This window comes from Streptomyces sp. NPDC057900 (assembly GCF_042887885.1).
GTDB lineage: Bacteria > Actinomycetota > Actinomycetes > Streptomycetales > Streptomycetaceae > Streptomyces.
Map to the genome: position 1 here is coordinate 1 of NZ_JBHVOI010000017.1, position 57,671 is coordinate 57,671.

General features: G+C 71.6%; 23 protein-coding genes and 2 pseudogenes (1 of these 25 running past the window's edge). 14 read left to right on the top strand and 11 right to left on the bottom strand.

Translation table 11 applies throughout. The annotated features are described in order from the left end of the window. Positions 1–1,243: 1,243 nt before the first annotated feature. Both ACFVQ0_RS34560 and ACFVQ0_RS34565 read left to right on the top strand, forming a co-directional pair. Positions 1,244–1,966, top strand: a complete 723-nt coding sequence (locus ACFVQ0_RS34560) for a hypothetical protein (RefSeq protein ID WP_390093136.1) — start codon at positions 1,244–1,246, stop codon at positions 1,964–1,966. Continuing rightward, positions 1,963–2,436 carry a helix-turn-helix domain-containing protein gene (locus ACFVQ0_RS34565; protein ID WP_390093137.1) on the top strand — a complete coding sequence of 158 codons (474 nt, stop codon included), beginning with the start codon at positions 1,963–1,965 and terminating at the stop codon, positions 2,434–2,436. The genes ACFVQ0_RS34560 and ACFVQ0_RS34565 overlap by 4 nt, the downstream gene beginning before the upstream one ends. A gap of 697 nt (positions 2,437–3,133) precedes the next feature. Here ACFVQ0_RS34565 and ACFVQ0_RS34570 read toward each other — a convergent pair. The 3 genes and pseudogenes from ACFVQ0_RS34570 to ACFVQ0_RS34580 all read right to left on the bottom strand — a co-directional run. Further along, positions 3,134–3,609: pseudogene (locus tag ACFVQ0_RS34570) on the bottom strand (hypothetical protein); the annotation flags it as partial. Between the two features lie 498 nt (positions 3,610–4,107). Then, positions 4,108–4,266 carry a hypothetical protein gene (locus ACFVQ0_RS34575; RefSeq protein ID WP_390093138.1) on the bottom strand — a complete coding sequence of 53 codons (159 nt, stop codon included), beginning with the start codon at positions 4,264–4,266 and terminating at the stop codon, positions 4,108–4,110. 202 nt (positions 4,267–4,468) lie between these two features. Further along, the gene (locus tag ACFVQ0_RS34580; RefSeq protein WP_390093139.1) at positions 4,469–4,780 is read right to left on the bottom strand and encodes a hypothetical protein; all 312 of its coding nucleotides are present in this window, start codon (positions 4,778–4,780) and stop codon (positions 4,469–4,471) included. A gap of 175 nt (positions 4,781–4,955) precedes the next feature. Here ACFVQ0_RS34580 and ACFVQ0_RS34585 point away from each other — a divergent pair, with 175 nt between their 5' ends. Together ACFVQ0_RS34585 and ACFVQ0_RS34590 are read left to right on the top strand one after the other, a co-directional pair. Next, positions 4,956–5,165, top strand: coding sequence for a hypothetical protein (locus ACFVQ0_RS34585; RefSeq protein ID WP_390093140.1), 210 nt, complete (start codon positions 4,956–4,958; stop codon positions 5,163–5,165). Positions 5,166–5,242: 77 nt separating this feature from the next. Continuing rightward, on the top strand, positions 5,243–5,968 hold the full coding sequence (locus ACFVQ0_RS34590; RefSeq protein ID WP_390093141.1) for a DUF6461 domain-containing protein: 726 nt from the start codon (positions 5,243–5,245) through the stop codon (positions 5,966–5,968). 248 nt (positions 5,969–6,216) lie between these two features. On the opposite strand, the gene ACFVQ0_RS34595 is transcribed toward ACFVQ0_RS34590, so the two are convergent. Further along, positions 6,217–6,429 (bottom strand): Mu transposase C-terminal domain-containing protein, encoded by a 213-nt coding sequence (locus tag ACFVQ0_RS34595; protein ID WP_390093142.1) that lies wholly within the window; start codon positions 6,427–6,429, stop codon positions 6,217–6,219. Positions 6,430–6,545: 116 nt separating this feature from the next. Here ACFVQ0_RS34595 and ACFVQ0_RS34600 point away from each other — a divergent pair, with 116 nt between their 5' ends. The 3 genes from ACFVQ0_RS34600 (at position 6,546) to ACFVQ0_RS34610 (ending at position 8,552) form a co-directional block, all read left to right on the top strand. Then, positions 6,546–6,980, top strand: coding sequence for a MarR family transcriptional regulator (locus ACFVQ0_RS34600; protein WP_390093143.1), 435 nt, complete (start codon positions 6,546–6,548; stop codon positions 6,978–6,980). Positions 6,981–7,455: 475 nt separating this feature from the next. Next, positions 7,456–7,977: a SigE family RNA polymerase sigma factor gene (locus tag ACFVQ0_RS34605; RefSeq protein WP_073785247.1), complete on the top strand. Its 522-nt coding sequence runs from the start codon at positions 7,456–7,458 to the stop codon at positions 7,975–7,977. Then, positions 7,974–8,552, top strand: coding sequence for a PASTA domain-containing protein (locus ACFVQ0_RS34610; protein WP_390093144.1), 579 nt, complete (start codon positions 7,974–7,976; stop codon positions 8,550–8,552). Before ACFVQ0_RS34605 ends, ACFVQ0_RS34610 begins: the two co-directional genes overlap by 4 nt. Positions 8,553–9,608: 1,056 nt before the next feature. Here the strand turns inward: ACFVQ0_RS34610 and ACFVQ0_RS34615 are convergent. After that, entirely contained in the window at positions 9,609–11,078 is a 1,470-nt protein-coding gene (locus ACFVQ0_RS34615; RefSeq protein ID WP_390093145.1) for an MFS transporter, read from the bottom strand. 145 nt (positions 11,079–11,223) lie between these two features. Here ACFVQ0_RS34615 and ACFVQ0_RS34620 point away from each other — a divergent pair, with 145 nt between their 5' ends. Beyond that, entirely contained in the window at positions 11,224–11,796 is a 573-nt protein-coding gene (locus ACFVQ0_RS34620) for a TetR/AcrR family transcriptional regulator (protein WP_390093146.1), read from the top strand. Positions 11,797–11,837: 41 nt separating this feature from the next. On the opposite strand, the gene ACFVQ0_RS34625 is transcribed toward ACFVQ0_RS34620, so the two are convergent. From ACFVQ0_RS34625 to ACFVQ0_RS34650, 6 genes and pseudogenes are all read right to left on the bottom strand, one after another. Next, positions 11,838–13,865 (bottom strand): HelD family protein, encoded by a 2,028-nt coding sequence (locus tag ACFVQ0_RS34625; protein ID WP_390093191.1) that lies wholly within the window; start codon positions 13,863–13,865, stop codon positions 11,838–11,840. 184 nt (positions 13,866–14,049) lie between these two features. Next, positions 14,050–25,413: pseudogene (locus tag ACFVQ0_RS34630) on the bottom strand (SDR family NAD(P)-dependent oxidoreductase); the annotation flags it as partial. A 41-nt stretch (positions 25,414–25,454) separates the two neighbouring features. Next, positions 25,455–44,108 (bottom strand): type I polyketide synthase, encoded by an 18,654-nt coding sequence (locus tag ACFVQ0_RS34635; RefSeq protein ID WP_390093147.1) that lies wholly within the window; start codon positions 44,106–44,108, stop codon positions 25,455–25,457. 82 nt (positions 44,109–44,190) lie between these two features. After that, on the bottom strand, positions 44,191–45,741 hold the full coding sequence (locus ACFVQ0_RS34640) for a long-chain fatty acid--CoA ligase (protein ID WP_390093148.1): 1,551 nt from the start codon (positions 45,739–45,741) through the stop codon (positions 44,191–44,193). Beyond that, positions 45,741–47,027: a 5-aminolevulinate synthase gene (hemA, locus tag ACFVQ0_RS34645; protein ID WP_390093149.1), complete on the bottom strand. Its 1,287-nt coding sequence runs from the start codon at positions 47,025–47,027 to the stop codon at positions 45,741–45,743. The genes ACFVQ0_RS34640 and hemA overlap by 1 nt, the downstream gene beginning before the upstream one ends. A gap of 70 nt (positions 47,028–47,097) precedes the next feature. Continuing rightward, positions 47,098–48,672, bottom strand: coding sequence for a class I adenylate-forming enzyme family protein (locus ACFVQ0_RS34650; RefSeq protein ID WP_390093150.1), 1,575 nt, complete (start codon positions 48,670–48,672; stop codon positions 47,098–47,100). Between the two features lie 403 nt (positions 48,673–49,075). On the opposite strand from ACFVQ0_RS34650, the gene ACFVQ0_RS34655 reads away from it, so the two are divergent. The 6 genes from ACFVQ0_RS34655 to ACFVQ0_RS34680 form a co-directional block, all read left to right on the top strand. Continuing rightward, entirely contained in the window at positions 49,076–49,633 is a 558-nt protein-coding gene (locus ACFVQ0_RS34655) for a DUF3291 domain-containing protein (protein WP_390093151.1), read from the top strand. A 116-nt stretch (positions 49,634–49,749) separates the two neighbouring features. Then, on the top strand, positions 49,750–51,018 hold the full coding sequence (locus ACFVQ0_RS34660) for a tryptophan 2,3-dioxygenase (RefSeq protein WP_390093152.1): 1,269 nt from the start codon (positions 49,750–49,752) through the stop codon (positions 51,016–51,018). Positions 51,019–51,051: 33 nt separating this feature from the next. Continuing rightward, entirely contained in the window at positions 51,052–51,912 is an 861-nt protein-coding gene (locus ACFVQ0_RS34665) for a hypothetical protein (protein ID WP_390093153.1), read from the top strand. A gap of 19 nt (positions 51,913–51,931) precedes the next feature. Then, the gene (locus ACFVQ0_RS34670; RefSeq protein ID WP_390093154.1) at positions 51,932–52,228 is read left to right on the top strand and encodes an acyl carrier protein; all 297 of its coding nucleotides are present in this window, start codon (positions 51,932–51,934) and stop codon (positions 52,226–52,228) included. Next, a complete protein-coding gene (locus tag ACFVQ0_RS34675) occupies positions 52,225–56,601 on the top strand; it encodes an amino acid adenylation domain-containing protein (RefSeq protein WP_390093155.1) in 4,377 nt (1,458 codons plus the stop codon). The genes ACFVQ0_RS34670 and ACFVQ0_RS34675 overlap by 4 nt, the downstream gene beginning before the upstream one ends. Positions 56,602–56,609: 8 nt before the next feature. After that, positions 56,610–57,671: the 5' portion of a hypothetical protein gene (locus tag ACFVQ0_RS34680; RefSeq protein ID WP_390093156.1), read on the top strand. 207 nt of this gene lie beyond the right edge of the window; only the first 1,062 of its 1,269 coding nucleotides appear in the window; its start codon is at positions 56,610–56,612; its stop codon lies beyond the right edge, outside the window.

Consider the following 57,671-nt stretch of genomic DNA (forward strand, 5'->3'; position numbering starts at 1 on the left):
ACTCCTCGTGGCATCTGAGATGTTTATACGAGACAGGGTACTGCAGCGGCAAGCCGCTGCAGAGCGGCCCGCCTTGCGCAAGCGCAAGGCGGGTTCCCGCGCAAGCGCGGAAACCGAATTCCGCTTGCGGAATTCCCGAAGGGAATCCAATTCGCGCAAGCGCGAATTGGATGGTGTCCTCGCAAGCGAGGACACCTAGGCTGGCTGTGGTGTGGAGGGTGGATCGGGTGTGGTGTGTGGGGTTTGGGGTTTCTGTCCTTTCCTTGTTGTGGGGGTGATGGGGTGTCGGCTGGGTTGGATGCCGGCCTCGACGTAGTGACGGGTTCCGCTGCGCTCCACCCTGACCCCTCTATAGTTCCTCAAGATTGTCTGGTCGAGCTGATGAAATACCCGGTCAGTACGCACGCTTAAGCCATATTCGTGGGATGCATCCGGTGATGCATGATCCGGGAGCGCGGGCGAGTAATCAGGATTATGCATCACTGATACTTACTGTGTAGAAATTGAGTCTTGGCTGCCTCCCCCCCGTTCGGCCCAAAAACTCCTGAGCATCCAGAATCGCGCCGCCATAAGTTGCTCAACCAACGAAAGGAACCTCAGATATGCGTGCGCTGGAACTCAGCGCACGGAGGTACCGAAGCCGAACGGCCCCCAGGGCCGGGCGGCGGAACCGCCCACCCGCACTAGCCACGCCCCTCCATGCTTTTAAGCGTCACGGTCCGAGCCAACGCGAGACTCAGAACCACTACCACCGCCCATGATCCGCACACAGTCAACATGTCGCACGCGAAGCCACCCATTGAACGACTGTGCGGCGAATAGCCGCGCGACGCCTGAGGCCGGCCGACTGCGGCTTGCCTCAGGGCTGGCGCAACCACTGCTGTGGGTTCCGTAGCGGAGGGTTGGCGTCGGCCTCAGCCACCTAATACTTACAAATGTTGAAGAAACCCCAGTTCAGGGGCATGCTCTGCGCTCGATCTGTCCACTCAGGAGGTACACATCGCTCTCGGTGTGTACCTCCTGAGGAGACGGATCGGGGGTGAAAGGTCGACTAGGCCGACAGTTTTCTGCATGAAAAGTCAGTGAGGCCGACATTTTTGCGAGGGCTCAGCTGGACGCTCTGCTGGCCGTCGAGGCGGGAGAGATCTGTTGCCCCTGAGGGGACACAACACGCCGGAACGTCAGCGAGACCGACATGTGTGTCGGTCTCGCTGACATACTGCTGTTGTCCAGAATCAGCGAATTGGAGAGCAGCGTGACACCCGAGCCGCAGCAGCGCCGTCCCGCATCGAGGGGCGCGCCGCGCCGTGCGGAGCTGCCCCTGGTTGATGACCAGATCCAGGCGTGGTCCAAGCCGGTCGAGGCTGTCGAGGACCTGGACTCGGTTGCGCGCCGCTACCCTCGTCGGAAGCTGTCGCTCAGCAGTGAGCGCAAGCCGATGGAGTTCTACGACACTCCAGAACGACCCAAGGCGTTCTCCATGGATTCGCTGGAGTTCTTCTTCCTGATCGCGCAGTACTTTCGGGAGGCACTGCCGCTGCGGCTGATCCTGCTAATGATCGCCTGTCAGAAGGCCGGCGGGCGGATCCAGCTGACGCAGGAGGAGATGGCGACGGTCTTGGACGTGCATCGCGGGAAGACCAACGAAGCGCTCCAGGAGATCATGAGCCATGGGATCGTGTTTAAGGTGCGCCGTGGCATCTACCAGTTCAACCCGCCTTACTCGTACCGTGTAGCGGAGTTCATCCCGGGCACGGAGTTGGTCGAGTCTGGGTATGTGCAGGTCGAACAGGACGAGACGATCGCGAGGATCCGCAAAGACGAGGGCCTGCCGGATCTGGTGCGGTTCCCGTCTTTGGAGCACATGCGCGAGGCCATCGAGGACCTACGGAAGAAGCGGGCCGAGGAACGTGCTGCACGCCGACTGGCTCGTGCGCAGCGCCCGGAGGAGGGGTCAGCCCAGTGAGTACCTTGAAGTGGTCGGCAACGAACGCCGACGGCCTTCTTGCCGACCTGGACCTGCCGATTGCTGCCTATCGGGCACTCCTGAAGCTCCGGGCACGCAGCGAGGCCGGAGGCCGCATCGAGGTGGACCAGGCCACTCTGGGTGAGCTGCTCGGACTCAGCCGGCCCAGCGTGAACGCCGCACTGCGGGAGCTGGAACTGGCCAAGCTCGTGAAGAAGGTGCGCAACGGCGTCTACCAGATCAACCCGATGCTGGCCGGCTACAACTCCCCCGATGACGCTCTGGAGGCCGTCAGGGCGATGCACAGGGCAGATCGGTTGGACAGCAAGACGTACGTGGCCGACTACCACCGGGCAGTGGCCGCGTATCAGGACCAACTCGCCGAGCAACGCAAGAAGCGGGCGGTTGTCGCCGCTGCCAAAAAGGCCGCGGACACCAAGAGGCGCGGTTCCCTCCACGCCGTCGGCTGAACTTGCTGTTTAAACCGTCGAGCGGCTCTTGCATCACCTCGTGGACCGCGAGTTCCTCTGAAGTGCCGCAGAAGGCTGGCCCGCACACCACCGGAAGGCGCTCCAAAGACATGGCGCCGACTTGCGAGACTGTCTCCGCGGGCCCCACGACCTGCTAACGGAGAGGACATGACACCCAGCCGCTGCCTCCGACGACAGGCTGATGTATGGGATGTGACCATCCCCTCATAGCGTGCAGCCCCTGACTGCAGCGGAAGTTGGAATTCATGGGGTCCAAGAAGGAGCCGCCGTACGACGCCGAATTCCGTGACGGGCGTGGTGCTGTTCCACCTGATGGGTCCCCAGAAGCCAGGCAGGCTGACCGAAGCCGCCCACGAGGACGTGTCCGCGGACCTCGGTTACAGCCGCCCCCACATCAGCAGGGTCTTCAACGTTGCGGCTGGACGTCGGCGACTTCGAAGACGAGTACGACCGCCGCTTCCAACTCCACCTGGACGAGAAAGCCCGCAAGGCCAAGGCGAAGGCCAAGAGCAACGTCACCCCCATCACCAGCCCGACCCGCCTCAAACGCGTCCGCTGACCCCGGCGGCGCGGCGCTGCATACCTGGTGCAGCACCGCGCCCGTCCCGGAGCGATACGCCGTTCCCCTCCAAAGGACACCCTCAGTCGTCGCGGGTGAACTCCCCCCCCCCCCCCCCCGGACCCTCGCCTGCCCGGGCACTTTCGCCGCGATCGTCGGCCGCTTGAGGAAATCGGTGGTCACCGTCGCGGCGACGTCCTCGCCGTCGGCGATCGCGTAGAGGTGCTCGACGCGGGCCTTCTTGGCCGCGTAGTCCGGATCGCGGGAGGTCTTCCACGTCTTCAGGCGTTGAAAAGTGACGCCTTCCTCGCGGAGCAGGATGCGCAGGCCCTCGTGGCTGATGTCGTCGACCACCCTTCGGCGACCAGGAAGTCCGCTTGGACTTGACGATCTTCTTGATCTCGCGGCGCTCGGGCAGCGCGAACGTCTTCGGCCGGCCGCCGGAGTACTTCGGATAAGTTGTGGATCACGTCCCGGACGCGGTCGTCGCTGGTGAAAGGCACCTCGGCGATCCTCGTCACCGGCATCCCCTGCGCGGACAACAGCACCATTTGGGCCCGCCGCCAGGTCACCACCGACCCGGTGCCCCTGCGGGGCCTTCCCGACGCCACGGCGCCGTCACCCCAGGGTGCGGCGCCGTTCGCACGCCCACAGGCCCGTAAGCGGTCCCGGGAGGCGAGCGCGGCGTCGGGATCGGTATCACTAGGGGAACCGTCTTGTTCTGGTCCTCTAGAACAAGCAGCGCCTATTCCGGCGAGCGCGTACATCGTTCCTCTGGAGGGGAAAGCCGCAGCTAGCAGGGGCAGCAAGCAGCAGGTTTCGGCCGGTAGCAGCGTGCCCGAGCGCGTGCAGCAGCTGGCCGTGCTGCACGGCCGGGGCTGGCCTGCTACCCGTGCAGCACCCGTGTGCCGCCTGGCCCAGGCAAATGCTGCGCTGCATCCGGCTCACCACCGTGCTGCAACCCGACGACCACCACCAGGACCACGGGCAGCACCCCACCGATCACGGCCACCCCCTGTGCTGCCCATCGAGCAGCAGCCCGCCGCACGACACGGTGAGCAGCACGGCCAGGAGCAGCCGGAAGCGTCGGGCTACAGGACGGTGTCGGACAGGGCGCGGCGGTCGCCGGACATCGCGTAGCGGCGGGCCGCGAGTCCATGTTCGAGGGGCTCGCCGATCTGGTCGCACAGCAGCGCCAGGATGTCGGCGGCCTCGATGTCGGAGATGTAGGCCGGGGCGACTTCGAGCATCAGCTCCCCAATCGCGTGGGTGCTGGCGGCGAGGTCGTCGACGACGCGGCGCAGTGCGGCGACGGTCGGGTCCGCCGGCGGATCGGCGGGCGGCGGAGGCGGTGCGGTGCGGTGCGGACGGCCTGGCGGACCACGGCGCGCACCGTGGCGGTGTCGAGGGCCGTCAGGCCGCTGTGGGCGAGTGTGGCGAGTCGGCGGGTGATCAGCTCCGAGACATCCCCGGTGCGGCTGAGACGTCGATCAGGGCGCGTTGGGACAGGCCGTAGTCGAGCGCGGCCGCGGCGCCCGGGTCGGTGTCTCGCGTGCGAGACAGCTCGGGGCCGGCTGCGACGGCACCGTGGATCGCGGCGAGTGCGCGGGCGACGTCGAGGAGCCGGTACGCCTGGGCGCGGCTGATGCCGAACTCCGCGTCGCAGTACGACTCCCAGCTCGGGGGCCCGAGGGGAAGCCGTACCCACCGGCGGACCGCCTGGACGTCGTCGTCGCCCGCCACCGCGTTGCCTACCGTCGTCATGCCCGCGCCCCCTGCTCTTCGGTGATCCGGTCCGGGGCCAGCCTGGTGGGCGGCGTGGCGTGGGCGCCACGAACTGATCGGGACGTAGGACGTCGAGGCGCGCAGTGGCCGTGTACCCGTCGGCCGGAACGTGCCGCAGGACGAGCACTCCGCCGGTGTCGGGGTGGGTCCGCGCGTGGTCGAGCGCAAGGTCGAGGCGGGGCCCGGACCAGGACAGGGCGAGCGCGATGCCGTCGGCGGTCAGGGGACTTTCGGCGTGCGCGAGTGCGGTGATCAGGGTCAGTGCGTCGCGAGCGACGCCGGGCCGTCGGCGGTCGAGAACTTCCCGTTGGAAGGCGACCGGCTCTGCCGCCTTTGGCGCGTCGCCCAGACCATGCCCTGCTGACAACTCTGCGCCGTACTGACATCTACTCTGCGTCCGACACGCACCCAGTGTCAGACGGCGCTGACAGGATGCGCTGCATGACTTCCGCTACCGCAGCCGATTACAGCTGGATACGTTCCCCGGCCTCTCCCTTCGCCTACGGGCTGGAGGTCGGGTACACCCTGACACTGGTGCGTGGGATCTCGCCTTCGGAGTTGTTCCGGATCGTGGGGGCCGAGCCGCGCGATGAGGAGTGCGAGGGGCTCGGCAATCTCATCTTCGAGCAGCAGAAGTTTCTCGACGAGTCCGAGGAGTGGCCCGATGCCTTCCTTACGGGAGCGTTCACGGTACCGGGCGAGGGCGGCGAGTGGACGCTCGCCCTGGAGTTCGGAGGCGATCTGGGCACACGCCCGCGCCTCATGGAGGCATTGTCCGCCGGGACGCGCGCTGTCTCGCATTCGAGCAACGGGGGGAAGCCCATGGACTTCTTCCACTGGTATGAGGACGGCGAGCTGCGGACCACCTTCGAATGGCCGGCGGACCGCTCTGGCAACACCCCCGATGAACTGAACGCCATGATGGGGGCAGTCGGCCTCAACTCCTCAGGGGACACGGATCCGAGCGTCGACACGAAGGCGGCGGTCATGGCCCTTGCGGAGCGCCTCACCGGCGTTCGAGTGACTGCGCAGCTGCTGGGGGAGTCCGAGTACCAGCTGGGGGTAGTCGCGGAGGAACCCGTTGAAGAGTGGGAGAGCATCACCATCGACATCACGGACGCGCACGGCGAGCGGACGTATGCACAACTGCGACGAGACCAGCTCTGACACACGACGTGTCGCCAACCACTGACATTTTCGTGTCGCCCAACACTGCGGCCGGTGGCGGTGAGGATGTCGAGTGCGAGGTCGCTGACGCGGCCACCGGGGGTGGGGCGGACGACGAGGCGGCCGGGGCCTTCGACGGCGGCCAGGCGGCGCACCATGCGTGGTCGTCGCCGGAGTTGGCGACCACGATCAGGCGGAGCCCCGGCGGCAGGTCGTGGTTGAGGACCGCGGGGACCGCGCGGGCCGTGTCAGGCATACACGCCGCTGCCGAGGAGGGTGAGGGCGTTGTCGATGACCTCGGTGTCGATGCGGGTGCGGCCGTGGAGCTCGGGGGCGACGTAGGACAGGGAGCGGAAGTTGATGCCGTCCTTCTCGATGGTGCGCTCGGCGGAGGCGAGCATGAGGTGGTGCAGCTGGTCGGCGGGGATGCGCCGGACGGGTGTGTGGTGTCCTCGTTCCACGCCTGGAGCGGGGTGCGCCCGCCAGCATCCGGTGCGGGCGTTCGGTGTTGTACCAGTAGGGAACCGACGCACGAACCGCTTCCTCCGGTCGCACCGACCACACGAAGGCCGCGACCGTGCACTACGCCACCACCCTCGACGCACTCCACGCCTCCATCGGGGTCGACAAGCTCACGCCCGAGGAGAAGCACGACGACGTCGCAATGGTCAACACCATCGCAGACAAGCTCGCCGAGCTGACCCGGCCGGCCAGCAGCCTCCTCTCCTTCCTCGTCCAGGCCGACGCCGTACTCGGCATCGCCGAGGTGTCCCGGCGCACCCGCCGGTCCCAGAGCGAGATCAGCAGGACCATGGAGGAACTGGACCGCCTCGGGTACGCCTACCTGGAACGCGAACCGGACGAGGACGACCCCCGCGGCGCGCTCAAGCTCTACGACCACGACTCATTCGACGGATGGCCGTTCTGGGACGACCTGCGCCGCTTTCTCGACGAACACCCTGACCACATCGCGCGGGTCATCGTCGACCTCGAATTCAACCTGCTGGACTGACAGCGGAGCGGGGCCTTGGGACGCAGGTCGCCTCTCGATCAGTCTCCGGGCAGGGGCACTGGACATCGGCCTGCTGATCAAGCTGTGGGAGACCCGCCACGCCGCTGGTAGCGGACCGGGCACTGGCTATGACCGCCTACAACCGGATCGTGGCCGAACTCACCGGCGTCGACGGAGAAGGGCAGACCATCCGCATCGTCCTGGACGACGGCCTCCCTCAGACGGTCGACGACTGGCGACCCCGCACAACGGCTGGCGGCCGTCCTTGCCGACCTGGACAACAGCCAGCCCATGCTCCGCCCACGGGCGGCAGCGGCGCGAGGTCCTGGGACACCCTTCCGTCCCGGCTGTGATTCACGTCACTGCCGGCGGCTCGGTGCAGCACCCGGCCCCGTTTCGCCGTCATGGGGGCAGTGATCGGGACGGGACGAGGAGAGGAGGTCGGCGGGTGAGGTTTCGCAGGAGTGGTCCGGGCATCGGATTCACGGAGTTCGTCGCACAGCGGTCGGGAGCGTTGTTCCGCACCGCGTATGCGCTGACCGGTGACGTGCACGTGGCCGAGGATCTGGTGCAGGAGACGCTGGAGCGGGCGTGCCGACAGTGGCGGAAGGTCGCGGTGGCGGACTCGCCGGAGGCGTACGTGCGCAAAGTGCTGGTCAACCTGGCCAACGACCGCTGGCGGCGGCTGTCGCGCCGGGGCGAGCGCCCCGGGCTGTCGGGGGTGCCCGAGACGGCCGACCCCCGGGACCGGTTCGGGCAGGTGGATCTGCGCGCGGAACTGATCGAGGCACTGCTCGGGCTGCCGATGGGCATGCGCAGCGTGGTGGTCCTGTACTACCTGCACGATCTGGACGCCCGGCAGGTCGCCGACGTCCTGGACATCTCTTCGAGTGCGGTGAGGTCCCAGCTCGCCCGCGGCCTGGCCAAGCTGCGCGATTCCGTATCGGGCGCCCAGGCGCCGCACACGCCGTCGGCCGCTTTCGGAGGTACGAAGTGAGGAACACGTCGTCCGGACCGGCCCCATTCGAGCCGGGCCTCGAAGCCGAGCTGCGTGCCGCAGTGGCCTCCTTCGCCGACGGGCCGACGGCGCCGGTCGTCGATGCGGCCGCGATCGAGCGAGCCGTCAGCCGCAGCCGCCCCCGCCGGGCGCTCCTCGGCACCGCTGCGGCGTGCTGCGTGCTGGCGTGCGCCACGGTGGGGTTCTTCGCGCTGAAGCCCGTGCCGCCCGTGCCCGGCGCCTCCCCGTCCCTGTCCCCACCGGCGAACGGGGCGTGCACCCCGCTCGCCACCGGCACCCCCAAGAGCGGAAGCGCCGATGCGACTCCGAGACAGGAGCAGGAGCAGACCGCGGGAGCGGGCATCACGCTGCCGGACCTGGCCGGCATGCCGGTCGAACAGGCCGGAAGCCTGCTGCGCGGACTCGGACTGAGCTGCACGATCATGCGGCACACGGACTGGAACGCTCCCGCCGGGCAGGTGATCAGCAGTCAGCCTCGGGGCGGCGCAGAATCGGTGGCACCGGGCTCGTCCGTCCTCCTGCTGGTCTCGACGGGCAAACCCGGCGGAACCTGAGCGACCGGGGCCCGTTGGCCCGCGCACCGGCCGAGCGACCCAGGGGCCGGTGCCGGGCAGTCCGTCGACCGCGGCGCACCGGCTGGACGCCCGCCCCTCCGGGCCGCTGCTGGACTTTTCCGAGGGGCGCGTGCGGGGAGGGGAGTGGGGGGCTCCTGCCGGTGGGGCGCAGGGCCGTGGCCTCGTCACGGTCCAGCGACAGAGGAACGGGGCGTTCTCGTCGTCCGGGTCGCGGCGGCGGGGGTACTTCGCCCGGTGGGTGCGGCCGCCGGGCTCCGTCAGGTCGATCATGTAGGTGGGATCGGATCTGAACACGGCCTTCAGGCCCGCGAGCGGGATCACGGCCGGGGTCTGGCCGGTCATCCTCACCTCGTGCTCGTACACGGTGATGTCGCCGACCGGTCCCTTCACGCGCTGTCCGGGTCCTGGGCTCTGCAGACCTGCGATTTCCTTCTCCAGTGCCCGGATGTCCTGCCGGTATTCGGCTTCTTCCCGGTCGGCTTTCTGCTGGGCGGTTCTTTCGGCCTGGCCGGCCTCCTTGTTCACCGTGCGCAGGTCCCGTCGGCGGCTCCTGAGCGCTGCCCGCTCGTCCGCGTACGTGGTGCTGAGGGCGAAGAACCATTTTCCGGGGTATCTGCTCCAGTACCAGGCGGCCCCGGCGAGCGCCGCCAGTACGACGAGCAGCATCGTACGCATACCCAGATACTCCTCTGTCGGCCATCGTGCGTGGATCTCATGTCATACCGCGACGGACCAGAGGGGCAAGGCCGATTCGGCCGGAACGGGGACGCAGGGGGGGATCTGTTCACGGGTGGTGCCGTTGGTTGTGGGCTGCCTCATCGCTGCCGTAGACCTGTGGGCCGGCAGGCCGGGATAGTGCCCTGAAAACGCCCCGGACCCTGAATCGGATTCCGGCGCGAGCGTTTGAGCGAAGCCGGCGATCACGAGAAATAGAGGTCGAACGAATACCGCCCCGCCCCGACCCGTTGGGGGGCGGGTCGAGGCGGGGCGGGGTCGGGCGTTCGGCCAGCACCCCGGTTGTGGCCGGGGGCGGCGTCAGTGGCTGGCCACGGGTACGTCGTTCAGAGCGGGGACCGGTTCCGGGTCGGTGGAGTGCAGCGGTTCTGCGGGGTCTTCCGCGGGCTTGGGCTTCGTCAGCCACAGTCCGGTGAAGACGGCGGTGATCAGGGTGACGATGCCGGCGGCGAGGAAGGCGCTGTTGAGGCCGGACTCGAAGGTGGCGCCGCCGGATTCGCGGGAGCGGACGATGGCTCCGAGTACCGCGACGCCGAAAACGCCACCGATCTGCCGGGTGGTGCTGCTGACGCCGGATGCCAGGCCGCCTTCCTGCGGGCTGACCGCCTGGATGGCGGCTCCCGTGAGCGGGGACATGGCCAGGGCGAATCCGGCGCCGGCGATTGCCAGGCGCCACCACACGTTCTCGTATCCGGTGTCGGCGTGGACGGTGCCGAGTGCGATCAGTCCCAGGCCGGCCAGGGCGAGGCCGGTGGTGACCACGACGCGGAAGCCGTATCGGGCGGCGAGCCGCCCTGCGTACGGGCTGACGACGACCATGGCGAGGGACTGGGGCAGGGTCTGCAGGCCGGCACGCATGATCGAGCTGCCCTGGACGTAGACGAAGAACTGGGAGAAGAAGAACGAGGAGCCCATGATGGCGAACCCGACCACGACCATGGCGGTGTTGGACACGGTGAACAGGCGCTGCTTGAACAGCCGCAGGGACAGCATGGGCGCGACGCGGCGGGCTTCGACGGTGATGAAGGCGGCGAGGAAGATCACTGCGGCGGCGAAGCAGGCAAGGATCTCCGGTGACGTCCAGCCGCGGGCACCGCCCTCGATCAGGCCGTAGGTCATCACGCCCACGGCGAGGACGGACAGTGCCGCGCCGGGGATGTCGATCGCGGGGGTCTTCGGGTTGCGGGACTCGTCGAGGTGGCGCAGGCCGACCACGAGAAGGGCCACGCCGAAGGGCAGGTTGACGAGAAAGATGGCGGGCCAGCCGAAGGCCTGGGTCAGTACGCCGCCGGCCACGGGGCCTGCGGCGAGGCCGATTCCGCTGAGTCCGGCCCACAGTCCGATCGCCTTGACGCGCTCCTGCGGTACGGGGTAGGCGGCGACGAGGAGGGCGAGCGAGGCGGGGGCGAGTGCCGCGGCTCCGATGCCCTGCAGTACCCGGCCGGTGATCAGCCAGCTGACCGAGGGTGCGAGGGCACAGACCAGTGATGCGGCGGTGAACACCGCCACGCCGGTCAGGTACACCCGCTTGCGGCCGAACCGGTCGGCGAAGACGCCGGCGGTCAGGAGCAGCATGGCGACGAGGAGTACGTAGGCGTCGACGATCCATTGCAGGCCGGTCAGTTCCGTGTGGAGCCGGTGCTGCATGTCGGGCAGCGCTGCTCCGACGATCGTGTTGTCGAGTAGGACCATGAACTGGCCCAGGCAGGTCACCGCGAGCAGCACGGCCCGGTTGGGGCGGCTGCCTACTGTCGCAGGCGATGCAGCCATGGGGATTCCTCTCAATCGTCGATTGCGCCCGGCCACGACCGGCGTGGTCAGCCTGTGGACGCTTTAAGGCAGTCAGTAGCTGCGTTAGCAGACTATACGGAGGGCTACCCTTAAACGCAAGTCACGACTGCGTTAAGGTGGAAGCATGGATGAACGACAGCGAACCCGACGGCCCGGCGGGCGCAGCGCCCGCGTCGGCGCACAGGTGCATCAGGCGGTGACCGCTCTGATCGGTGAGCGCGGCTACGGCCACTTCACCGTCGGAGAGGTCGCAGCGCGCGCGGGTGTGGCCGACAGCAGCATCTACCGCCGGTGGGGCAGCTTGGAGGATCTCCTCTCCGAGGTGGTCCTCGCCCGCCTCAACGCGCAGTCACCCATGCCCGACACCGGGAGCCTCGCCGGTGACCTGCACGCCTACGCGGCCAACGTCGCCCGCGAGATCACCGGACCCGACGGTCTGGCACTGGTGCGCCTCGCCGTCGCCCTCACCGGCACCGACCAGCAGGGCCGGCTGAGCCGGCAGGCGCGTGACAGCCTGCGCGACGAGCGCACCCGGCAGTTGCAGTCCATGCTCGACCGCGCCGTCGAGCGCGGCGAGAAGACGCCCGCCGCGCTCGACGTGCTGGACCACGTCCTCGCCCCGATGTACATCCGCGTCCTGTTCGGCATGGAACTCACCCCTGACTATGTAGATGGGCTCGTCGACCGGCTGCTGTGACCGCTGGGTGCGCCCTCGTGAACGACGGGGGCGCGGAGTCGTCAGGCGGGCTGGGCGGTAATGGTGCAGAGCCTTTTGGTGGCCCGGGTCAGGGCTACGTAGAGGTCTCTCTCCCCGCCGGGGCGGGCCGTGATGATTTCCTCGGGGTTCAGGACGACGACCCCGTCGAACTCCAGGCCGCGTGCTTCGGACGCCGGCACGACGCGTGCCTGGTGCACGATGCCCCGGGCCGTCAGCTCGCCGACCCTGGTGTCCGCGCAGATCACCCCCAGGAGCTCGTCGGGGTGCGCGGCGCTCTGTGCGCGCAGTTCCTGGAGGACGGCGGTGACCGACTCGTCCTGGGGTGTGGTCACGGTGCGGGGGCTCTCGCCGCTCCGCAGTGACCGGGTGGGCTTCTGGTCCGGGGCGATTCGTGTGAGCAGGTCCCGGACGCTCTCCAGGATCTCCTGCGTGGTGCGGTAGCTGACGGTGAGGTTGTGCAGTTTGAACCTCGGTCCGACGTGGGGGCTCAGCGCTTCCGTCCAGTCGCGTGCTGTCGCGACCGGGCCTGCCTGGGCGAAGTCGCCCACCAGCGTCATCGCCCTCGCCGGACAGCGGCGGACGATCATCCGCCACTGCATGGCGGTCAGTTCCTGCGCCTCGTCGACGACCACGTGCCCGTACGTCCGCTCCGGGGGGCCCTCGACCAGGCTCGCCGCCTCGTCCAGCAGCGGGACGTCGGCGCCGGTCCACGGGTCGTCAGGGCCTCGCAACAGGAGGGACCGTTCCTCCGCCGTCAGGCCGGACAGGTGCTCGGCGAGCGTGTCGGCGTCCGTCAGGAGCTCTTCGACGAGGCCGCCCGGCAGGAGCCTCGGCCACAGGGCCTCGACCGCGCGGTCGACGCCTGCGTCGTCGAGCAGGTCGGCCCGGATGGCGTCCAGGTCCAGCTCGTGGGCGGGATCCGGGTCGGCCGCGCCTTCGGTACGGCGCTGGGCGGCTCCGGTGAACCGGTCGAGGTTCAGGCCCGTCATCTTCTCGGTATCGGCGTCGATCTGCTCCAGGATGTCGCCCATGTCCCGCTGCATCGCCTCGGTGACGGCATCGGCCAGGAGCTCCTTGAACACCTGGCGCGCGGGGTTGTGCCCCGGTACGGCCGCCACGGCCGCGTCGCGTGCCGTGGCCACCTCCTTCTCGGACAGGTGGACCACTTCCTGGCCGACCCGCACGGTGAAGTCACCGGTGGGGGCCTGGTGGACGCGGAGCAGGCCGGCCAGCGCGTCGGCGAGGCCGGAAGCGCCCTTGAGACGTGCCGTGTCGAAGGGGTCCGCCGCCTCCGTGAACACTCCGGCCAGTTCCTGACAGGTCGCCAGGACCACGTCGTTCTCTCCCAGCGAGGGCAGGACCTGGGAGATGTAGTCGAGGAACCGGGCGTTCGGGCCCACCACCAGGACGCCCTCCTCCGCGGCGCGCGGAAACGCGTACAGGACGTAGGCCGCCCGGTGCAGGGCGACGACCGTCTTGCCGGTGCCGGGGCCGCCCTGGACCACGGTCACCCCCCGGTGGCGGGAGCGGACGATCTCGTCCTGCTCGGCCTGGAGCGTCGCGACGGCGGCGTGCATCTTGCCCGTGCGCCTGGCCGACAGGGCCTCGGTCAGCGGGCCGTCCCCCACGACGTCGTCGTGGGTCGGGTCGGTCCCGTCCAGCAGTTCGTCGCTCACCGAGACGACGGTGCGGTCGTCGAGGCGCAGGTGCCTGCGGCGCCGCAGGTCCATCGGGTGGACCGGTGTCGCCTCGTAGAAGGGCCGCGCCGCGTTCGCGCGCCAGTCCACGAGCAGCGGAAGGTCGTCCTCCTCCGTGTGGAGTCCGATCCGTCCGATGCGCAGGGCGGTGCCGTCCGTCCAGTCGATGCGTCCGAAGACCAGCCCTTTTTCCGCGCCTTCGAGCCGGCCGATTTCCTTGGCCAGACGTTCGGCGGCGATTTCCCTGTCGTAGGCCTCACCGGCGCTGTCGGCAGGGGCCTTCAGCACACTCGCTCTGTCCGCTCGCGCCTCGGAAAGCCGCTCGGTGAGCAGCTCGTACAACGAGGACACATAATCCTGCTCCGATTCGACCGCGCGCACAGCAGAATCATTCCTTTTCAACAACAAGAAGCTCCTTTGATTCGAGCCACACCATACGGACGAAGCTCTCTAAAGGTAAGTCTTGACTTACTTGTTGGGGCTATGCCCCTACGGTTGGGTCCGGGACGGCCTACCGCATTTACGTGTCACGCATTCAGCTGCTCCGTATATCGGAATGCTGGTTGGAATAGCCGTCGAGTGAATCGAGCCACTGCCGGAGGTGGGCGGCGGTCTCTGCCGCCCGGTCCTCGATGATCGAGAAGTGGTCGGCCTCGATGTACTCGGCCGGTCCACGGTGTTGCCAGTCGGGGACGGGGTCGGATCCGGCGAAGCTGGTCAGCTTCACGGTGGCCCGCAGGTTCAGTGTCGGAGCGGCGATCCGCTCGGTCTCGCGCTCGGGGTATATCCGCACGTAGCCGCCCATGGAGACCAGACCGTGGTCGTCGAGGGGGGTCAGCGCGTTGTCCCGGGACAGGATCTGCCCCAGCGCGTCGATGAGGATGCGGCGGGTCGCTTCGTGCTCGTCCGGGGCGTAGGTGTCGATCATCGCGAGGCCGGCGAGCTTTCCGCCGCCGCTTTCGATCCGCCGGGCGACCGCATGGGCGACCGCTCCACCTGCCGAATGGCCGATGAGTGCCACCGGGCCCCGTTCGAGTTCCGGGGCGACGGCCGCGGCGAGGCTCTCGATCGCCGCCTCCCAGGTCGCGGGGAGGTCCTCGCCGGTGCGCAGTCCGGGCAGCCACAGCGCGTTGACCTGTCGCTCGCCGCCCAGTTCACGGGCCAGGCGGGTGAACTGGTGCGGGCCCGATCCGACCATGAACGACGGGACGCAGATCAGTGCCGGTCCCGCTGCGCCGCGCGCCAGGAGCTGCGCGGCGGCCGGGCGCCGTGCGGCGGCCTCGCCCGCGGTGTACGTGGTCATCAGGGCGGAGCTCGCGGTCAGCAGGGGCATCACCGCTGCCAGTTCGCCTCTGCGGTGTGCCGCCGTCACCAGGTCCGTGAGCGTGCCGCGCACGCCGGCCGGTTCCTGCTCGACCACCTCTGTGTCGGGTTCCTCGATCCGCGATCGCACGAGCTTCGCCACGTCGGCGGCGGTCGGGTGATCGAAGATCAGCGTCAACGGCAGCTCCATTGAAGTGATTTGAGAGAGCCGGTTACGGAATTCGACGGCACCGAGGGAGTCGAATCCGAGCTCGGTGAACAGTGCGTGCGGGTCGATCGCCCCGCCGGACCGGTGGCCGAGGACCGCCGCCGCGACGTTGCGCACCTCCCGCAGGATCGCACCGTCGCGCTCCGCGTCGGGCAGTGCGGCCCATTGCCGCGCCAGGCCGACGTCGGTACGCGCGGCGGCGTCCGGGACCCGGATCATGCCGCGCAGTGTCGCGGGCAGGGTGCCGCCGCGCGCCAGTTCGGTGAGCGCCGCCGTGTCCAGCAGGGCGGTCATCGGTGTCGCGCGGTCCGTCGCGAGTGCGTTGTCGAACAGGGCCATGCCGGGCTCGGGGTCGATCGGGACCAGGCCCAGCCTGGTCCGGATCCGGCGGGTGTACTGCTCGCCGCCTTCCCCGCCGAGCGCCCCCGCCATGCCGACGGTCCACAGCCCCCAGGCCAGTGAGTGCGCGGGCAGGCCCGCGCCGCGCCGTACACGCGCCAGCGCGTCCAGCGCGCTGTTCGCGGCGGCGTAGTTGCCCTGGCCCTGTCCGCCGAGCAGCGGCGCGGCGGACGAGAACAGCACGAACGCCGACAGATCGAGGTCGCGGGTCAGCTCGTGCAGGTGCAGTGCCGCATCGATCTTCGGTGCCAGTACCCGCGTCGTCTGTGCGGTGGTGAGGGTGTCGAGCGTGCCGTCGTCCAGGACGCCCGCCGTGTGGATGACAGCGGTGAGCGGGGCATCGGTGCCGATTCCGGCCAGCAGGGCCTGGACGGAAGCGCGTTCGGTGACGTCGCACTCCACGATCTCGACGTGGGCGCCGAGAGCGGCCAGTTCGGCGGTCAGTTCGGCGGCGCCGTCCGCGGCCGGACCGCGCCGGGACGCCAGCAGCAGGTGCTGTGCGCCGTGTTCCGCGACCAGGTGCCGGGCGACGATCGCGCCGATGCCTCCGGTGCCGCCGGTGATGAGGACCGTGCCCCGGTCGAATGCCGGGGGCACGCCCGGTCCGGCCGCGGGAAGCGGCATCAGGCGCGGTGCCAGGAGCCGGCCCTCGCGAACGGCCAGGTGCGGTTCGTCCTGGGCCACGGCGTCGGCGAGCGACGTGATCGGCAGGGCGTCGCCGTCGTGGTCGATGAGCTGGAACCGGCCCGGGTACTCCGACTGTGCGCTGCGCACCAGACCGGCCACGGCTGCCCCGACCAGATCGGGTTCCTCGCCGGGCAGTCCGGCGGCCAGCCGTGTCACGATCACGAGCCGGCCGGGGTGTTCGGCGCCGGTCCAGCTCTGCAGGAGGGCGAGCGTCGTCAGCACACCGGCGTGTACGTCCGCCGCGCCGGCCGCGGTTTCGCGGGGTGCCTGCCACACCACCGTGCCGGGAACGTCGCGCAGCGCGGCGAGTTCGGCGAGGTCGGCGCAGCCGGTGAGGGGCTCGGGGGCTTCGACGGCCGCGGGATCGCCGAGTACGGCGATGCGCTGGGCGTCCGCCTCCGGGGCGGCGGGCACGGTGACCCATTCGAGGTCGAACAGTGGTGCCGCGCCCTGCAGCCGGGCCAGCACCGACCGCTCGACCGGGCGGACCCGGACCGACTCCACGCTCAGTACCGGGGCGCCGGTCTCGTCGACGGCGTCCACCCGGAAGGTGTCGGGCGCGGTGCGGGCGATACGGACGCGCAGGGCGTCCGCGCCGGACCGTGCCAGCTGTACGCCGTCGAAGGCGAAGGGAAGGGGTGCCCGGCCGTCGGGCCCGCCCTCGGTGAGGGGGCCGACGGCCGCGTGGAGCACCGCGTCCAGCAGCGCCGGGTGCAGTCCGAAGTCGGCGCTCCCCGCGGTGCCGGTGTCGAGCGCCAGGTCTGCGAAGACCTCTTCCCCGTACGACCAGGCGGCGCGGACCCGCCGGAACGCCGGGCCGTAGCCGAAGCCGAGGTCACCGAGCACGCGGTACACCTCTGCCCCGTCGGCCCGTTCGCCCGCGACCGGCGGCCACACCTGGGGCCAGCCCGGTGCCGCGGCCGGTGTGGCGGGGGTGAGCAGGCCACGGGCGTGCGGCACCCAGGTGTCGGCGACGCGGGCGTGGACCGTCAGGGTCCGGTGTCCGTCGGTGTCGGGTTCGCCCACGGCGAGCTGGAGGTCCGCGCCGGTGTCGGGGAGGATCAGGGGCGCGTCGAGCGTCAGTTCCGCCAGGCGCGGCACGCCGAGCCGGGCACCGGCGGCCAGGGCCAGTTCCACGAATCCGGTGCCGGGCATCACGACCGTGCCGAGGACGGTGTGGTCGGTGAGCCATGGGTGCGTGCGCTGCGAGAGCCTGCCGGTGAACAGCCACTGGTCCGTGCCGGCGAGCTGGACCTGGGAGTGCAGCAGCGGATGGCCCGCGGTGTCGGTGCCGGCGAGCGGCGCGGCGGTCTCCGCGGGCCGCAGCCAGAATCGTTCGTGCTGGAAGGGATAGGTGGGCAGGGCGGTCCGTGTCTGCGGCCGGGCTCCGAGGTAGCCGTCCCAGCGCACCGGCCGGCCCGCGCAGTGCGCCGTCGCCAGCGCGGTGACCAGCTGCTCGGGTTCGGCAACCGTGCGACGGGCACCCGCGACCACCGTCGCGCGCTGTGCGGGGTCGGTCGCGAGCGTGGCGCGGGTCATGGTGGTGAGTACCGCGTCGGGGCCCAGCTCGACGAAGAGGCCGACGCCCGACCGGAGGAGGGAGCGTACGGCCGGGGCGAAGCGCACGGCCTCGCGCACCTGCCGTACCCAGTACTCGGGCGTGCCCAGGGACGCGTCGGCGAAGGCGCCGGACACCGTGGAGCACAGCGCGATGGACGGTTCGTGGTACGTGAGGTCCGCGGCGGTCTCCGCGAACTCGGCCAGCATGGGATCCATCAGGGCGGAGTGGAACGCGTGGCTCACCCGCAGCATGTTGGTCCTGACGCCCTCGGCGGCCAGCGACGACTGGAGTGCCGATACGGCGTCGGTGTTCCCGGAGAAGACCACCGCCTCGGGGGCGTTGACCGCGGCCAGGGAGACCTCTGCGGCCGGATCGGTGTTGACCGCTGCCAGCAGTTCCGCGGCCCGTGCCTCCGGCACCGCGGCGGCCAGCATGCTCCCGCCGGCCGGCAGCGCCCCCATCAGGCGGCCACGGGCCGCGACGAGCCGGCACGCGTCCGGCAGCGACCACACCCCGGCCACATGGGCGGCGGCCAGCTCGCCGATCGAGTGCCCGGCCACCACGTCCGGTGTCACGCCGAACGACTCCAGGAGGCGGTACAGCGCCACCTCGAACGCGAACAGCGCGGGCTGGGCGTACTCGGTGCGATCGAGCAGGGTCTCGCCGCTGTCGCCGAACATCACGTCCCGCAGCGCCTGCTCCAGGTGTGCGTCGAATTCCGCGCACACCTCGTCGAGCGCGGCCGCGAAAGCCGGGAACTCCCGGTACAGTCCGGCGCCCATCCCGGTGCGCTGCGCGCCCTGGCCGGTGAACAGGAACGCTGTCGTACCTGTGCGGCCGACGCCGTCCACGGTGCCAGGTCCCGGCTCGCCGGCCGCCAGCCGTGCCAGGGCCGTCAGCAGCGACTCCCGGTCCTGGCCCACGACCGCGGCGCGCTCGTCGAGTTGGGCGCGGTGCAGCGCCAGCGTCGTCGCGGCGTCGGTCAGGTCGAGCTCGGGGCGTTCGCTCAGGGTGTCGTGCAGGCGGCGCGCCTGGTCGCGCAGTGCGGCGGGCGTCCGCGCGGACAGCAGCAGCGGCACAGCCGCCGGGGCCGGTGCGCCGACCGGCCGCGGCGGGGCCACGGGTGCCTCTTCGAGGATCACGTGCGCGTTGGTTCCGCTGATCCCGAACGACGACACACCGGCTCGGCGCGGGCGCTGCCCGGCCGGCCACGGTTCGGCGTCGGTCAGGATCCGTACCGCGTCCGCCTCCCACTCCACGTGCGGCGACGGTGCGTCGACGTGCAGGGTGGCCGGCAGCACCTCGTGCCGCAGTGCCTGCACCATCTTGATCACGCCGCCGACTCCGGCGGCCGCCTGGGTGTGCCCGATGTTCGACTTCAGCGATCCGATCCGCAGTGGCTCGGTGCGCTCCTGTCCGTAGGCGTTGATCAGCGCCTGCGCCTCGATGGGGTCGCCCAGCGTGGTGCCGGTGCCGTGTGCCTCCACCACGTCCACCTCGGTCGCGGCGACGCCCGCGTTGGCCAGTGCCTGGGCGATCACCCGCTCCTGGGAGGGGCCGTTGGGGGCGGTCAGGCCGTTGCTCGCGCCGTCCTGGTTGATGGCGCTGCCCCGGATCACGGCCAGGACCGGTCGTCCGTTGCGCTGTGCGTCGGACAGCCGCTCCAGGGCGAGCACGCCGACGCCCTCGGCCCACGAGACCCCGTCCGCACCGCTCGCGAACGCCTTGCAGCGCCCGTCCGGTGACAGCGCCCGCTGCCGGGAGAACTCCAGGAACAGCAGCGGAGTCGACATGACGGTCACCCCGCTGGCCAGGACCATCGACGACTCCCCCGCGCGCAGTGCCTGCACCGCCAGGTGGAGGGCCACCAGCGACGAGGAGCACGCCGTGTCCACCGTCACCGCGGGCCCTTCCAGACCGAGGGCGTAGGACACCCGGCCGGAGACGACGCTGCCGGCCGATCCGGTCGCCAGGTAGCCTTCCGCGGCGCCGTCGGCGGCCTCGCGCGCCGTGTAGCCGTAGTCCTGGTACATGACGCCCGCGTACACCCCGGTGTCGCTGCCCCGCAGTGAGGCCGGATCGATGCCGGCGTCTTCGAGGGCTTCCCAGGACGCTTCCAGCAGCAGCCGCTGCTGGGGGTCCATCGCCGCGGCCTCGCGGGGGCCGATCCCGAAGAAGGCGGCGTCGAAGTCGCCCGCGTCGTGCAGGAATCCGCCTTCCCGGGTATAGATCTTGCCCGGTTTTCCGGGGTCGGTGTCGTACAGGTCGTCCACGTCCCAGCCTCGGTCTCCCGGGATCGGGCTGATCGCGTCGACGCGCCCGTCGATCAGGTCCCAGAGCTGGTCGGGGTTCTTGACGCCGCCGGGGTACCGGCAGCTCATGCCGACGATCGCGATCGGTTCGTCGGCTCCGGCGGCGGACCTGGCACGGCTCGCGGCGGGGCGCGGTCGCGCAGGCTGCGAACCGTCGACCCGGGTGCGCAGGAATCCCGCGACGGCGGAAGCGGTCGGATAGTCGAACACCAGCGTCGACGGGAGCTGGACACCGGTGGCGGCGGTCACCTTGTTGCGGAACTCGACTCCGCCGAGCGAGTCGAAGCCCAGCTCGGTGAAGGGTGTCCCGGGGTCGATGGCGTCGGCCGACTCGTGGCCGAGGACCGCGGCGGCGATCGCGCGGACCTCGTCGCGGATCAGCGTCTCCCACTGCTCGGCGGGGGCGTCGAGCAGCCGCTGGCGCAGCGGGCTGTCGGCGGTCCGGCCGCGCGACGGTACGTGGATCAGGCCGCGCAGGACGGCGGGCAGGGTGCCGAGCCGGCCCAGGGCGGTGAGGGCGGGCGTGTCGAGCAGCGCGGTCATGAGCATCGGTTCATCGGAGGCCAGCGCGCTGTCGAGCATGTGCATGCCGGTGTCCGGCTCGATCGGGGACAGGCCGAGCCGGGTACGGATCTGCCGCACCATGTTCTCGCCGCCCGCGTCGTTCAACGCCTCGGCCATGCCGAGCTTCCACAGCCCCCAGGCCAGCGAGTGCGCGGGCAGTCCGGCGCTGCGGCGCGCCTGGGCCAGCGCGTCCATCGCCGCGTTCGCGGCGGCGTAGTTGCCCTGGCCCTGTCCGCCGAGCAGCGGCGCGGCGGACGAGAACAGCACGAACGCCGACAGGTCGAGGTCGCGGGTCAGCTCGTGCAGATGCCAGGCGGCGTCGGTCTTCGGCGCGAGCACCCGGTCCACCTGCTCGGCGGTCAGGGTTTCGATGGTGCCGTCGTCGGACACGCCCGCGGTGTGCACGACGGCTGTCAGTGGTGCGTGCGCGGGTACGGATTCCAGCAGCGTGGCGACCTCGGCGCGTTCGCCGACGTCGCACGCGGCGACGCGTACGTCGGCGCCCAGCGCGGTCAGTTCGGTGACCAGCTCCTCGACCCCCGGCGCGGCGGAGCCGCGGCGCGAGGCGAGCAGCAGGCTGCGCACCCCGTGCCGGGTGATCAGGTGCCGTGCGGTGACGGCGCCCAGGCCGCCCGCGCCGCCGGTGATCAGGACCGTGCCGTCCCCGAAGTGTCCGGTGGCCGGTTCGCCGGTGGTCGCGCGGGCCAGCCTCGGTGCCAGGGTCACGCCGTCGCGGATCGCGAGCTGTGGTTCGTCGGCGGCGGCCGCTGCGGTGACGCGTTGACGCAGGTCCGCGATGTCGTCGGGGTCGGTGTCGAGGTCGACGTTCACGATGCGGCCGGGGTGTTCCGACTGCGCACTGCGTACCAGGCCTCGGACGGCTGCTGCCGCGGGGTCGGGCGTCTCGCCGGGCAGGCCTGCTCCGTCGCGGGTCAGCACGACCAGTGTCGAGTCGGCGCAGGCCGGTTCTGTGAGCCAGTCGCGCAGCACCGCGAGGGCGCTGTGCACGGAGGCGCGGATGGCCGCGGGAACGTCGTCGCCGTCGGCCGGTGTCGTCCGGGGCGACCAGACGACGGCCGCGCCGGTGTGAGCGCCGTCGGCCGCGAACGCCGCGACGTCCTCGAAGGTCTCGGCGCTGCCCGCGACCGGCCGCCCCAGCGCGACCAGTTGCCGGTCCGGCGCGGCGGGCGCCGTCGCGGGCGTCCAGTCGAGGGCGTAGAGCGGGCTGCGGGCACCGGCGAGGGCGCCGGCGTCGGCGGGGCGGGCGAGTACGGCGTCGATCGACAGCACCGCGGCGCCGTCGGCGTCGCAGGCGTCGATGCGTACCTTCTGGGGGCCCGAGCGGATGACGCGGGCGCGGACGGCGGTGGCGCCGGGCCGGAACACGCGGACGCCGCCGAAGGAGAACGGAAGCGGCAGCCTTCCTTCGGGCAGGTCCTCGGCGAGTACGTCGATGGCGGCGTGGAAGACCGCGTCCAGGAGCGCCGGATGCACTGCGAAGCCCGCCGCCCGGCCCACCGCCGTCTCGTCCAGGGCCACTTCGGTGAAGACCTCGTCACCGCTGGTCCAGGCCGTGCGCACGCCCTGGAAGCTCGGGCCGTAGCCGAATCCCAGGTCGGCCAGCCGGTCGTACAGGCCGGCCCCGTCGACGGGTGTGCCGTCGGCGGGCGGCCAGTCGGAGCCGGTCCACTGCGGTGTCGCGCCGTCGGCGGGGGCGAGGACGCCGGTGGCGTGGAGCGTCCACTCCGGTTCGCCCGGGTGGGACGGCTCGGTGTCGGTGACGGCACGCGAGTGGACCGACAGGCGCCGACGGCCGGTGTGGTCGGGCTCGCTCACCGAGAGCTGCACGTCCACGGCTGCGGTGCCGTCGAAGATCAGTGGTGTCGCCAGGACGAGTTCGTCCATGACGGGCAGGTCCAGTCGGCGGCCCGCGGCCAGGGCGAGGTCGACGAATCCGGTGCCGGGCAGCAGCACCGTTCCGAAGGCCGTGTGGTCGGCGATCCACGGCTGGTCGGTGGTGGAGAGCCGGCCGCTGAACAGCCATTCGTCGCGTCCGGCGAGCGGGGCCGCGACGCGCAGCATCGGATGGTCGAGCGCGTGGAGGCCGGCGCGGCTCAGGTCGCCGAGCGCGTCGTCGTCGGGCTGTACCCAGTAACGGCGGTGCTGGAAGGCGTAGACGGGCAGGTCGAGTTGGCGGGCCGGTCCTTGCGGTATCAGCGGGGTCCAATCGATGACGGTCCCCGAGCAGTGTGCCGCGGCGAGCAGCCGGAGGAACTGGCCGGCCTCGTCGACGCCGCGCCGTGCCGTCGCCGTGACCAGCGAGCGGGAGGCCTCCTCGTCGCTGAGTACCTGACGGGTCAGCGCCGTCAGGACGGCGTCCGGGCCCACTTCGACGAACCGGCGCACGCCCGCGTCGGCGAGCGAGCGCACCGCGGGCGCGAACCGCACGGCCTCGCGCACCTGGCGCACCCAGTACCGGGGCGTCAGCAGTTCGGGCCCGGCCGGGCCGCCGGTCACGGTGGAGCACACAGCGATGCGTGGCGTCCGGTACTCGACCGATCCGGCGATCTGCTCGTACTCGGCGAGCATCGGCTCCATCAGAGCCGAGTGGAAGGCATGGCTGACCGTCAGCCGCTTGGTCTTCACTCCTTCTTCGGCCAGCCGGTTCTCCAGTGTGTGGACCGCCGCCGTCTCGCCCGAGAACACCACCGCTTCGGGTGCGTTCACGGCCGCCAGCGACACCGTCCCGGCCGCGAGGAGTTCCCGTGCCCGTGCCTCCGGCACCGCGGCGGCCAGCATGGCGCCGCCGGCCGGCAGCGCCCCCATCAGCCGGCCTCGGGCGGCGACGAGCCGGCACGCGTCCGGCAGCGACCACACCCCGGCCACATGGGCGGCGGCCAGCTCGCCGATCGAGTGCCCGGCCACCACGTCCGGGGTCACGCCGAACGACTCCAGGAGGCGGTACAGCGCCACCTCGAACGCGAACAGCGCGGGCTGGGTGTATTCCGTGCGGTCCAGCGGGGCGGCGTGCTCGGTGCCGCCGGACATGACCTCGCGCAGCGATACCCCCAGCAGGGCGTCGAGTTCCGCGCACACCTCGTCGAGGGCGGCGGCGAACACGGGGAACGCGGCAGCGAGCCCCTCGCCCATACCGATGCGCTGCGCGCCCTGGCCGGTGAACAGGAAGGCCGTATCGCCGGCGGTGGCGGCGCCGGACACCATGTGCGGGGAGTCCGAGCCCGCGGCGAGGGCTGTGAGGCCGGCGAGGAGACCGGCCCGGTCGGCGCCGAGCACCGCGCCGCGCCGGCCCAGCTGGGCGCGCGTGGTGGTCAGTGCGGCGGCGACGTCGGCGTCCTCGGCCTCCGGGTGGTCGGCGAGCCAGGCCAGCAGCCGGCCCGCCTGCGCCCGGAGCGCGGCCTCCGACTTGGCGGAGAGCAGCCAGGGCGCCGGCCGGGACGGCCGGTCCTGCGCCGGTTCCTGTGCGACGGCGTCAAGGTCGTGCGGCGCCTCTTCGAGGATCACGTGGGCGTTGGTCCCGCTGATCCCGAACGACGACACGCCCGTCCGGCGCGGGCGGTCGAGTTCGGGCCACGACTGAGCCTGCGTCAGCAGTCTCACGGTGCCCGCCGACCAGTCGGCCTCCGGGGTCGGCTCGTCCACGTGCAGGGTGGAGGGCATGACGCCCTCCCGCATCGCCATGACCATCTTGATCACGCCCGCGACACCCGCCGCGGCCTGGGTGTGACCGATGTTCGACTTGACCGAGCCGAGCCACAACGGGTTGTCGTCCCCCCGGCCCCGGCCGTAGGCGGACAGCAGCGCCCGCGCCTCGATGGGGTCACCCAGCCGGGTTCCCGTACCGTGCGCCTCCACCGCGTCCACCTCGGACGCCGACAGCCGCGCGTCGGCGAGCGCGGCCCGGATGACCCGCTCCTGCGCGGGCCCGTTCGGCGCGGTCAGCTGGCTGCTCGCACCGTCCTGGTTCACCGCGGAGCCGCGGAGTACCGCCAGCACCCGGTGTCCGGCGCGCCGCGCGTCCGACAGCCGCTCCAGCACCAGGACGCCCACGCCCTCGGCCCAGCCGGTGCCGTCCGCGGAGGAGGAGAACGCCTTGCAGCGCCCGTCCGGCGCCAGCCCGCGCTGCCGGGAGAACTCCACGAACGTGCCCGGTGTCGCCATCACCGTGACACCGCCGGCCAGCGCCATGGAGCATTCGCCCTGGCGCAGCGACTGGGCCGCGAGGTGCAGCGCGACCAGCGAGGACGAGCACGCGGTGTCGACCGTCACCGCCGGCCCCTCCAGGCCGAAGGTGTAGGACAGCCGGCCCGACGCGATGCTGCCGGCGCTGCCGGTCAGCAGGTAGCCCTCGAAGTCCTCGGGCTCCTTCGGGGTCCGGGAGCCGTAGTCGTCGTACATGACGCCCGCGTACACCCCGGTGCGGGTGCCCCGCAGTGAGGTCGGGTCGATGTTCGCGTGCTCGACGGCTTCCCACGCCGTCTCCAGGAGCAGCCGCTGCTGGGGGTCCATCGCCGCCGCCTCGCGGGGGCTGATGCCGAAGAACTCGGCGTCGAACCGGTCCGCCTCGTACAGGAAGCCGCCCTCGCGGCAGTACGAGGTCCCGAGGTGGTCGGGGTCCGGGTGGTACAGCTTCTCCAGGTCCCAGCCGCGGCCGTCGGGGAAGGGGCCGACCGCGTCGCGTTCGGCGCGCAGCAGCTCCCACAGGTCGTCCGGGGAGGCGACACCACCGGGCAGGCGGCAGGCCATGCCGACGATCGCGATCGGCTCGTGTGCGCGCTCCTCCAGCTCCTGGACACGCTGACGGCTCTCCCGCAGGTCGACGGTCGCCCGCTTGAGGTAGTCGCGGAGTTTCTGCTCGTTGCTCATGTCTACCTGCCGAATTCGTTGTCGAGTGCTGCGAAGAGGTCGTCGTCGCTCGCCAGATCGAGGTCGGCGTCGTCGCGGCCGCCGTCGGCCGCCCGGCCGTCCAACGTCCGGGACAGGCCGCGCAGCCGCGTGGCGTACGTTCCCGCAGGTCCGTCGCCGTCCGAGGGGCCGGCGGCCGAGAGAGCGGCCTCAAGTGCGTCCAGGGCGGCCTGGACCGGGTCCGGCGTTTCGCCGACCAGTTCGCCTCGCAGGAAGGCGGCGATGGCCCAGATGGTCGGGTGGTCGAAGACGAGCGTGCTGGGCAGCCGCAGTGCGGTGGCGGTGTTCAGCTTGTTGCGCAGTTCGACCGCGGTGAGGGAGTCCAGGCCCAGGTCCAGCAGTCCGCACTGGACGTCGATCGTCCGGGGGGACGGGTGGGCGAGGACGATGCCGACCTGTTCCCTGACGTAGTCGAGCAGCAGCTGTTGCTGCTCGTCCCCGGTCAGGCCGGTGAGCCGCTGTGCCAGCGGAATCGCTGCCGGGGCGGGGGCGGGCCGGGCGGCCCGGCGTTCGGTGCGTGCCAGGCCCCGGTACAGCTCGGGCAGCGCTTCCCCGAGGCCTCGCAGTACCGCGAGGTCCAGTGCCACCGGGGCGAGTACCGGCCCGGTCACCGCGTCGTCGCCGGTTCGTGGTGCTCCGGACAGGGCCGTGTCGAGCGCCGCGAGGGCCTGGTCCGTCGGCATCGGCAGGATGCCGTTGCGTGCGAGCCTGGCCTTGTCCGTACGGTCGAGGTCGTTCGCCATGCCGTCCTGCCACATGCCCCAGGCGAGGGACACGGCGGGCAGGCCCTCGGCGCGCCGGTGAGCGGCGAGCGCGTCCAGGAAGGTGTTGCCGGCGGCGTAGTTGGCCTGTCCGGCGTTGCCCACCAGGCCGGCGACGGAGGAGAAGAGGACGAAGTCCGTCAGCTCCAGTCCGGCGGTCAGCTCGTGCAGGTTCCAGGCGGCTTCCACCTTCGGCCGCAGAACCCGGGAGAGGCTCTGCGGGCTCATGGCCTCCAGCGTGGTGTCCTCGACGACTCCGGCCGCGTGCACGACCGCGGTGAGCGGGTGCTCGTCCGGGATCGAGGCGAGCAGGGCGGCCAGGGCGTCGCGGTCGGCCGCGTCGCATGCGGCGACCCGCACCTCCGCACCGAGCTCGGTCAGTTCGGCGACGAGGTCCCCCGCCCCGCCCCGCCGGCTGGTGAGCAGCAGGCGGCGGGCGCCTCTGCCGGTCACCAGGTGCCGGGCGACCTGGGCTCCGAGCGCGCCGGTGCCGCCGGTGATCAGCACCGTGTGTTCCGGGTCGATCGGGTTGACTCCGTCCGGGGTCCGCACCGGGTGCGGGGCCTTGGCGAGCCGCGTCACGTAGGCCTGTCCCTGGTGCAGTTCGAGCTGTGGCCGGGCATCTGCGAGGGCCGCGGCCAGCAGTTCGCGGCCGGCCGGCAGGCCGTCCGTGATCACGTGCTGGAAGCGCCCCGGGTGTTCCGACTCGGCGGTCCGCATCAGCCCGGAGAGCGCGCTGTGTGCCAGTTCCCCGGTGCTGACCACGGCGAGCCTGGCCCCGGCCGGCGTGTCGGAGGCGAGCCACTGCCGCAGGGCCGCCAGTACTTCCTGGGTGACCCGGCCGGTCTCCGGTACGGAGGCCGGCTGTACCGGGAGGACGACCACGTCGGGTGCGGGCGCGCCGTCGGCCGTCGCGGCGGCCAGCGCGGTGAGGTCGGCGTAGTGCTGGGCGGCGAGTCCGGGGTCGGTTTCGCCGAGGACCACGATGCTCGTTCCGCCGTCGGCGGAGAGCTCCACACCGGCCCGCTCGACCGTGTAGACGTGCTGGTCGGAGGGGCGGGTCAGCGCGGTCCCCGCCGGCAGGGTCCGCAGGGCGAGCGAGGCGACGGTGGCGACCGGCGCGCCCGTCTCGTCCGCGATGTGGACCGCGACCGTGCCGTCCGGGCGGGCCGAGAGCTTCACCCGCAGGGTGCCGGTGCCGCTCCGGGCCCCGGTCAGCTGGACGCCGCCGAAGGAGAAGGGCAGCCGGAGTTCGGCCGTCTCCGCCAGGAGCAGTGCGTGCAGCGCGGCGTCGAACAGTGCCGGGTGCAGGGCGAATCCGTCCGGTTCGGCGGACGGCCGTACCTCGGCGTAGAGGTCGTCGCCCGACCGCCATGCCGCCTGGAGGCCCTGGAAGGCGGGGCCGTAGCCGTAGCCCTGGGTGGCGAGGCGGTCGTACAGGTCCTCGACCTGCTGGGGTTCCGCGCCTGCCGGGGGCCAGGACGCGAGGTCGGGTTCGGGAACGACCGGCTCGGCGGCCGCCACGGTTCCGGTGGCGTGCCGGATCCAGGTGTCGTCCTCCTGTTCGCCGCGCGAGTGGACGGCGACGGGCCTGCGGCCGTCGTCGTCAGGGCCGCCGACGGTGATCTGGAGCTGGAGCGCGCCCTCCTCGGGGAGGACCAGGGGTGCCTGGAGGGCGAGTTCCTCCAGGTGCTCGCAGCCGAGTGCGGCGCCCGCGTGGACGGTGAGTTCCACCAGGGCCGTGCCGGGGACCAGCAGGGTGCCGGCGACGGTGTGGTCGGCGAACCAGGGGTGGCTGCGGGCCGAGATCCGGCCGGTGAACAGGGCGCCGTCGGAGTCCGCGAGCGGCACCTCGGCCCCGAGCAGCGGGTGCCGGGTGGGGTCGAGTCCGGCCGAGGTGACGTCGCCGCCGCCGGGTCCTTCCGTGAGCCAGTAGCGCCGGCGCTGGAAGGGGTAGGTCGGCAGGTCCGCGGCGGGTCGGGCGTTCTCGCCGAACAGCGCGGGCCAGTCGACCGGCACGCCCCGTACGTGGGCGTGGGCCAGGGCGGTGACGGCGGTGTGCGGCTCGTGGTGGCCGCCGCGCACCACCGGGACCAGGAGCGATCCCGGGTCGAGGAAGTCCTGTCCCATCGCGCTGAGCACGCCGTCGGGGCCGAGTTCCAGGAAGGTCCGTACGCCTTCGGCTTCCAGGGTGCGTGCCGCGTCCAGGAAGCGCACGGGCCGGCGGACGTGCCGGACCCAGTACTCGGGCGTAGTCAGTTCCCCGGCGCCGGCCTGCTGTCCGGTCAGGGTGGAGATGATCGGGATGGTGGGCGCGGCGAAGGTGATCCCCTTGGCGACCATCCGGAACTCGTCGAGCATCGCGTCCATGTGCGGGGAGTGGAAGGCGTGGCTGACGCGCAGCCGCTTGATCCTGCGGCCCTGGGCGGCGAGTTCGGCGCCGACGGCCTCGACGGCTTCTGCGTCGCCCGAGAGCACCACGGAGGTGGGGCCGTTGACGGCGGCGACGGCCAGCAGGTCCTCCCGTCCGGCGAGCAGCGGAAGCACCTCCCGCTCCTCTGCCTGTACGGCGAGCATCGCGCCGCCGCCGGGCAGTGCCTGCATCAGCCGGCCCCGGGCCGCGACGAGCCGCGCCGCGTCCGGCAGCGAGAGGACGCCGGCGACGTGCGCGGCGGCCAGCTCGCCGACGGAGTGGCCCGCGAGGAAGTCCGGCCGTACGCCCCAGTCTTCGAGGAGCCGGAAGAGCGCGACCTCGGTGGCGAACAGGGCGGGCTGCGCGTAGCAGGTCCGGTCCAGTAGCGCCGGGTCCTCGCCGAAGAGGATGTCGAGAAGTGGCTCTTCCAGCAGCGGGTCGAGCTCCGCGCAGACGGCGTCCAGGGCCTGGGCGTAGGCGGGGTAGGCGGTGTAGAGCTCCCGGCCCATGCCGAGCCGCTGGCTGCCCTGGCCGGTGAAGAGGAAGGCGGTGCGGCCGTCCACGGGTGTTCCCTGCACGGCCGGTGCCGCGAGTGCGTCGACCGCTTCGGCGGGGGTGGCTGCCACCACCACGGCGCGGTGCGCGAGGCCGGCTCGTCCGACGGCCAGGGTCCGGCCCGTCGACGCGAGTTCCTGCGCTCCGGCGTCGGCGAGCGCCGTGCCCACTTGGTCGGCCTGGGCCAGCAGGGCGGCGTCGTTGTGCCCGGACAGCAGCAGCGGCACGACCGGCATCGGCTCGGCCGGCGGGACCGTCTCCTCGGCCGGCGGCTGCTCCACGATGATGTGGGCGTTGGTGCCGCTGATGCCGAAGGAGGACACACCTGCCCGGCGCGGCCGCTCGGTCTCGGGCCACGGAACCGCCTCTGTGAGCAGTTCCACCTCACCGGCGGACCAGTCCACGTGCGGGCTGGGCTCGTCGATGTGGAGGCTCCTGGGGAGCACTCCGTGTTCCATCGCCTTGACCATCTTGATGATGCCGGCCACGCCGGCGGCGGCCTGGGAGTGTCCGATGTTGGACTTCAGGGAGCCCATCAGGAGGGGGGAGGTGCGTTCCTGCCCGTAGGTGGCGAGTACGGCCCTGGCCTCGATCGGGTCGCCGAGCGTGGTGCCGGTGCCGTGGGCCTCCAACGCGTCGACGTCCGCGGTGGTCAGGCCCGCGTTGGTCAGCGCCTGGCGGATCACCCGTTCCTGGGAGGGGCCGTTGGGGGCGGTGAGGCCGTTGCTCGCACCGTCCTGGTTGACGGCGGTGCCCCGGATCACGCCGAGGATCCGGCGGCCGTTGCGCCGGGCGTCGGAGAGCCGCTCCAGCAGGAGGACTCCGGCGCCTTCGGCCCAGGCCGCCCCGTCCGCCTGCGCGGAGAAGGACTTGCACCGGCCGTCCGGGGCCAGCCCGCGCTGCCGGCTGAACTCGACGAACAGGGTGGGCGCGGCCAGCACGGTCACACCGCCGGCCAGGGCCAGCCCGCATTCGCCGTTGCGCAGTGCCTGGGCGGCGAGGTGGATGGAGACGAGCGAGGAGGAGCAGGCGGTGTCGACGGTGATCGCCGGGCCCTGCAGTCCGAAGGTGTAGGCGATGCGGCCGGAGGCGACGCTGACCGTGCTGCCGACCGACAGGTAGCCCTCCATCCCCTCGGGGGCGTCCTTCAGCCGTGCCGCGTAGTCGTTGGCCATGACACCGGCGAACACACCGGTCTGGGTGCCCTTGAGGGAGGTGGGGTCGATGCCCGCGCGCTCGAAGGCCTCCCAGCAGATCTCCAGCAGGAGTCGCTGCTGGGGGTCGATGGCGGTGGCCTCCCGTGCGCTGACCCCGAAGAGCTCGGGGTCGAACTGCGGTGCCTCGTAGAGGAATCCGCCGTGCCGGGTGTACGAGGTGCCCGCGTGGTCGGGATCCGTGTGGTAGAGCTTCTCCAGATCCCAGCCCCGGTCGGCCGGGAACGGGCCGATGGCGTCCCGTTCGTCGGACAGCAGCTGCCAGAGCTCCTCCGGGGAGCCGGCCTCGCCCGGGTAGCGGCAGGCCATCGCGACGATCGCGATCGGCTCGTCGGAGGCTCCGACGACCGGTTCGGCCTCGGCCGGCGCGGTGGCCGAGCCCAGCAGTTCGGTGTGCAGGAAGGCGGCCAGCTCGCTGGTGCTCGGGTGGTCGAACACCAGTGTCGCGGGCAGCTTCACGCCCACGGCCGCGTTCAGCCGGTTGCGGAGTTCCACCGCCTTGAGCGAGTCGAAGCCGAGCTCGTTGAAGGCCCGGTCGGTCGCGACCTGGTCGGCGTCGGTGTGGCCCAGTACGGAGGCCACCACGCCTCGGACCAGTTCGAGGAGCGCGCGCTCCCGGTCCTGGGGGGCCAGGAGCGCCAGGCGCTCGCCGAAGGGGTTGGCGCTCGGCTGCGCGTCCGCGGCGGTACGCCGCCTCGGACGGACCAGGCCGTGGAAGAGCGCGGGCAGTGTGCCGTCCTCGTTCTGGGCCCGCAGTCCGGTGTAGTCGAGGAGCGCCGGGACGAGCACCGGCCGGCGGGTGGCGAGGGCCGCGTCGAACAGTGCGAGGCCCTGCTCGCTGCCGATGGGGGCGATGCCGCCGCGGGACATGCGGGCGAGGTCGGCGTCGGTCAGGTGACCGGTCATCCCGCTGCCCTCGGCCCACAGGCCCCAGGCCAGGGACGTACCGGGCAGGCCCAGGGCCTGGCGGTGCTGGGCGAGGGCGTCCAGGTAGGTGTTGGCCGCGGCGTAGTTGGCCTGGCCCGCGGTGCCGACCGTTCCGGCCAGCGAGGAGAACAGGACGAACGCGTCCAGCTCCAGGTCCGCCGTCAGCTCGTGCAGGTGGCGTGCGGCATCGACCTTGGGGCGCAGGACGGTGTCGAGCTGCTCGGCCGTGAGGGCGTGCAGGGTGCCGTCGTCGAGGACGCCGGCGGTGTGCAGGACCGCGGTGAGCGGGTGCGGTGAGGGGATCGCGTCCAGCATCGCGGCGACCGACGTGCGGTCGGCCGTGTCGCAGGCGACCACGGACACATGGGCTCCGTGGGCCGTGAGTTCGGCCTCCAGCTCGATCATGCCCGCCGCGTCCCCGCCCCGGCGGCTCGCCAGCAGCAGGTGCCGTACGCCGTGTTCGGCGACGAGGTGGCGGGCGAAGAGCTGGCCCAGGGTGCCGGTGGCGCCCGTGATGAGGACGGTGCCCTCGGGGTTCAGGGCGGGCACGGTGTCGTCGTCCGCCTCCGGCGATGTGACCAGCCTCGGTACGAGCAGCGCCCCGTCCCGCAGGCTCACCTGCGCTTCCGGTACGCCCAGTGCGCGGCCGAGATCGGCCTCCGCGAGGTCCCAGTCCGTCAGGTCCAGCAGGCCGAACCGGTCGGGGTGCTCGGTCATGGCGGTACGCACCAGACCCCAGGCGGGAGCCGACGCGAGTCCGGTCTCCGTGCGGGCGGTGGTCGCGTCGCGGGTCAGGAAGACCAGCCGCGAGTCGGCGAACCGTTCCTCGGCGAGCCATTCCTGGGCGAGCCGCAGGGCCCGGTGTGCCACGGCGCCGGGGCCGTCCTCACCGGAGAGCGGGACCGCGACCAGCGGCGGGTTCCCGGCGATGCCGGCGAGGTCCGTGTAGCTGCCCGCGGGGGCGGGCAGACCGTGGCCCCGGTCGTCGAGGACGGCCCACCCGGCGGCCGGGGCTGCCTTGGGGGCGGCCGTCCACTCCACCTGGAGCACCGGCCGGCGGGATGTGCCGGAGCCGGTCAGCCGCGCCGGGTCCACGGCGCGCAGGCTGAGCGTCTTCACCGAGGCGATCGGCGCTCCGCCCGCGTCGGTGAGGGACAGGGCGGCACCCGAACCCTCCGGGGTGATCCGTACGCGCAGCACGCCTGCGTTCACCGCGTGCAGCCGGACGCCGGTCCAGGCGAACGGCAGCACCAGGCGGCCGTTCTCGGCTAGCGCCAGCGGGTGCAGGGCGGCGTCGAGGAGGGCCGGGTGGATCCCGAAGTCCCCCGGCAGGACGCCCTCCGGGAGCGCGACCTCCGCGAACATCTCCTGGCCGGTGCGCCACAGCGCCCGCAGGCCCCGGAAGGCGGGCCCGTACTGGAAGCCCCGCTCGGCAAGCGTGTCGTACGCCGCCGTCAGGTCGACCGGCTCTGCGCCGGCCGGGGGCCAGGCGGTGTCGGCCGGTACGTCGGCGGGTCCTTCCGCGTGGCCCAGTACGCCGGTGGCGTGCAGGGTCCACTGGTGGACGGTGGTGTCGTCGTCGGAGTCGGGCTCCGGGCGGGAGTGCACCGACAGGGCGCGCCGGCCCTCCGCGTCCGGGGCGTCGACAACGGCCTGGAGCTGTACCGCGCCCCGGCCGGACAGCACCAGCGGTGCCTGGAGGGTCAGTTCGTCGAGCTGGTCGAGGCCCGTGTGGTCACCCGCCCGGATGGCGAGGTCCACGAACGCGGTGCCGGGGAGCAGCACGGTCCCGGCGACGGCGTGGTCGGCCAGCCAGGGGTGCGTGTTCAGGGCGACCCTGCTGCTCAGGACCAGCTTGTCCGCGTCGGCCAGCCAGAGCGCGGCGCCGATGAGCGGGTGCCGTTCCGCGGCCATGCCGAGCCCGCTCGCGTCCCCGGCCGTGGCCGGGCCCTCCAGCCAGTGGCGTCGGCGCTGGAAGGGGTAGGTCGGCAGGTCGACGAACGCGCCGGGGCCGCCGAGCACGGCAGCCCAGTCGAGCGGAGCGCCCGAGACGTGGGCCTGTGCCGCGGAGGCGAGGAAGTCGTCGAGTCCGCCTGCGTCACGGTGGAGCGAGGGCACGGTGACGGCGCTGTCGTGGGACGTGTCGTCGATCGTCTCCTGGAGCGCGATGGTCAGTACCGGGTGGGCGCTGGCCTCGATGAAGACGCGGTGGCCCTGGTCGAGCAGGGTCCGGGTAGCCCCTTCCAGCTGGACGGTCCTGCGGAGGTTGCGGAACCAGTAGGCGCCGTCGAGCTCCGTGCCGTCCAGCGGCTGACCGGTGACGGTGGAGAGGAAGGGCACCTCGACGGGGCGCGGGGTGAGTGAGGACAGGGCGTCGAGGAGCTCGTCCCGCAGGCTCTCGACGTGCGCGGAGTGGGAGGCGTAGTCGACCGGGATGCGCTTGGCGCGCATCTTGTTGCCCTTGCAGTGGGCGACCAGCTCCTCAAGGGCGGTCACCTCTCCGGCGACCACCACGGAACGCGGGCCGTTGTGGGCGGCGATGTCGATGGCGCCGTCCCAGCGGGTGATGAGTTCGCGGACCTCGTCGGCGGGCAGCGCCACCGAGACCATTCCGCCGGTACCCGCCAGCTTCACGATCGCCCGGCTGCGCAGCGCCACGACCTTCGCCGCGTCGTCCAGCGACAGCGCGCCGGACACCGCGGCCGCCGCGATCTCGCCCTGCGAGTGGCCCATCACCGCGTCCGGCTCGATGCCCACCGAACGCCACAGCGCGGCCAGGGACACCATCACGGCCCACAGGGCGGGCTGCACCACGTCGACCCGGTCGAATCCGGGCGCGTCCTCCGCACCGCGCAGGACGTCCAGCAGCGACCAGTCGGTGAAGGGGGCCAGCGCCCGCTCGCACTCCAGGAGCCGGGCTGCGAACACCGGGGAGGAGTCGAAGAGTTCCAGGGCCATGCCCTGCCACTGGGATCCCTGTCCCGGGAACACGAACACCGTCTTGCCCGCGCCCGTGGCCGTGCCCTGGACCAGGTTCGGCGCGGTCGAGCCGGCGGCCAGGGCCTCGAAGCCCGCCAGCAGTGCGTCCCGGTCCGCGCCCGAGACCGTCGCGCGGAAGGGGAGGTGCGGGACGCGGGTGGCGAGAGCCGAGGCGACCCGAGCCGGGTCTGTGCTCGGAGAGGCCAGCAGTTCACGCAGCTGGCCGGCCCGTGCCGCCAGGGCCGGCGCGCTCTGTGCCGAGACCACCAGCGGAAGCCCCGCCACTACGGGTTCACCGGTCGCGGCCGGCGCCGGTCCCTGTTCCAGGACCACGTGCGCGTTCGTACCGCTGATGCCGAACGAGGAGACGGCGGCGCGGCGCGGACGTGCCACCTCCGGCCAGGCCCCGTGTTCGGTGACCAGCTCGACCGCACCGGCCGACCAGTCGACGTGCGGTGTCGGCTCGTCCACGTGCAGCGTCGCCGGGAGCTCCGCGTGCCGCATCGCCATCAGCATCTTGATGATGCCCGCCACTCCGGCGGCGGCCTGGGTGTGGCCGATGTTCGACTTGATCGATCCCAGCCGCAGCGGCTCGTCGCGGTCCTGGCCGTAGGTGGCCAGCAGCGCGTTGGCTTCGATCGGGTCACCGAGCCGGGTGCCGGTGCCGTGCGCCTCGACCGCGTCGACCTCGTGCGGGGCGAGGCGGGCGTTGGCGAGGGCCTGACGGATGACGCGTTCCTGGGAGGGGCCGTTGGGGGCGGTGAGGCCGTTGCTCGCACCGTCCTGGTTGACCGCGGAACCGCGGATCACGCCGAGGACGCGGTGCCCGAGGCGCTGGGCGTCCGAGAGACGCTCCAGCACCAGCATGCCGGCGCCCTCGCCCCAGCCCGTGCCGTCCGCCGAGGCGGCGAACGACTTGCAGGTCCCGTCCGGGGACAGGCCGCGCTGACGCGAGAACTCGACGAAGGTCGTCGGCGTGGACATCACGGTGACACCGCCGGCGAGTGCCATCGAGCACTCGCCCTGGCGCAGCGCCTGAGCGGCCAGGTGGACCGCCACGAGCGATGAGGAGCACGCCGTGTCCAGCGTCACCGCGGGCCCTTCGAGGCCGAGGGTGTAGGACACCCGGCCCGACAGGACGCTCGCGATCGAGCCCGTCAGCAGGTGGCCCTCGAAGCCGTCCGGGGCGCTGCCCAGCCGCGACGCGTAGTCGTTGTACATCACACCGGCGTAGACACCGGTCGAGGAGCCGCGCAGCGCGGCGGGGTCGATTCCCGCCCGCTCCAGCGCCTCCCACACGACCTCCAGCAGCACCCGCTGCTGCGGGTCGGTCGCGGTCGCCTCGCGCGGGCTCAGGCCGAAGAACTCGGCGTCGAACTCCGCGGCGTCGTAGAGGAATCCGCCCTTGCGGGTGTACGACTTCCCCATCTTCTCGGGGTCCGGGTCGAAGAGGCCCTCGACGTCCCAGCCGCGGTCGTACGGGAAGTCGCCGATCGCGTCCCGGCCCTCCGCCACCAGCCGCCACAGGTCCTCCGGGGAGGAGACCCCGCCCGGGTAGCGGCAGCCCATGCCGACCACGGCGATCGGCTCGTCCAGTCCGGGGGCGTGGGCGGCCACCGAGGGGACGGCGGCGGTCTTGGTCGCGTCGAGCCGGTCGAGCAGGAAGTCCGCCACCGCCTGGGGCGAGGGGTGGTCGAACACGAGGGTGGTGGGCAGCCGCAGCCCGGTCACCGAGCCCAGCCGGTTGCGGAGTTCGACACCGGTCAGGGAGTCGAAGCCGGTCTCCTTGAACGCCTTGACCGGGTCGATGTCGGCGTCGGCCCCGTACCCGAGGACCAGCCCGACGGTCTCCCGTACGGTCCGGAGCACGGCCTGTGCCCGCTCCTGCGCGGGCAGTTCGCTCATCCGCCGGCCCCAGGACGAGTCGGCGCCGGTGGCGGCGGCGGACGCCGCCTGCCGGCGGCGGACGCGGACCAGACCGGTGAACAGCTCGGGCAGCGCGTTCTCCTCGCCCAGGGCCCGCAGGGCGGCCAGGTCGAATTCGGCGGGGACGAGCAGCGGCTCCGTGGAGGCGAGCGCCGCGTCGAACAGATCGAGGCCCAGTTCCGGGGTCAGCGGGACGATGCCGCTGCGCTTCCAGCGCGCGACGTCGGCGTCCGCGAGGGTTCCGGCCATGCCATCGGCGCTGTCCCACAGGCTCCACGCGAGGGAGGTCGCGGGCAGGTTCCGGGCGCGGCGGTGCTGCGCGAGGGCGTCGAGGAAGGTGTTCGCGGCAGCGTAGTTGGCCTGTCCGGCGTTGCCCATGAGTCCCGCGATGGACGAGAACATGACGAACGCGGTGAGGTCGAGGGGCTCGGTGAGGCGGTGGAGGTTCCAGGCCGCGTCCACCTTGGGGCGCATCACCCGCTCCAGCCGATCGGCCGACAGCGAGGCGACCGTCGCGTCGTCCAGGACACCGGCCGTGTGCACCACGGCGGTCAGCGGACGCTCGGCGGCGGCCTCGGACAGCAGGCCCGCCAGCGCGTCGGCGTCCGACACGTCGCACGCCGCCACCCGGGCGCGCGCGCCCGACTCCGCCAGCTCCGCCACGAACTCGGCGGCGCCCGGGGTCTCGGCGCCCCGACGCGACACCAGCAGCAGGTGCCGCGCACCGTGGTGCGTCACCAGACGGCGCGTCACCAGACGGCCCAGCGTGCCCAGAGCGCCGGTCACCAGGACCGTGCCCTCCGGGTCCAGGCCGTTCGTCGGCTGCGCCGTGGCGCCCGTGGCGCGCGCCAGACGCGGTACGAACAACCCGCCGCCGCGCACCGCCACCTCGGACTCGACGGACGCCAGCGCGGCCGGGAGCAGCTCGGCGCCGTCCTCGTCCATGTGGACGAGGACCAGCCGGCCCGGCTGCTCGGACTGCGCGGTACGGATCAGGCCCACGAGCGGGGCCGTGTGCAGTGCGCCGTCCGGTACGACGAGGACGAGGCGGCTCTCCGCGAACTGCGGGGCGGCCAGCCAGTCCCGGACCGTTTCGAGCCCGCGCGCCGCCGTGGCGTGGGTGCGGGCGAGCTCGTCACCGGGGGTGCCGCCGGAGAGCTGCTCCTCACCGATCACCACGAACTCCGGTGCGGTGGAACCGGCGTCGATGGCGGCGCCGAGCGCGGCGAGGTCGGCGTGGGGTTCCTCGCCGAGCCGGATCCACCGCTGGCCGGCGACCGGCTCCGCCGCCGGGACGGCCTCCCAGTCCATCCGGTACAGGGACTCCACGGCCGGGCCCGCGACGGCGAGCTGGTCGCGGGCGATCGGCCGCAGGGCGACCGACTCGATCGTGGCTACCGGGGCGCCGGTGCCGTCGGCCAGAGCGAGCCGGGCCGTGTCCTGGCCGGTGCGGGTCCAGCGGACGCGCAGCACGGTGGCGCCGACCGCGTGCAGCGCGAAGCCCGAGAACGAGAACGGCAGCCGGATCGTGCTGTCGTCCCGCGCCGAGTCCGCGGCATCGAGAACGAGCGGGTGCAGGACCGCGTCGAGGAGGGCGGGGTGGGCGCCGAAGCGTGCGGCCTCGGTGTGGAGCTGGTCGGGCAGGGCGACCTCGGCGAAGATGTCGTCGCCCGTACGCCAGGCGGCGCGCAGGCCGTGGAAGGCCGGCCCGTAGCCGTAGCCCAGGTCGCCGAGGCGGTCGTAGACGCCGTCCAGGGGGATGGGGGTGGCTTCGGCCGGGGGCCACTGGTCCAGGGAGACGCCCGGCGAGGGGGCGGAGGGGGTGAGCAGTCCGGCCGCGTGGCCGGTCCACTGCTCCTCGCCGGTCCGTGCGTACACGGTGAACCGGCGGTCGCCGCGCGCGTCGGCCCGGTCGACGGTCAGCCGCAGCTGGGCGCCCGGCTTCTCCGAGAGGATCAGGGGTGCCTGAAGGGTGAGTTCCTCGACGGTGGCATGGCCCAGGTGCTCGGCGGCGGCCCCCGCGAGCTCCAGGAACACCGTCCCCGGAACCAGGACCGTCCCGCCGATCGCGTGGTCGGCCAGCCACGGATGCGAGGACAGCGACACCGAGGCCGAGAACTGCACCGCGTCGCCGTCGGGGTCGGTGATCGCCGCGGCCAGCATCGGGTGGTTCACCGCCGTCAGGCCGAGGCCCGCCGCGTCACCGGAGCGCGGCGCGTCCAGCCAGAAGCGCTCGCGCTGGAAGGCGTAGGTGGGGAGCTCCACCACGGCGGAGCCCGGGATGAACCCCGTCCAGTCCACGCCCACGCCGTGTGCGTGGACCGTGCCCAGGGCTTCGAGGAGGGAACGCTTCTCGGGGCGGTTCTTGCGCAGCAGCGCGGCCACGACGACGCCGTCCGTGTCGGCCAGGCATTCGCCCGTCAGTCCCGCGAGGGTCCCGTCGGGGCCCAGCTCCAGGAACGTCGTCACACCGAGACCCGCCAGTGTGGCGATGCCGTCGGAGAATCGCACCGCAGAGCGGGCCTGGACGGCCCAGTACTCGGGGGTGAACGCCTCGACCAGCTCACCGGTGACGTTCGAGACGACCGGGATGCGGGGTGCCGCGTGGGTCAGGGTGCGGGCGACCTCGGTGAGCTCCTCCAGCATTCCGTCCAGGTGCGCGGAGTGGAAGGCATGGCTCACCTTCAGCCGGGTCGCCTTCACACCCTCACCGCGCGCCAGCTCCAGAACCTGGAGAACAGCCGCCTCATCACCCGAAATCACGGTGGAGGAAGGGCTGTTGACCCCGGACACCTCCACACCCGAACGGCCCTCAAGCCACCCGGCAACACGCTCTTCCCCCGCGTTCAGGGCGACCATCGCCCCGCCCTCGGCAACCCCGTCCATCAGCCGGGCCCGCGCGCACACCAGACGCGCCGCGTCCCCAAGTGACAGCACACCCGCCACATGCGCCGCCGCCAGCTCGCCCACCGAATGACCCACCAGATAATCCGGAGTCACCCCGTAATGCGACAACAGCCGGAACAACGCCACCTCGACCGCGAAGAGCGCCGGCTGAGTGAACACCGTCCGGCCAAGCAGCTCCGCCTCACCCTCGACCACCCCCGCCAGCGACCGGTCCAGGTAGAGATCCAACGCCGCCACGACCTCATCGAACGCCGCCGCGAACACCGGCTCCGCCGCGTACAACTCACGCCCCATGCCCAGGCGCTGACTGCCCTGGCCCGAGAACAGGAACGCGACGGAACCCGTCGAGACGGGCTCGCCCGGTGTCAGCGCTCGCAGAGCGTCCAGGAGTTCCTCGCGGGTCTCGCCCACGAGCACGGCGCGGTGGTCGAAACGAGCCCGCGATACGGCCAGCGAGCGGCCAACCGCCGCGACGTCCGCCTCCGGACGCTCCTCCAGGAACGACACCAGCCGGTCCGCCTGCTCCGACAGCGCGGCCCCGGACCTGCCCGACACCACCCACGGCACCGGACCCGGCACCGGCGGCTCCTCCACCGGAGCTTCGGTCTCCGCGACCTGCTCGACGATGAGGTGTGCGTTGGTCCCGCTGATGCCGAAGGACGAGACGCCCGCCCGGCGCGGACGGTCGAGCTCCGGCCACTCCTGGGCCCGCGTCAGCAGCTCGACCGCGCCGGCCGACCAGGCGACGTGCGAGGTCGGCTCGTCCACGTGCAGCGTCGCGGGGAGAACCCCGTGACGCATCGCCATGACCATCTTGATCACGCCCGCGACGCCCGCCGCGGCCTGCGTGTGACCGATGTTCGACTTGAGCGAGCCGAGGCGGAGCGGCTCCTCGCGGTTCTGGCCGTAGGTGGCCAGCAGCGCGTTGGCCTCGATCGGGTCACCGAGCTTGGTGCCGGTGCCGTGCGCCTCGACCGCGTCCACCTCGGACGCCGCCAGCCGGGCGTCGGCGAGCGCGGCGCGGATGACCCGCTCCTGCGAGGGCCCGTTCGGGGCCGTCAGACCGTTGCTCGCGCCGTCCTGGTTCACGGCGGAACCACGGATCACGGCGAGCACCTGGTGCCCGTTGCGCTGGGCGTCCGACAGCCGCTCCAGGACCAGCAGCCCCACGCCCTCGGCCCACCCGGTACCGTCCGCCGCCTCGGAGAACGCCTTGCAGCGCCCGTCCGGCGACAGCCCGCGCTGCCGGGAGAACTCCACGAACATGCCGGGTGTGGCCATGACGGACACACCGCCGGCGAGGGCCACGGAGGACTCGCCCCTGCGCAGCGACTGCGCGGCGAGGTGAAGTGCGACGAGCGAGGACGAGCACGCGGTGTCGACGGTCACGGCCGGGCCTTCGAGACCGAAGGTGTAGGCCAGCCGGCCCGAGGCCACACTGGCGGTGTTGCCCGTCAGCAGGTAGCCGTCGTGTCCGTCGGACAACTCGTGCAGCCTCGGTCCGTACTCCTGCGCCGTCGCGCCGACGTACACGCCGGTACGGCTGCCGCGCAGCGCGGCGGGGTTGATGCCCGCCTGTTCGAAGGCTTCCCAGGCCGTTTCAAGGAGCAGTCGCTGCTGGGGTTCCATCGCCGCTGCCTCGCGGGGGCTGATGCCGAAGAACTCGGCGTCGAACCGGTCCGCGTCGTACAGGAATCCGCCCTGGGTGGCGTAGGTCTTGCCGGGTACCGACGGATCGTCGGTGAAGAGCGAATCGAAGTCCCAGCCCCGGTTGGCCGGGAACGGGCCGACTGCGTCGGCTTCGCTGCTGACCAGGCGCCACAGGTCGTCCGGGGAGGCGACCGATCCCGGCAGCCGGCACGCCATGCCCACGATCGCGATCGGCTCGTCGGGGTCGGTGGCCGCGTAGGCGGCGTCGTCCTGGTCCTGGCTCCGGTCCGCGCCGTGGAGCTGACCGTCGAGGTGTCCGGCGAGTGCGGCGGGGGTCGGGTAGTCGAAGAGGAGGCTGGAGGGCAGCGAGAGCCCGGTGGCCGCGTTGAGCGCGTTCCGCAGCTCAACGGCCGAGAGGGAGTCGAAGCCCAGTTCCTTGAAGGTCGTGCCGGTGGCCACGTCGCGCGCCGATCCGTGGCCGAGCACGGCTGCCGCGTGCGCACGCACCAGTTCCAGCACGTCACCTCGCGGCGCGACCTGCTCCGGACCGCTCTGCCCCGGCGCGCCGGCGGGGAGCCGGACCGGGTCCTTCGCGGAACCGTCCAGCCAGAAGCGTCGGCGCTGGAATGCGTACGTCGGCAGCTCGACCAGGCCGGAACCCCGCAGGAGCTGCTGCCAGTCGACATCCACGCCGTGTGCGTGCGCCGTGCCCAGGGCGGCAAGGAGGGAACGCTTCTCGGCACGGTCCTTGCGCAGCGCCGGTACCGCGACGATGGCCTCGGCATCCGGCAGGCATTCGCCCGTCAGTCCGGCGAGGGTCCCGTCGGGGCCCAGCTCCAGGAACGTCGTCACACCGAGACCCGCCAGTGTGGCGATGCCGTCGGAGAATCGCACCGCAGAGCGGGCCTGGACAGCCCAGTACTCGGGGGTGAACTCCTCGACCAGCTCACCGGTGACGTTCGAGACGACCGGAATGCGGGGTGCCGCGTGGGTCAGGGTGCGGGCGACCTCGGTGAGCTCCTCCAGCATTCCGTCCAGGTGCGCGGAGTGGAAGGCATGGCTCACCTTCAGCCGGGTCGCCTTCACACCCTCACCGCGCGCCAGCTCCAGAACCTGGAGAACAGCCGCCTCATCACCCGAAATCACAGTGGAGGAAGGGCTGTTGACCCCGGACACCTCCACACCCGAACGGCCCTCAAGCCACCCGGCAACACGCTCTTCCCCCGCGTTCAGGGCGACCATCGCCCCGCCCTCGGCAACCCCGTCCATAAGCCGGGCCCGCGCACACACCAGACGCGCCGCGTCCCCAAGTGACAGCACACCCGCCACATGCGCCGCCGCCAGCTCACCCACCGAATGACCCACCAGATAATCCGGAGTCACCCCGTAATGCGACAACAGCCGGAACAACGCCACCTCGACCGCGAAGAGCGCCGGCTGAGTGAACACCGTCCGCCCAAGCAGCTCCGCCTCACCCTCGACCACCCCCGCCAGCGACCGGTCCAGGTAGACATCCAGCGCCGCCACGACCTCGTCGAACGCCGCCGCGAACACCGGCTCCGCCGCATACAACTCACGGCCCATCCCGACACGCTGGCTGCCCTGTCCGGAGAACAGGAACGCCAGTGCGCCGTCCGGCGCCGCGCGCCCCGTGAGGACACCGGCCGCGGGCAGGCCCTCGGCCAGCGCCCGTGCTCCGGTCAGCAGTTCCTCCCGGGTCTCCCCCACGATCACCGCGCGGTGATCGAAACGGGACCGCGTCACGGCGAGCGAGCGGCCCACCGCCGCGACGTCCGCCTCCGGACGCTCCTCCAGGAACGACACCAGGCGCTCCGCCTGTCCCGCCACGGCCTCGGCCGACCTGCCGGAGACCACCCACGGCACCACGCCCGCGCTGGTCTCCGCGCCGGTCTCCGCGCCGGTCTCCGCGCCGGTCTCCGCGCCGGTCTCCGCGCCGGTCTCTACGGCGGTCTCCGCGGCGGGCGGTTCCTCCCGCGCCGCCGGCTCTGTGCGCCAGTCGGAGAGCACGACGTGGCAGTTCGTACCGCCCATGCCGAAGGAGCTGACACCCGCGTAGAGCGGCTCGTCCGGCCGCGGCCACGGCTCGCGGCCGCGCTGGACGGTGAGCTTCAGCCGGTCGAGCGGAATGTCCGGGTTGGGGGTTTCGTAGTTCAGGCTCGGCACGAGCTCGCGGTGCCGGATGCAGAGCGCCGCCTTCAGCAGGCCGACGATGCCGGCGGCACCCTCAAGGTGTCCGACGTTGGTCTTCACCGATCCGACCCGCAGGTCGGCTCCGTCCACCCGGCCGTCGCCGAGGACCGCGCCCAGTGCCGAGGCCTCGATCGGGTCGCCCAGCTTGGTGCCCGTGCCGTGGAGCTCGACGTACTGCACCTGCTCGACGGGGACCTCGGCACGCTCGTACGCCTGCCGCAGGACGTCCTGCTGGCCGGCCGGACTCGGGACGGTGAGACCCTCGGTCGTCCCGTCGTTGTTCATCGCGCTGCCGTGCAGCACGCAGTAGACCGGGTCGCCGTCCGCCACGGCGGCGTGCAGGGGCTTGAGCACCACGAAGGCGCCGCCCTCACCGCGTACGTATCCGTTCGCCCTCGCGTCGAAGGTGAAGCTGCGGCCGTCCGGTGACAGCGCGCCGAACCGCTCCGCGCCGACCGTGCTGTCCGGCACCAGGTTCAGGTTGACACCGCCGGCGATGGCCATGGCGGACTCGCCGCGGCGCAGGCTCTCGGCAGCCTGGTGCACGGCGACCAGCGAGGAGGACTGGCCGGTGTCCACGGCCGCGCTCGGTCCGTGCAGACCAAGGGTGTAGGAGATCCGGTTGGCGATGACGCCCCGGTTGAGTCCGGTCAGGGTGTGCCGGGTGATGCCTTCGATCCCGTACTGGTGCGTGAGGGCGGCGTAGTCGTCGGCGATGACACCGACGAAGACGCCGGTCCGGCTCTCGGCGAGATCGGACGGGCGGATCCTGGCGTCCTCCAGGGCCTCCCAGGCGAGTTCAAGCATCAGCCGCTGCTGCGGATCCATCGACGACGCCTCGCGCGGACCGATACCGAAGAAGGCGGCGTCGAATCCGCTGACGTCCTCAAGGTAGCCGCCCGGTCGCGGGGGCAGTTCCGGGCGGCCTGCGGGAGGCTCGCCGATGGCGCTGCGGCCGTCGCTCAGCAGTTGCCACAGCTGAGCGGGGTTCTCCGCATGCGGCAGTCGGCAGGACATACCGACGACGGCGATCGCCTCTGCCGGTATTGACGTGTCCGATTGGAATTCAGCCATGGTGGAGCTGCCCCCTATTGTTACGTTCGATGCTTGAACGGAGGGGTAGCACCCGCAGCCGTGCCGCGGGTGCTACGCCAATTCATGCCGCTGCCTGCGGAGAATGTTTCTCGTATTTCTCCACGAGCGTTCGCTTGAGAACCTTTCCACTGGTTCCCAGCGGGAGAGCGTCGACGAATTCGACTCGCCGTGGGTACTTATATGCGGCGAGACGCTGTCTGCCCCATTCGATGATCTCCTCGTCCGATCCGGGTGTGCCGTCCGCAGGGCGGGCGGGCACGACGATCGCCCAGACCTCCTCACCGAGCACGGGGTGCGGGACACCGATGACCGCGACCTGTGCCACGGCCGGATGCCCGACGAGGATCTCCTCTATCTCGCGCGGATAGACGTTGTAACCGCCGCGCAGGATGAGGTCCTTCTTGCGGCCCACGACCGAGAGGTAGCCGTCGCCGTCCAGCCTGCCGAGATCGCCGGTACGGAACCAGCCGTCGACCAGCACCTCGGCGGTGAGGTCCGGGCGGCCGAGGTATCCGGCCATGACGTTCTGGCCCCGCACCACGATCTCGCCCACTTCGCCGACGGGCAGGAGGTCGATCCCGTCGGCGTCCGGCCCGGCCGTTCCGACGGTGATGCCGGTGATGGGAACACCGACCGTTCCGGGGCGAAACGTCAGGCCGGGGTAGTGGTAGGCGACGCTGCATGAGGTCTCGGTCATTCCGTAGCCCTCGTACACAGGGCATCCGAACGTGTTCCGGACAGCCTCAAGGGTCTTGACGGGAAGCGCCGAGCCTCCGCTGTACACGCGGTCGAGGTGAGGGACCTGTTCTCCCCGATCCACCGCGTCGAGCAGCTTGGAGTACATGGTCGGCACGCCCATGAACACCGTGCACCCGTGTTCCGTCATCAGTGCGAGGGCCTCCGGGCCGGAGAACTTCGGCATCATGACGAGGGAAATACCGGCCCGGAAGCCGGTCAGCATTCCGCAGATCTGGCCGAATCCGTGCGCCAGCGGCAGGCAGCTGAGCAGGACGTCGTCACCCCGGAACGCATAGGGGGTGGTGACCATCCGCTCGACGTTGTACAGAATGTTCCGGTGGGTGAGCATCACGCCTTTCGGCTCACCCGTCGTACCGGATGTGTAGAACACGACCGCGACATCGTCGGGCCCCGGCACGACGGCTTCGTCGACCGGCGCCGTGCCCTGTGCCGCGTGCTCCAGGTCGACCGTGCCCTCGGGGCCCGGACCGACGGTGAGGAGCAACGTGCCGCGCCGCTCCGCCGCCTCGCTCGCCCGGTCGAGCAAGGAGGCGGCGCACACCAGGTATCGGGCGTCGGCGTCGGCCAGTACGTGATCGATCTCCGCCGCCGTCGCCATGACGTTCAGCGGGATCACGACGGCACCGGCCGCCAGCACGCCGAAGTACACGACGGGGAACTGCGGGGTGTCGACCAGCAGCATGGCGACCCGGTCCCCCGGCCGTACGCCGTTGTCACGCAGCACCGCGGCGTAGCGGCGGGCCTGGTCCCACAGCCACCCGTACGTGAAGTGCTCGGACTCGTGGACAACGGCCGGGTGTTCGGGACGCCGTTCCGCCGTGCCGGCCAGTACGCCGACGACTGACATGGTCATTACACCAGCGCTCCGGCTTTCGCCTCGGTGCGGATGCCGGCGCCGCAGAGCTCGGACTCGAACCAGTCCCGGGCAGTCGCGGTCGGGATGTTCAGCTCCTGCCAGATTCCCCGGAGGGCCTGGGCGAAGTTCTCGACGTCGCTCTGGTTGTGCACGGCGGACGGGGCGATCCGCAGGATCTCCTCACCCGCGGGCACGCTCGGGGCGTTGATGGACTGGACGTAGATCCCGTGCCGGTCGAACAGCAGCTGGGACGCCCGCTTGCACAGCTCGTCGTCACCGACGAAGGCCGCGACGATGTGGGAGTCCGTCGAGACGAACGGGATGTCGGCGTCGATCAGGAGGCTGTGCAGAAGCCGCGCGTTCTCCGAGAGGAGCTTCCGCTCGACGTCGGAGGACCGCAGGTACTGGACCGACGCCAGCGCGGCGGCCGCGACCGCCGGCGGCAGCGAGGTGGTGAAGACGAACGAACGAGCGTAGGTCCGCACCGCGTCCACGAGGGCCGCCGGTCCCGCGATGTAGCCGCCGACCGTTCCGAACCCCTTGGCCAGGGTGCCCATCACGACCGTGAAGCGGTCGGCGATGCCTTCCCGCGCGGCGATGCCGGCGCCCTGCGGGCCGTACATGCCGACCGCGTGGACCTCGTCGATGAAGGTCGTGGCACCGTACTTGTCGGCGATGTCGGCGATCTCGGCGAGCGGCGCGACGTTGCCCGACATGGAGTAGACCGATTCCACCACGATGAACTTCGGGGCGTCGGCGGGAGCCGCCGCGATCAGCTCTTCGAGGTGGGCGACGTCGTTGTGCCTGAAGACGTGCTTCTGCGCGCCGCTGTGCCGGAGTCCGTCGATGATCGAGGCGTGGTTCTTCGCGTCGGAGAACACGACGGTGTCCTTCGGCATCCCCGCCAGCACGGTGAGGGCGCCTTCGTTGGCGGTGTAGCCGGAGGTGAAGAGGAGCGCGGTCTCCTTGCCGTGCAGATCCGCCAGTTCGTTCTCCAGGCGGACGTGGTGGTGGTTGGTCCCACCGATGTTCCGGGACCCTCCGGAGCCTGCGCCATGGGTCTCTATCGCGGCCTGCATCGCGTCGATGACCTGCCGGTTCTGGCCCATGCCCAGATAGTCGTTGCTGCACCAGACATTTACTTCCGAGTCCACCCCGTCACGCCGGGCGGAGGCCATGGGGTAGTGACCGGAACGACGGCCGATCTCCAGGAACTCGCGCTTGCTTTCAGCGAGATCTCCTGCGGTTTTGCCATTCAGGTAGGACGCCAGGTGAACGTTCATTTACTCGCCTTCTCGACGTAACGGCTGGACTGACCTGCACACGAGGTCGCCAGGGATTGCGGGACAGCCCCTAAGAAAACTGCGACTTCAGGAGCTCCTTGTCGGGCTTGCCGTTGCTGTTCATCGGCAGCACGCTCAAGACGTGTATCTTCTCGGGCACATGAATCGGAGAGAGCGCCTCGGTTATTCCCGAGCGAATGTCCTCCACTTCGACCACCTCAGCCGGATCGCATTCGATCGCAGCGTGGATGTGCTCGCTTCCGTCCGCGTCCCGGACGCTGTAGACGGCGGCGTGCCGGACGCCCGGGTGGGAAAGGATTTCCGCCTCAAGAACGATGGGATGTACCTTGACGCCGCCCACCTTGATGACATGGGCAGCCCGGCCCATGAGCGTCAGATAGCCTCGCTCGTCGATAAAGCCGATGTCTCCGGTGGAGTACCAGCCGTCACGAAGAACTCGTGCCGTCAATTCCGGGTCCCCGTGATAGCCGTCCATCATCTGAGGAGAACGGACGTGAACCTCGCCGGTCTCGCCGGTCGCCAGCTGCGCACCCGTAGCCTGGTCGCAGACGGCGATCTGCACACGGGAGAAGGGCCGGCCGACGGTGGCGGCAAGATCCGGGTCACCGTGCTCCGAAGGCGCCAGGGTCGTAATTCGACCGCATTCGGTCGCGGCATACCCCTGCCACAGGACAGGACCGAAGATCCGGAAGCCCTGGCCGAGTCTCGCGGGTGCCGCGGGACTGCCGCCGTAGACAATCCGCTTCAGTGAGCCCAGGCCCGCGGCCGCCACCGCTTCAGGGTCGCGGATTCCCCGTTCGACCAGGTGGTCGATGAGCTGGAACACGTGGTTCGACGCCATGAACGTCCACGAGACCTCCTTCGTCCCGGAGACGGTCTCCACGAGCTTCTCAGGGTCGAAACTCTCGTGGAGGTACAGCGCTCCGCCCAGCGCGAGGACCGCGTCCGCCAACGGCGCGACGCTGTGGCTCAGCGGGGTCGCCAGAAGTATCGTCGCGCAGTCGGCCTCACGGGCGAGCTCCATCCAGCCGCTCCGGGTGGCTTCCCACGCACCGCCCGACAACCGGATGCCCTTGGGCCGTCCGGTGCTGCCGCTGGTGTAGCCGATGAAGGCCGGCGCGTCCGGCTCCCACGGCGCCACGTCCGGGACATCGGCGGCATCGGCCCGCCCCGCCTCTTCGCGCGCGATGCGCGTGACCGGGACCCCGCTGCCGTCAGCGAGCTCCGTCGCGCGCTCCGAGCCTTCGGCGTCGGCGTAGATGGTCACGGCGTCGGTCTCGCGCAGGATCTGGATCTGGTGATCCAGCGGAAGAACCGTCGCGGTGGTACCGGGGTTGGTCGTCCGCAGATAGGACACGGCGCCGCCGAGCAGATGCGTCGCGTACCGCGCGGTGAGCATCTCGGGGCTGTTGGGTGCGACCAGAATCGCGACCATATCCCCCTTGCCCACCCCGCTGTTGCGCAGCGCCAGGAAGATGTCAGTCACGGACTGAATCAGATCACTGCCGGAGAAGGCCTTACCGCGCCAATGGGCGACATCCTGGTCCGGTGCTGCTGCGAACAGCGAAAGTATCTCGGAGACATAACTCTGACTTTTACTCCACCAATGTCCGGGCAGGCTCATGGGACCTTCCATAGCGATGTCATCCGATTGGGCGGTTTAATCTTCGACATCCAATGGAATGGCGTCAACCTTGTTCCGCCGGGTCTCTAGCGACCGTCATGCGTTTCTTGAACGCATGACTCCGAATGCTTCTTCGAAGCACGGGGTCCCACCTGCGGCGTGCAGCACATCTGTGCGATTGCATTCTTCCGGCAGTAGGCCGACCACCGCCCCGGAGCCCACCAGGACCTGCGCAAGAGGCCACTATGTCGGGGAAAAAGCAACTTCGACATCCCTCACAGAGGCAGCTACCTTCACCTGGTCTTTGGCGATTGCGAACGATCGGTCACGCTCCACCAATCCTGACCTCACACGTCAGCCGCCGAACCGACTCCGCACCAGGCACCCAACCAGGGAGAGGCCCATGCCCCATCTCGCTCTCTACACATTCGGCGTCCTGAAGTCACCCCTCGCCGATCCCGCGCCTCTGACGCGCGAGTTCCACGACAGCAGTGAGGCCATTTACCGGAAGATCGGCCGGCACCCCGGATACCTCGCCCGCGCCGAACCGGCAGAGGGCGGCCAGGGCACACTCTTCGAACTGGAATGGGGCGAATGGGGGAAGTTCGTCGTACCGGGCTGGTACGCCAAGGGCCATACGGCGGAGACCATCGCCCTGGCCGCGACCCTCTCCCTCTGGACCGATATTCGACCCGTCTTCGACGCCCTCTACACCGGTCTGCACCGCACGGCGCTGAACAGGCGCTACGACTGGTTCGAGCGGACGGAACACCCCGGCTACGTGTTCTGGTGGGTGCCCGACGGCGTGAAACCCACCTGGCAGGACGGGGTTTCGAGGCTGGAGCACCTGCACGCCCACGACTCCGCACCGCACGCCTTCACCTTCCAGCGCTCGTTCGACCCGGAGGGAACTCCGACGAGCCTCAAGGACACCGGGCCGCGGCGCGACCAGGTGCACTGACGAACCGTCACCTCCGGTACCGGTGCCAGTAGTCGGTGTGGAGCGAAACTTGAGCGTTCTTCCAGGGCCTCCAGCGAGCCTCGAATCATCCATCGCCGGGCCCAAGGAGAATCGAGATGGAAGAGACCGACGCACCGCTGTCGCACGAACTCTCCGACTGGTGCCGTTCCGGAGGGGCGGGGGACTTCCCGTACACCGGCGTCATCGACCGGCTCCGTGCCGTGGGCAAGCACTTTCTCGACGAAGAGCTCCTGACGCTGCTCTCGGAGTGCCGCACCGTGTTCGACGAGGCGTCCTCCAGCGGCGGCGAAGACATCCCCGACACCTTCGTCGGGCCCTTCCTCGACGTCCTCCTGGACAAGTTCGACGGCCGTTACGACTACCCCAGCTACACGGCGCTGGCGGTGCTGCGCCGGGGCGCGCCCGGAAGCCGATCGGGCTGGGAGGAGCTGCGCCGGCACCGCGACCGCACGGTACTGCTGCTGCTCGCCGACCTGATCGGCTTCGAACGCCACGTACTGGAGGGCACCCCCCGCGACCCGCGGGGGATGCTCCCGGGCGATCTCCTCCTGAACAAGCGGCTGCGGCTCGCGACCAGGGTCATGGAACCGGCCGCGCTGCGTGTGCTGGACGGAGCCGTCGACCCCGTCGTCGTCGCCGCGACACCGGGCCGCACCCCGGCCGGAGAGCTCGCGGACGCCGTGCTGGACACCGCCACCGCCGGCGAACGGCTGATGCTGCGCACCAGTCTTCAGCCCGTCTACGTCCTGCACGACGAGTACCTGTTCCTGCGCGTGCTCCAGTCCTTCGAGACCACCTTCGCCTTCATGTCGGCCACGCTGGACGAGGCGGTGCGCACCCTGCGCGGCGAGCAGCCGGGGGACGCCGCCGCGCTGGTCGCCGCGGTCACCGACGTACTGCGCGAGTCACTGCCGCTGTTCTCGTTGCTCGCCACCATGCAGCCCGAATCGTTCCAGGTGTTCCGGCAGTTCACGGACGGCGCGAGCGCCATCCAGTCCGAGGGCTACAAGACCTTCGAGTCGTACTGCTCCACCCCGGTTCGAGCGAGGCTGGAGTCATCCGCGTTCCTCTCGGTTCCTGACGTGCGCAGCGCAGTGCTGGCCGGACGGGAGACCGTCGAGGGCACCTGGGAGAACGTGATCTCCAGCGGATGGCTTCCGGAGCCGGACGCAGCGGTTCTGCGGGCCGCCGCCCTTCAGCTGGAGGGGGTGCACCAGCGGTGGAAGCAGACCCACTACCGGCTGGCCGTACGGATGATCGGCACCAGGAGCGGCACCGGCTCCACCGAGGGCGTGCCCTATCTGGCGTCGGTGATCTCCCATCGGCTGTTCCCCGCCATGGAACAGCAGCCGGCCGTCGGCTGACCACGATCAGCGAACCGGAGGACACCGAAGCTCATGAGCAAGAGAGCCACAACCGGACGGCCGGGTACCGCCCGCCGCGCACTGAATCCGGACGCCGCGGATCCGCAGCTCGTCTACGAGTACGACCGGGGCAGCAACTACGAGCAGGACACCCGGCTCACCACGGCGCTGTCCGCCCTCCTCCCGGAGGACCAGCTCATCCACCCCGACCAGCGGCTGTTCCAGTCGGTGCACCTGATCACCGAGTACGCGTGGGCCGCGATGCACTTCGAGATGGGCCGCGCGGTGGCCCTGCTGGACGACGGCGATCCGCTGCTGGCCACACAGGTGCTGGAGCGTGCCGCCTCGCTGGGCCGCATACCGGTGCAGGCGCTGGACACCCTGGTGGAGTTCCTGCCGCAGACCGGCCTGCTGACCATGCGTGACACCTTCCCCGAGAACACCACGGGGCTGGACTCCCCCGGGGCGCGCAATCTGCGCCGCGCGGCGCAGCCCCTGTGGCGGGCCTTCACCCGGGCGCTGGAGCGCGCCGGTCTCACCTCTGAGGACCTGATCACGGCGCAGGGCAGGCTCGCGGCGCCGGCCGACGACGAGCGGATCGCGGCCGATCTCGCGCTGGTGCGGCAGGGCCTGATCCGGCTGGACGGGGCCGTCGCGGACTGGAAGCAGCTCCATCTGCGCATGGTCTGGGGCCAGTTGGGCGGGCATCCCGAGGCCGAGCCGCACTCCGTGGCCGGCGGGGGCTGCCCCGCGGTCCCGACGAGTCTGCGCGGGGAGTCCACCGTCAGCCTCGTCCGGATGTCCGAGCGCACCCTCTTCCCCCAGCTCTGGGACGCCGTGGATGCCACCTACCGCCGTTTCGTCCCTCCCGTCCCCGCTGACGCGGCGTCCTGACCACGTAAGGAGTCTCCCCATGACATCGGCGCTTCCCACCGACGGTGCGACGAGCGAGCTGGCGTCGCTGGTGCGCACCGCCTGGACCGAGAGCCTGGGCCACGACGAGTTCCACGACGACGAGAACTTCTTCGTGGTCGGCGGTCACTCGATGTGCGCGGTGCGGATCGTGCGCACACTCAAGCAGGAGCTGGGGACGTCGCTGACGGTACGCCAGTTCTTCGCGCACCCGACCGTGACCGAGCTGGCGGCCTTCCTCGCCGGGGCCCTCCCGGTCAGCGGTGACATCGGGACGCGTGCGGGGGCCGGGGCGTGACCGCGGCCTCCTCCGCACAGCTGGAGATCTGGCTGGCCGACCGCTGCGAGCCCGAGTCCGGCCGTTACAACATCGCCGTCTGCCTGGAGTTCCTCGGCGGCCTCGACGACCGGGCGCTGCGCGCGGCCCTGGCCGATGTGCTGGAACGCCACCCGGCGCCGGCCGGGCGGTTCGAAACGGTGCGGGGCACGCTGCACCACACCGCGGAGCCCGATGTCGCGGTGCCGCTGCACATCGCCGTGCGTCCCGGCCGGTACGACCGCGAGGCGGCGCTCGCCGACGCCGCCCGTGCCTCGGCCCGCCCGCTGGACCCGGGCACCGCACCGCTGCTGCGGGCCGAGGCGCTCCGGTTCGACGACGGGGCCCTGGTCACGGTGACGGTGCATCACCTCGTGGCCGACGGCCGGTCCACCGAGGTGCTCACCGAGGACCTGATCACCGCGTACCGGGCCCGGCACGCGGGCGGCGACCCCCGCTTCGTGCCGGTGCCGGTGCCGGAACCGCAGCCCGTGGCGACGGCCCCCGACCCGTACTGGACGACGCTGCTGGAGGGCGAGCCCGCGCGGCTGGCCCCGCTGCCGGACCGGTTGCGTGCCGAGGAGAGGATGCGCGGCCCGGCGGGCTGGACCGAGCGGGAGCTGGACAGCGGCAGGCTCGCCGAGGTGCGTTCGCTCGCCGCCCGCGAGGGTGTCAGCCCGGCGATGGTCCTGCTCGCGGTGTGGAGCCTGCTGCTGCACGCCTGGTCCGGGGAGGACGACGGGGTGCTCGGCATGCCGTTCGCCGGGCGGCACGATGCGGGCCAGGACGACGCCGTCGGCCTGTTCACCCGTGTGCTGCCCGTCCGTTCCGTGCACGAGGCGGCCCGGCCCTTCGCGGACTACGCGGCCGCGCTCGGCGAGCAGGTCCTCGAATCCATGGAGGCCCACGCGACGTCGGGCGACCTGCCCCCCGGCAGCGCCCCCGTCCACTCGGCGGTCTTCCTGCACCAGCCGCAGCCCGCATCGGCCTGGCAGGTGCCGGGTGCCGAGGTGCGGCTGCTGCACCCGGAGAGCGCGGCGGCCAAGTACGACCTGGCGTTCGCGGCCGTGGAGGCCCCGGACCGGCTCGTGCTGCGCATCGACTACGACCAGGACCTGTACGCGCCCGCCACGGCCGAGCTGATGGCGGAGCAGATCGACCGGATGCTGGCGGCGGCGTCCCGTCCCGGCATCACCTGCCGCGCGCTGCTGACCTCCCTCGCGGCGGCGCCGGACGCCGCCGCCGTCGCCCCGAGTGCGCCGGTGACCGCGGCGACCGTGCCAGAGCTGGTGCTGGAGCAGGCGCGCCGCGCCCCCGACTCCCCCGCCGTCGTGCACAACGGGACCCGGCTGACCTACGGCGAACTGGTGCGGGACGCCGTGCGGATGGCGCACTGGCTGCGCGTCGAGGGGGTGCGCACCGACGATGTCGTGGCGCTCCTGCTGCGTCCGGGCCCGGCCACCGTCACCGCCATGCTCGCGGTGGGGCTGGCCGGTGCCGCGTACCTGCCGCTCGACCCCGCCTACCCGGACGCCCAGCTGGAGCTGGTGGTCTCCGACGCCCGCCCCCGGCTCCTGATCGCAGAGCCGGGCGAGGAGCACCGGGTCACCGGGCTGCCCGTGCACACCCCGGAGGCGATCCGGGCGGCGGCCAGGCCGCTGCCGGTCGTCGCACCGGCCACCTCCGCCGGGCCCGAGACGGCCTTCAACGTGCTCTACACCTCCGGCTCGACGGGCCGTCCGAAGGGGGTCGTGCTGCCGCACGGCGGGGTGCTGCGGATGATGCACCGCCCCGAGTTCGTGCCGCTGGGCCCCGACGACACCGTCTCGCACCTGTCCCCCTTGAACTTCGACGGCGCGACGTACGAGATCTGGGGCGCGCTGACGCACGGCGCGAAGCTCGTCGTGCTCGACAAGGAGCTCGTGCTCAGCCCGCGCGAGCTGCGCACCGCGGTCCGCGCGCACGGGGTGACCACCCTGCTGGTCACCACTCCGCTGCTGAACCGGCTGATCGAGGACACCCCCGACCTGCTCCAGTCGCTGCGCCGCGTCTACTTCGGCGGCGAGATCATCTCCGTACCGCACATCCGCAAGGCCCTGCGCTGGGCGCGGCCGGGCACTCTGCTGCACAGCTACGGGCCGACGGAGAACTCCTTCACCTCTTCCTGGCACCCCATCGAGGAGGTGCCGCAGGGCGCGCGCACCGTGCCGATCGGCCGCGCGGTGCCGGACACCCGGCTCCATGTGGTCCTGGAGGGCACGCTGATCCCCGCGCCGGTGTACGTGCCCGGTGAGCTGGTGCTCGGCGGCGCGGGCGTGGCCCGGGGCTATCTCGGTGATCCGCGCCGCACCGCCGAGCGTTTCGTGCCCGACCCCTTCGGCGACGAGCCCGGGGCGCGGCTGTACCGCACCGGGGACCGGGTGCGGTGGGCCGCCGACGGGCAGCTGGAGTTCATCGGCCGCGCCGACAACCAGGTCAAGATCCGTAGTCAGCGGGTCGAGCTGGGCGAGGTCGAGGCGGCCCTGCGCGCCCACCCGCAGGTGCGGGGGGCGTTCGTCACGACCCGGATCAACGGCGCCGGGGAGAAGGAGATCGTCGGTTACGCGGTCCTGGACCGTCCGTCGGCGCTGGAGGGCGTACGGAACCATCTCCGCGCCGTGCTGCCCCAGTTCGCCGTGCCCTCGCATCTGCTGGCCCTGGATGAGCTGCCGCTGACCCCGAACGGCAAGATCGACCGCAAGCGGCTGCCCGCGCCCCCGGACGCGACGACGCCCGCGCCGGTCGCGGAGTCCGTGGCACCGGGACCGGCCGCTCCGCGGGAGGAGCCGGCGGGTGGCGTCACCGGTGCGGTGCTCAAGGCCTGGCGGAAGGTGCTGCCGGGCCGGGTCTTCGACCGGGAGACCAACTTCTTCGACGCGGGCGGCCATTCGCTGCTGCTGGTCAAGCTCCAGGACGCGCTGCTGGAGACCACCGGCACCGCACCGTCCGTCTCCGAGCTGATGCGGTCCACGAGTGTCCGCTCGCAGGCCAGGCTCATCGGCGGCACGGCCGCCGGCGAGGAGGCCACCGAGCCGGAACGGGCCCCCCGTGCGACGGTCCGCGAGGAGGACGACGCGATCGCCGTGATCGGGATGGGCGCCCGGTTCGCCGGCGCCCCCGACCTGGCCGCCTACTGGGACAACCTGGTGGCGGGCCGCGACTGCTTCACCGAGGGCCCCGGCCCGTTGGTGACCGAACGGGGCGACGGCACCCGCCGGGTGGCCCGCTGGGGGATGCTCGCCGACGGCACGGGGTACGACGCCGGGCTGCTCGGGCTCACCGCCGACGACGTCGAATCGGGCGACCCCCAGCACGGTGTCCTGCACGAGGTGCTGTGGGCGGCCGTCGAGGACGCTTCGCTGCGGCTGTCCGACATCGCGCACCGCACCAGCCTGTACGCGGGCTGCCCCCGGCTCGCGCACACCGACGGCGAGGCCCGCGTCGACGACGTGGTCAGTGTCGACCCGACGTTCGTGGCGTCCCGCTTCGCGTATCTGCACGACCTGTGGGGCGAGGCACTGCTGCTCGACACCGCCTGCTCCACCGGGCTGTACGCCGTGCACCTGGCCAGTCGGGCGCTGCTGCGCCACGAGAGCGACTACGCGCTGGCCGGGGCGGTCTCGCTCGACGGCGAGTCCGACGGTTCGTACGTCTACCGGCCCGGCCTGCTGTACGCGGACGACGGGGTCTGCCGCCCCTTCGACAGGCGGGCCTCCGGCACCGTGGGCGGGTTCGGGGCGGGGGCGCTGCTGCTGCGCCGGCTCTCCGACGCCGAGCGGGACGGTGACCCGATCCACGCGGTGATCCGGGGCAGCGCGGTCAACAACGACGGCCGCGAGCGCGTCGGTTACTCGGCCCCCGGGATCGAGGGCCAGGCCCGGGTGATCCGCCGGGCCGTCGCCGCCGCCGGGGTCACCGGGGCCGACATCGGTTACGTGGAGGCGCACGGGACCGGCACCCGGCTCGGCGACGCGATCGAGGCGACCGCGCTGGGCGCGGCGCTGGGCACCTCGGGCCCGCAGGTGGCCGTCGGCGCCGTGAAGGCGTCCATCGGGCACTGCAACACGGCCGCGGGGATCGCCGGGCTGATCAAGACGGTGCTCGCCGTGCACCACGGAGTGCTCCCGGCGACGCCCCACGTGAGCGAACCGATCGACGAACTCTCCGGACAGGGAGGCCGGTTCGCCCTGCTGACGGAGGGCCGGTCCTGGGACACCCCGGCCGGACGCCCGCGCACGGCGGGGGTCAGCTCGTTCGGGGTCGGCGGCACGAACGCCCATGTGGTCGTGCAGGAACACGTACGGGAGAGGGTGTGAGCACCGCGATGGAGACAACGTTTCCGGCAGGGCCCAGGGCGCCGCGGGTACTGGCGGTGTCCGCCCGCGACGAGCGGACCGCGGCGGCGGCGGCCGTCCGGCTCGCGGACCGGCTGGCGGCGGACCCGTCGCTGGACCCCGACGACGTGGCACTCACCCTCGCGCACGGGCGGGAGCGGTTCGCCGTCCGGCACGCGGTGACCGGGACGACCGGCGCCGAACTGGCGGACGCGCTGCGGGAGTCGGCGGCGCGCCCGCGCCGGACGGCTGCGGTGCCCGGCCTGGTCCTCGACCTCGGTGACGGCTCCGCGCTGCCCGGCACGCCCCCGCTGGCGCAGGCCGTGGAGGCGGCCGCCACCGCCGGGGACCTCGGTCTGGGGCAGGCCGCCCGAACGGCGGCGGTGCTGTACGGCACGGCGTCCTGGCTGGCCGCGCACGGGCTGCGTCCGGACACGGTTCTCGGCCGGGGGCCGGCTGCCGCCGCCGCCTCGGCGCTCCGCGGTGAACTGTCGCTCCCGGACGCGCTGCGGGCGGCGGCGACAGCCGCCGGGACCCCGCGGGCGGAGACTCCTGAGGGGGAGGTACTGGTGGTCCGGCTGGATGCCGGCACCGCCGAAGCGGGCGTCCTGTGCCTCGACCCCCTCGATCCGGCCTCGTACGCGCGGCTCTTCGCCGCGCTGTGGGAGCGGGGCTTCGACGTGGACTGCACGCTGGGGCGCGGCGGGCGCCGGGTGCGGCTGCCCGGCTACCCGTTCCAGCGCTCCGGCTCCGTCACCGGCACGATCCCGCCCGGACTGCGCCCGCTCACCCCGCACGAGCAGCGCTGGCTCTTCCACGACCTGGTGCGCTCGGGGAGCGCGGCCGAGCACACCCTGTGCGCGACGGCCGCCCTGCCGGGACCGATACCCGGCGGCCCGGCCGCCGACGCCGCGCTGGCCGCGCTCCAGGACCGTCACCCGGAGCTGCGCACCGTCTTCACCCGGGACGGCGGCCGCTGGTTCGCCCGCGTGTCCGGCCGGCCGGTGGAGGTGACGGTGCTCGCTCCGGACGCCGGTGCCGGGCCGGCCGAC

Coding starts and splice junctions, on each gene's coding strand:
- ACFVQ0_RS34590 (WP_390093141.1), top strand. CDS start 5,243: ATGACTTCCGCTACCGCAGCCGATTACAGCTGGATACGTTCCCCGGCC.
- ACFVQ0_RS34635 (WP_390093147.1), bottom strand. CDS start 44,108: ATGGCTGAATTCCAATCGGACACGTCAATACCGGCAGAGGCGATCGCC.
- ACFVQ0_RS34655 (WP_390093151.1), top strand. CDS start 49,076: ATGCCCCATCTCGCTCTCTACACATTCGGCGTCCTGAAGTCACCCCTC.
- ACFVQ0_RS34660 (WP_390093152.1), top strand. CDS start 49,750: ATGGAAGAGACCGACGCACCGCTGTCGCACGAACTCTCCGACTGGTGC.
- ACFVQ0_RS34580 (WP_390093139.1), bottom strand. CDS start 4,780: ATGACGACGGTAGGCAACGCGGTGGCGGGCGACGACGACGTCCAGGCG.
- ACFVQ0_RS34575 (WP_390093138.1), bottom strand. CDS start 4,266: ATGCTCGAAGTCGCCCCGGCCTACATCTCCGACATCGAGGCCGCCGAC.
- ACFVQ0_RS34665 (WP_390093153.1), top strand. CDS start 51,052: ATGAGCAAGAGAGCCACAACCGGACGGCCGGGTACCGCCCGCCGCGCA.
- ACFVQ0_RS34640 (WP_390093148.1), bottom strand. CDS start 45,741: ATGACCATGTCAGTCGTCGGCGTACTGGCCGGCACGGCGGAACGGCGT.
- ACFVQ0_RS34650 (WP_390093150.1), bottom strand. CDS start 48,672: ATGAGCCTGCCCGGACATTGGTGGAGTAAAAGTCAGAGTTATGTCTCC.
- hemA (WP_390093149.1), bottom strand. CDS start 47,027: ATGAACGTTCACCTGGCGTCCTACCTGAATGGCAAAACCGCAGGAGAT.
- ACFVQ0_RS34620 (WP_390093146.1), top strand. CDS start 11,224: ATGGATGAACGACAGCGAACCCGACGGCCCGGCGGGCGCAGCGCCCGC.
- ACFVQ0_RS34670 (WP_390093154.1), top strand. CDS start 51,932: ATGACATCGGCGCTTCCCACCGACGGTGCGACGAGCGAGCTGGCGTCG.
- ACFVQ0_RS34615 (WP_390093145.1), bottom strand. CDS start 11,078: ATGGCTGCATCGCCTGCGACAGTAGGCAGCCGCCCCAACCGGGCCGTG.